The organism is Flavobacterium sp. A45 (assembly GCF_002001005.1).
Lineage (GTDB): Bacteria > Bacteroidota > Bacteroidia > Flavobacteriales > Flavobacteriaceae > Flavobacterium.
On record NZ_MUNX01000076.1, the window covers coordinates 1 to 53,428 of the forward strand.

Annotated in this window: 34 protein-coding genes; 26 read left to right on the forward strand and 8 right to left on the reverse strand. The window is 35.2% G+C overall.

The window, feature by feature from the left end:
• Window positions 1–1,059: substrate-binding domain-containing protein (locus B0E44_RS08835; protein ID WP_371594751.1), on the forward strand; the 1,059-nt coding region annotated here is incomplete at its 5' end.
• 5 nt (window positions 1,060–1,064) lie between these two features.
• On the opposite strand, the gene B0E44_RS08840 is transcribed toward B0E44_RS08835, so the two are convergent.
• Window positions 1,065–1,715: a sugar-binding protein gene (locus B0E44_RS08840; protein WP_254423271.1), complete on the reverse strand. Its 651-nt coding sequence runs from the start codon at window positions 1,713–1,715 to the stop codon at window positions 1,065–1,067.
• Window positions 1,716–2,250: 535 nt separating this feature from the next.
• Here B0E44_RS08840 and B0E44_RS08845 point away from each other — a divergent pair.
• Window positions 2,251–3,630: a Gfo/Idh/MocA family protein gene (locus tag B0E44_RS08845; RefSeq protein WP_077373196.1), complete on the forward strand. Its 1,380-nt coding sequence runs from the start codon at window positions 2,251–2,253 to the stop codon at window positions 3,628–3,630.
• A gap of 182 nt (window positions 3,631–3,812) precedes the next feature.
• Here the strand turns inward: B0E44_RS08845 and B0E44_RS08850 are convergent, their stop codons facing one another.
• The 6 genes from B0E44_RS08850 to B0E44_RS08875 all read right to left on the reverse strand — a co-directional run bounded on the left by B0E44_RS08850 (window position 3,813) and on the right by B0E44_RS08875 (window position 12,293).
• Window positions 3,813–5,270: an NAD(P)/FAD-dependent oxidoreductase gene (locus B0E44_RS08850; protein ID WP_077373293.1), complete on the reverse strand. Its 1,458-nt coding sequence runs from the start codon at window positions 5,268–5,270 to the stop codon at window positions 3,813–3,815.
• 576 nt (window positions 5,271–5,846) lie between these two features.
• Window positions 5,847–6,857 carry a hypothetical protein gene (locus B0E44_RS08855; protein WP_254423272.1) on the reverse strand — a complete coding sequence of 337 codons (1,011 nt, stop codon included), beginning with the start codon at window positions 6,855–6,857 and terminating at the stop codon, window positions 5,847–5,849.
• Between the two features lie 14 nt (window positions 6,858–6,871).
• Window positions 6,872–8,098: a hypothetical protein gene (locus B0E44_RS08860; protein ID WP_077373202.1), complete on the reverse strand. Its 1,227-nt coding sequence runs from the start codon at window positions 8,096–8,098 to the stop codon at window positions 6,872–6,874.
• A 319-nt stretch (window positions 8,099–8,417) separates the two neighbouring features.
• Window positions 8,418–9,476 carry an AraC family transcriptional regulator gene (locus B0E44_RS08865; RefSeq protein WP_077373205.1) on the reverse strand — a complete coding sequence of 353 codons (1,059 nt, stop codon included), beginning with the start codon at window positions 9,474–9,476 and terminating at the stop codon, window positions 8,418–8,420.
• Between the two features lie 76 nt (window positions 9,477–9,552).
• Window positions 9,553–11,133 (reverse strand): Na+/H+ antiporter, encoded by a 1,581-nt coding sequence (locus B0E44_RS08870; protein ID WP_077373208.1) that lies wholly within the window; start codon window positions 11,131–11,133, stop codon window positions 9,553–9,555.
• Between the two features lie 494 nt (window positions 11,134–11,627).
• Window positions 11,628–12,293, reverse strand: coding sequence for an NUDIX domain-containing protein (locus tag B0E44_RS08875; protein ID WP_077373296.1), 666 nt, complete (start codon window positions 12,291–12,293; stop codon window positions 11,628–11,630).
• Window positions 12,294–12,769: 476 nt separating this feature from the next.
• Here B0E44_RS08875 and B0E44_RS08880 point away from each other — a divergent pair, with 476 nt between their 5' ends.
• The 18 genes from B0E44_RS08880 (at window position 12,770) to B0E44_RS08960 (ending at window position 40,473) form a co-directional block, all read left to right on the forward strand.
• Window positions 12,770–15,223: a glycoside hydrolase N-terminal domain-containing protein gene (locus B0E44_RS08880; RefSeq protein ID WP_077373211.1), complete on the forward strand. Its 2,454-nt coding sequence runs from the start codon at window positions 12,770–12,772 to the stop codon at window positions 15,221–15,223.
• A gap of 16 nt (window positions 15,224–15,239) precedes the next feature.
• Window positions 15,240–16,367 carry a glycoside hydrolase family 43 protein gene (locus B0E44_RS08885; protein WP_077373214.1) on the forward strand — a complete coding sequence of 376 codons (1,128 nt, stop codon included), beginning with the start codon at window positions 15,240–15,242 and terminating at the stop codon, window positions 16,365–16,367.
• Window positions 16,368–16,451: 84 nt separating this feature from the next.
• Entirely contained in the window at window positions 16,452–17,411 is a 960-nt protein-coding gene (locus tag B0E44_RS08890; protein WP_077373217.1) for a glycoside hydrolase family 43 protein, read from the forward strand.
• A 10-nt stretch (window positions 17,412–17,421) separates the two neighbouring features.
• Entirely contained in the window at window positions 17,422–19,002 is a 1,581-nt protein-coding gene (locus tag B0E44_RS08895) for a glycoside hydrolase 43 family protein (protein ID WP_077373220.1), read from the forward strand.
• A 53-nt stretch (window positions 19,003–19,055) separates the two neighbouring features.
• Window positions 19,056–21,650: a xylan 1,4-beta-xylosidase gene (gene xyl3A / locus B0E44_RS08900; protein ID WP_077373223.1), complete on the forward strand. Its 2,595-nt coding sequence runs from the start codon at window positions 19,056–19,058 to the stop codon at window positions 21,648–21,650.
• Window positions 21,651–21,927: 277 nt separating this feature from the next.
• The gene (locus B0E44_RS08905) at window positions 21,928–23,871 is read left to right on the forward strand and encodes a glycoside hydrolase family 97 protein (RefSeq protein WP_124019311.1); all 1,944 of its coding nucleotides are present in this window, start codon (window positions 21,928–21,930) and stop codon (window positions 23,869–23,871) included.
• Between the two features lie 65 nt (window positions 23,872–23,936).
• Window positions 23,937–25,259 carry a family 43 glycosylhydrolase gene (locus tag B0E44_RS08910; RefSeq protein WP_254423273.1) on the forward strand — a complete coding sequence of 441 codons (1,323 nt, stop codon included), beginning with the start codon at window positions 23,937–23,939 and terminating at the stop codon, window positions 25,257–25,259.
• Between the two features lie 38 nt (window positions 25,260–25,297).
• Window positions 25,298–27,031 carry a glycoside hydrolase family 43 protein gene (locus tag B0E44_RS08915; protein WP_077373233.1) on the forward strand — a complete coding sequence of 578 codons (1,734 nt, stop codon included), beginning with the start codon at window positions 25,298–25,300 and terminating at the stop codon, window positions 27,029–27,031.
• A 57-nt stretch (window positions 27,032–27,088) separates the two neighbouring features.
• Complete coding sequence (locus B0E44_RS08920; protein WP_077373236.1) at window positions 27,089–28,330, forward strand: SGNH/GDSL hydrolase family protein; 1,242 nt, start codon at window positions 27,089–27,091, stop codon at window positions 28,328–28,330.
• A 96-nt stretch (window positions 28,331–28,426) separates the two neighbouring features.
• A complete protein-coding gene (locus tag B0E44_RS08925; protein WP_077373239.1) occupies window positions 28,427–29,980 on the forward strand; it encodes a carboxylesterase/lipase family protein in 1,554 nt (517 codons plus the stop codon).
• A gap of 45 nt (window positions 29,981–30,025) precedes the next feature.
• Window positions 30,026–30,880, forward strand: a complete 855-nt coding sequence (locus B0E44_RS08930; RefSeq protein WP_077373242.1) for a sialate O-acetylesterase — start codon at window positions 30,026–30,028, stop codon at window positions 30,878–30,880.
• A 71-nt stretch (window positions 30,881–30,951) separates the two neighbouring features.
• Window positions 30,952–31,875 (forward strand): alpha/beta hydrolase, encoded by a 924-nt coding sequence (locus B0E44_RS08935; RefSeq protein WP_077373245.1) that lies wholly within the window; start codon window positions 30,952–30,954, stop codon window positions 31,873–31,875.
• A gap of 41 nt (window positions 31,876–31,916) precedes the next feature.
• A complete protein-coding gene (locus B0E44_RS08940) occupies window positions 31,917–33,206 on the forward strand; it encodes a glycosyl hydrolase family 8 (RefSeq protein ID WP_077373248.1) in 1,290 nt (429 codons plus the stop codon).
• Between the two features lie 59 nt (window positions 33,207–33,265).
• Entirely contained in the window at window positions 33,266–33,433 is a 168-nt protein-coding gene (locus B0E44_RS18790; protein ID WP_165688783.1) for a hypothetical protein, read from the forward strand.
• Between the two features lie 170 nt (window positions 33,434–33,603).
• Complete coding sequence (locus tag B0E44_RS08945) at window positions 33,604–34,725, forward strand: esterase family protein (RefSeq protein ID WP_077373251.1); 1,122 nt, start codon at window positions 33,604–33,606, stop codon at window positions 34,723–34,725.
• Between the two features lie 25 nt (window positions 34,726–34,750).
• Window positions 34,751–37,339 carry a glycoside hydrolase family 9 protein gene (locus B0E44_RS08950; RefSeq protein WP_217341302.1) on the forward strand — a complete coding sequence of 863 codons (2,589 nt, stop codon included), beginning with the start codon at window positions 34,751–34,753 and terminating at the stop codon, window positions 37,337–37,339.
• A gap of 17 nt (window positions 37,340–37,356) precedes the next feature.
• On the forward strand, window positions 37,357–38,523 hold the full coding sequence (locus tag B0E44_RS08955) for an alpha/beta hydrolase-fold protein (RefSeq protein WP_077373254.1): 1,167 nt from the start codon (window positions 37,357–37,359) through the stop codon (window positions 38,521–38,523).
• Between the two features lie 24 nt (window positions 38,524–38,547).
• Entirely contained in the window at window positions 38,548–40,473 is a 1,926-nt protein-coding gene (locus B0E44_RS08960; protein WP_077373257.1) for an alpha/beta hydrolase-fold protein, read from the forward strand.
• 139 nt (window positions 40,474–40,612) lie between these two features.
• Here the strand turns inward: B0E44_RS08960 and B0E44_RS08965 are convergent, their stop codons facing one another.
• Window positions 40,613–41,635, reverse strand: a complete 1,023-nt coding sequence (locus B0E44_RS08965) for a LacI family DNA-binding transcriptional regulator (protein ID WP_077373260.1) — start codon at window positions 41,633–41,635, stop codon at window positions 40,613–40,615.
• 803 nt (window positions 41,636–42,438) lie between these two features.
• Here B0E44_RS08965 and B0E44_RS08970 point away from each other — a divergent pair.
• From B0E44_RS08970 to B0E44_RS08995, 6 genes are all read left to right on the forward strand, one after another.
• Window positions 42,439–43,923: a xylulokinase gene (locus tag B0E44_RS08970; protein WP_077373263.1), complete on the forward strand. Its 1,485-nt coding sequence runs from the start codon at window positions 42,439–42,441 to the stop codon at window positions 43,921–43,923.
• Between the two features lie 6 nt (window positions 43,924–43,929).
• Entirely contained in the window at window positions 43,930–45,258 is a 1,329-nt protein-coding gene (gene xylA, locus B0E44_RS08975) for a xylose isomerase (RefSeq protein WP_077373266.1), read from the forward strand.
• Between the two features lie 700 nt (window positions 45,259–45,958).
• Window positions 45,959–46,612 (forward strand): fructose-6-phosphate aldolase, encoded by a 654-nt coding sequence (fsa, locus tag B0E44_RS08980; RefSeq protein WP_077373269.1) that lies wholly within the window; start codon window positions 45,959–45,961, stop codon window positions 46,610–46,612.
• A 2-nt stretch (window positions 46,613–46,614) separates the two neighbouring features.
• Window positions 46,615–47,457 carry a transketolase gene (locus tag B0E44_RS08985; RefSeq protein ID WP_077373284.1) on the forward strand — a complete coding sequence of 281 codons (843 nt, stop codon included), beginning with the start codon at window positions 46,615–46,617 and terminating at the stop codon, window positions 47,455–47,457.
• Window positions 47,458–47,568: 111 nt separating this feature from the next.
• The gene (locus tag B0E44_RS08990; RefSeq protein ID WP_077373287.1) at window positions 47,569–48,528 is read left to right on the forward strand and encodes a transketolase family protein; all 960 of its coding nucleotides are present in this window, start codon (window positions 47,569–47,571) and stop codon (window positions 48,526–48,528) included.
• 248 nt (window positions 48,529–48,776) lie between these two features.
• The gene (locus tag B0E44_RS08995) at window positions 48,777–52,952 is read left to right on the forward strand and encodes a hybrid sensor histidine kinase/response regulator transcription factor (RefSeq protein WP_254423274.1); all 4,176 of its coding nucleotides are present in this window, start codon (window positions 48,777–48,779) and stop codon (window positions 52,950–52,952) included.
• Window positions 52,953–53,428 lie beyond the last annotated feature (476 nt).

Here is a 53,428-nt window from a genome sequence, read left to right on the forward strand (position 1 = left end):
ACGTATATATTTGTGAATATGAATAAGAAATATACAATAAAAGATATTGCTCAGTTGGCAGGAGTTTCGAAAGGAACTGTTGATAGAGTCCTGCATAAAAGAGGAAAAGTTTCTAATGAAGCATTAAAAAAGATTAACGAAGTTTTAAATGTTATAAACTACGAGCCCAATCTCATTGCCAGGAATTTAAAAAACAATAAAGTATATCGCATTTGTATATTGCTTCCAGATCCTATAATTGATCCCTATTGGCAGCCGTGCATTAAAGGGATTGAAGATGCATCACAAGAATTTAGAGCCTATAATTTTGCAATTGAAATTTATTTTTTTAATCCTGAAGAGAAAAAAACTTTTTTGAAAGTTAATGAAACTGTTTTGGATAAATCGCCAGATGCTGTTTTGTTACCGCCTTTATTCCACAAAGAATCATTGGATGTTATCAAAAAATATGAGGAGCTGAATATCATTGTAAATACCTTTAATAACCAAGTTGAATCCGATTCGATAAAGAGTTTCGTGGGGCAGGATTTATTCCAAAGCGGAAGAGTGGCCGCTAAATTATTGGATTTGCTTTTGAAAAAAGGACAGATTGCCGTTATCCATATTGATGAATCGATAAAGAATGCCATTCACATGCAGGAGAAGGAGAGGGGCTTCCGAAATTTTTTTAGTGAAAAAGAAAATCAGGATTATATTATTACGACCTTAAAATTAAAGAATCCGAATATTGAAATCAATTTCACTAATTTCCTTAACGAAAATCCCGATTTATCAGGAATCTTTATTTCCACTTCCAAAGCCTACCAAATTGCAAAAGTTATGAGTGAAAAAAAGGATAGAAAAATTGCAATTATCGGATATGATTTGATCGAGAATAATATAAATTATTTGAATCAAGGAGTGATTGATTTTTTAATTCATCAAAATCAGAAAAGACAGATCTATCTTGGTATTACATCAATAATTGAGTTTTTTCTTTTTGATAAACAAATTCCAAATACGATCCTTTTACCCATTGATATTGTCAATTCTGAAAATGCTTCGTTTTATACTGAATAATGTTTTTATTTTTTCAAAATTAGGATACCAAAAGATGAAGCGATGTGGAAATTGGGTGTTTCTGTATTTGGGTTTACCCATGTAATCCATGTAGGCTCTAAACTCCCGCTACTGTTTTGAGAATATTTTGCACGAAAAATTCCAGTTTCAATTTTATTCTCTTTGATTAAATTAAAATCTTTTAGGGATTGAATGGTAATTGCACCTTCAACAGTAAAAGAATCTTTTTTTACAGATGATTTAACTTCTATATCTTCCTTTGGCCAGCACCAACTAAAATCCAAATTTTTATTCGGATAAGCAATAAAATCCATTAACCGTGCATCAGTATCCATTTCTAAGCAGTAGTAAGGATTTAGTGAATTGTCCCGTCTAAAAAATAGTTCAACTCTATCTGAATTATTGATACTGTAAAAGCTGTCATCCTGTTTTTCAATGTGAATTTTTGAGTCAAAAACTGTAAAATTGAAGAATAATTTGTCGTAATCCCAAAGTGCTTTGAATATAATTTTTGATGGTTTTTCGTTATTCCATGGAGAACAAAAGTCGGTCAGTTTTATTGCATTTTTCCATAAAAAATGATCTCCTTTTCCTGAGAGCATTAATTGTTTTTTTGGAATTAAATTAACAGTGTATTTTTTTATTTCTTGATTCATTTTATACTGATTTTTTTCTTTGTTAAATTATGGGAACGGAAAGCTGGTTAATTTTTCTAGTGCAAATCAATTAGAAATAAAGTGCAAAATAGTCATGTTTTTTGTTTTATACTAGCGATTTTTATTTTTGTGTGTTCGAGAACATTTTTATTGCTTTTTCTTGTTTAATAAAAATGTTATCTATAGTTTCGTGATTTGAATTCAAATTTAACATCAGAATTTTATTTTTGAGTTCTTATAGGTAAAAGAATAAAAGCCATTAGATCAGTAAGATTGAATTGTGAAAAAGCATTTGAGAAATAATAAAACGAACATTGGTTTTAATAGGTTGCACTAATTTTTTAAGACATTTTTATTTTGTTTGTATTCAATGCCTATAATTTTTAATATAACTGTTTGGGACTAATACCAAGTCAATAAAAATAGCCACAGATTTTTTTAGTAATACTTATAAAATCTTTGAAATTTGTGGCAAAAAAAGGCGTGGTACGAATTATGGAAAGTCCCAATTTTTAATAACTAATTTAATAGAATAATGAAAACTACTTTTTTTAAATCCATCTTGACTATTTGTTGTGTATTGGGATGGCTAGCGTCTTCGGCACAAATGATTAAGACTCCAAGTCCAAAACGTTCTAAAGGGCAAACAGATGTTTTGCGTATGGCTTGCGCTCCATTGCCTACAGTTCGTGTCGCATTTATAGGATTGGGAATGAGAGGTCCTGGTGCTGTTGAGCGTATGACACATATTCCAGGAGTAGAGATTGTTGCTCTTTGCGATATGTTGGAAGACCGAACAAAATCAGCGAATCAGATTTTAGTGAAAGCTGGACTTCCAAAAGCGCAGGAATTTTTTGGAGATGCTAATGCTTGGCGAAAAGTAACCGCACTTCCAAATGTGGATCTTGTGTATGTTGCCACCGATTGGAAGCATCATGCTCTGATTGGCGTTCAGGCTATGAAAGACGGAAAGCACGTTGCTATTGAAGTGCCTGGCGCTATGACAATGGAAGAAATTTGGGATTTAATCAATACTTCTGAAAAAACAAGAAAACATTGTATGCAACTAGAGAATTGTGTGTATGATTTCTTCGAATTGACAACATTAAATATGGCGCAACAAGGATTGTTTGGTGAAATTCTTCATGCAGAAGGAGCTTATATTCACAATCTTGAACCTTTTTGGAAAGATTATTGGAATAATTGGCGTTTGGACTATAATAAAGCACATCGTGGAGATATTTATGCCACACATGGTATGGGACCAGTTTGTTTGGCATTGAATATCCATCGTGGAGATAAAATGAATTATTTGGTTTCTATGGATACTAAAGCTGTAGGAATTCCAGCTTTCATTAAAGAAACAACTGGAGAAGAAATTAAAGATTTTAAAAATGGGGATCATACCATGACCATGATTCGTACAGAAAAGGGCAAAACAATTCAGATTCAGCATGATGTAGCTAATCCTCGTCCATATAGCCGCATGTATCAGCTTACTGGAACAAAAGGATTTGCTAATAAATATCCTGTAGAAGGATACGCATTGGATTCTAAGTTGATAAGTTCTGATATTAAAATAAATCATGAAAACTTAAATGCCCATAGTTTTGTTCCTGCTGAAATAAAAAAGGCTTTGATGGAAAAATACAAACATCCAATTGTGGTAGGAATCGAAGAAAAAGCAAAGCAAGTTGGAGGACATGGAGGAATGGATTTTATAATGGATTACCGTTTGATTCATTGTCTTCAAAATGGACTCCCATTGGATATGGATGTTTACGACTTGGCTGAATGGTCTTGTTTGGCTCCATTGACAGAAACATCTCTAAATAATAATTCTGCTCCAGTTGAAATTCCGGATTTTACCCGTGGAGGTTGGGATAAATTAAAAGGATTGGAATTTTCTAAATAAAAAATGAATGTAAACAACCAATTAAAATAGATTTCCCAACTAAAATCCAAAGGTATTTAGTTGGGAAAGAATTGGATGTACTTAAAATTTTGATAAATGGAATTAAAGAGTGGCAATATTTTGATGAGATAGGTAAAATTTGATGAATACAAGTTTTGAAAATATGATTTAAAGAAATTTTTTTATATCTCTTTTTTTTTTAGGCAACGTCCTCTAGGTTCATCACCCTCATGAAGCACAATTTCGGAATGTAGGAACAGTGCAGCTTCTGCCGAATCTTTCACTTTGGTAGCACTGCGTTGCAACATTTCTGATTCAAACTCATTTAATACACTTTCCCTAACCCCAACTTTTCTCCATTGAGATAAAGGTTTACAACCTCTTGAAATACTTCGAGCCAACGAGAGTGCATCGAGTAGCGCCTGATTTGCACCCTGTCCTTTGAAAGGACTCATTGGGTGAGCTGCATCTCCAATCAGAGTCACTTGACCGCCTTTTTTCAACAATTCTGACTTTAGTAATTCCCTGTCATAAACGGGATAGCCAGAAATCTGAGTTGCTAAAGTTGCTGCTATAATCTGAGGAATAGGATCATGCCATTGAGTTCTGAGGCATGCTTCTTCCTTGAGAGCTTGAGGTCCTTGCTCGCTTAATGCTTTAGCTTCTTCTTCTGACATTGGGAAGCTAAGCTGCCACATCACCGAGGTTGAGGTATATGGCATTATATAGATTCTCTCATTGCCATTGGCGGTTTGGAATACAGTAGCCGAATCCAATAAAGAACTGTTAAGGTTTTCGAGAGTACTCAAAGGACAAATACCCAATATCACAATACAGCCTAGGTAACGCAAAGGGGTAATGTCTTCACTAATAAGCAATCTCCGTACCGAACTGCGAATACCATCGGCTCCAACCACAAGATCTGCCTTCAAGTTTTTTATCTCTCCATTCACTTGAAAAGTCAGATCGACACCTTTATTTTCAGATTCCTTATAATTTACTAATTGATGTCCCCATTGTACTCCCTCATGCCCACCTAGTTGCTCAAGTAAAGCTAAGCGCAAAGATTGTCGTGCAATATGCACATTTGTGCGCTTCGGTGACATTTTTACATCTGATGGCATCCACTTTCTGATGCCCCATTCGCCGATTACTTTTCCTTCTGTAGTATGAACCAAATGCCTGGTAGAAATGACTCCTTCTTTTAATGAAAAAATACCGAATCCCTCAATCGCTTTACTGGCTTGCTGCAGAGTGAGTCCGTATCCCTGAGATCGGGCATCGAAGTTGTTATCACGTTCATAAAGAGTAAAAGGGATTCCGCGGTGCAAACATGCCACAGCTAGAGCCACTCCGCCTATACCGCCCCCAATAATCGCTACATGCGGATAGTTTTCGATATCAGCCGTAGGTGGGCTGGCAGAAGGAAGCAGTCCAGATCCGGAACAGTTCAAACATAAGGATAGATGCGCCTTAGGGCGAATTGGAGCCGTTCCTTCGCCTTTCGTCTTTTCAAATTGATTGAGTGCTGTCTGATAACGGAGTCGCACTTTCTTGCTGAGCCTTTGACTTTTTTTTCCGCGTCCCTGACATTCGGGACAAACTGTCCAGCTAGCACTTTCATTTTCTGCTTTTTTCACATCTACTTTATTTTGCTTGAACTTGATCGCCTGTGGCAAAGTGATTCATTTTAAGGATATAGTAAAATTGTAGTTTTTTCTTTTTTAATTTTTCTTTGGATATTTATCAAAGTTAAAAGTAAAAATAAATGGGACAGAAGAAGAATTTTCTTCCTTGTCCCGTTGATTGACTCCAAAGATATAATTTTCAAACCATTTTAGTCAAGATTTTTTTTAAAAGGGCATGCATTCAAGTTAATCTGTAGGATGTTTTTTTTATATGACTATCCGTAACTAATACCAAACAGTTAGAATTAGCAACAGATTACACAGATTTATTTTCAAAAACGGTACTGAAATCTGTGAGAATCTGTTTAATCTGTGGCAAAAAAATATACATGGTACTCTTCGCGGACAGTCATTTTTTTAAATTAAATAATGGCGGTTTATATGTAACACCTGTGCATTTCTATTTATTCTGAATTCAATCAATAATTATAAAGCAAACTATTCTAATTGAAAAAGCCTTTAAAATTTTTAGTTTTAAAGGCTTTTTCTTCTTCAAAAAACAATCTAATTATTAACCATTACAGAATATTAGTTTTTCTGTTCAGCAATTGTAGATTTATTGAGTTTAATGATTCTTATTATTTTATTTGAATTATCGGACAAGAAAATACGATCGTTAAGTTGAGCGGTACTGACAATATTTCCAAAAGGATTTTGTCCCATAATATCGGATGCATTAAGTACTTGGGAGTATTTTTGATTGATAAAATCTTCTTTTGAATAAAGACTTACATAATTTAAATCTCCCGAAGTTTCAGTGGTTACCGCCCAGTTTGTACTAAAATTTACAGAAACAGGTTTTGTACTCAAGAAAGGCGGAATTTCTGGTTCAATTGGTGTGATTAAAGAGTTTGCCGCATTGGTTTTAATATTGGCAATGTTATAATACAAGTAACTTTTAGCATCCCTTCCTGCAACAACTAAATTTCCGGAAAATACGTCCATAGAGTATATTTCTGTACTTCCTTTTAAGGTATTTAATTTAGCGATTGGCGTTAAATTCCAATTACTTGTATCAGTAATTTGTGATGTTTCAAAAACTTTAATGATGTTGTTTTTCTCTTTTACAAAGACCAATCCGTCTTTTACAACAACGCCAAAAACATGCACAAAAGTCTGCCACCATTGACCATTTCCAACTGTATTGATTCCTAAAAAGGTATTTTCATCAAGTACAAAAAGCCTCGAATTTGTGCTTCCTAAATAAATTCGCCCTTTATCAATACTTATTGATGATAATTGAGTTAATGGAATTGTAGTGTTTCCTTTAGTATAACTTGAGATTGTTTTTATGTGAGCCAGGGTGACTGCGCTAAAAACCTCTAAAACATCTCCATTACATACATATAATTGTTCGTTTGCTATTGCAATTCCTTTTGGGTCTAATGTACCACTGCCATCACCAATTTGTTTTGCAGTAATTACTGCGTTATCAGTTGGATAGTAGTAATCGTAATTGGTTGGTTCGATATCATAGCTGTCTTTGCTGCAATTGGTAAAAAAGCAAAGTAATAAAACTAAAAATAACAGTTTTTTCATGTTGATTTTATTGATTAATTCCATTTTCCTTCTCCTTTATATTTTAATAAAAATGGATTTTTTGGGTTTATTGTAAATACTGGTTTCTTGTAAGTTCCAGTTAAATAGTTGGTTTTTGTCCAACCTTTTAAAACTTCAGGATCTGTAAATGGTAGGTCATTTAAATAAATTAAATATTTATAAAAATGAGTAAGCATTCCCTGCTGACCGCCTCCTTCACCGCTATTTGCTAAATTACTGCTGTGGCCAAAACCAATATGATGTGAGTACTCATGCGACCAAACTGACATTTCGCCAAGCCAATGTCCTGTTACATATCCAGATTCCCATTGCGATGCCAAAGGGCCACCACCAAGTGCGGCATCGCCGCCAACCATTGCTAAATAAACAGTTCGGTTGTTAAGATAATTCCAGTATATTTTTTCAATTTCATCTTTTGTAAAATAATCATAAGTTCCATTTGCATCATCTGCATTCCCATGCCAATTCAGAGCGCCATTTACAGCAGTTCCAGCAAGAGTTGCCTGGTCTTTTTTGTATTGGTCATAATTTGTAAAAGTGCTATAATACACAGGATGACTCAATGCATACGAATAATTGATAATCATCGTAATTGCTTCTTTTGCTAAAACTGGATTCATTGGCAGAAATTTGCCAAGTTCATTTATATGATAGGAATCGCTAAATTGAACTAAATGAGATGATTTTATTTTTTTGAATTTCTGAAATAAAGGATCACTTGATTCAACCGAAAACTCGATTGCGCCAGAGGAGAAACCTTCAATTTGATCAATTGTTACTGTATTTCCTGTTTCGAGTTCGTAATCATTCTTTCCTTCTGTAAGCGGGATTTTATGAAATGACCGATGAAAAGCCGGTATTTTAGTAAAATTGTAAATCAAAAATCGTTTTTCATAATTTGGCAGTTTAGCATAGATTTTTACATTCGTTAATCCTACAGGCGAATACAGCGAAATTTGTACTGAATCTTTTCCTTTTTGAATTACTTGCAGCGGTTGATTTACCCTGAACCAGCGATCTGTTTTGTTATACATTTTTGAAGGACTTTCGTCATCTTCAAACATGGTCATTGGCCGATTTCCTTTTGGTAATTCACTTGCATCAATGCTAGCCTGATAATTGGGCTGATACAAATCACGTTCGGTTTCCTGATCGCTGCACCCAAAAGTTATACCTGCTAATAAGGCAAAAAGTGCAAAAAAATAATTGTTTTTTTTCATATGATTTAATTCAGATTTGGGGTTTAGTGCTTTGATTTTAATCGATTATTAGTTATTAAGTTTTTTGTAGGTGTATTTTTAATAATTAAGTAAAAATAAGTTTGCAAAAATAAATAATCGAAAAAACTTTGTATGGTCAAATGCGACATATTTATAATTACTGCTCGAATGCAATTAATTCAAATAAAAAACCTTTAAAATATAACATTTGTTAATGCTTAAAGTTTTGAATATTCAATATTTACTAGTTGTTTAGGTATGTACGATTAAATAAAGAATAAGATTAATTCAGCCAGAAAAAATAAAAAAAAGCGAAATTTTAATGTTGACGAACTTCTGATGGCAAGTTTCCAAACCGTTTTTTAAAACTTGCGGTAAATCTGCTGGATGAATTATATCCAGTTGTATTTGCAATGTCCTTTATGTTGATTTCAGGATTTGTAATTAATTGCTTAGCAAATAGCATGTTTTTTTCCTTGTGATAATTCAACATCGAAAATCCGTAGATAATTTTAAAATTTGCTTTAAGTTTTGTTGGAGAAGTATTAACCTCTTTTGCAATATATTCAATGCCCTGAAAAGGCAAATGCAGATTATTCATGATTATTTTTTCCGCCTTAGCGGCATTGCTGTAGTCTAAATTACTTAAAGATATATTATCTAAAAAACGGCTGTCATTTGAAACGTTTTTAAAAAAATCAATAATTAATAGTGTACTTTTTTTCCTTAGAGCTGTATGGTCAAAATTTAGGTTGTTTCCGTTCTGAATAATTTCGGATAAGTCTTTTGCTAAACCATGAGTATCAGGACTAATATCTACCCATCTATAAAAGCCTCGTTTATTGTTTAAGAATTGAATGATAGTCTTTCTTTCCATTATTTTTTTTGAAGAAAGCAATTTTTTTACCCAGTCTTTTTTCATTGCAAAACTGATAATCTTGCCATCGGTCTGTTTATAAAAATAATTAGGAACCTCCGTATAGGGTTTATTAAAAGTCCAAGAAGTATTTAAAAGTGATATTTGCTGAGAATCTTTGACAATAAATTTATGCTGAAATAGAGTTAAATTAAGGAAATAATAATCATTGAAAGTGTTTTCATCATAGCTTGATATTGTTACAATGTTTTGCTTTATATTCATATTGGTCAATAAAACCCATAAACCTTTTTCAATTTTCCTGTAATATATGCATGCCTTATATATGGCACTTGTTACGGAAATAAATTGACTGGCAACATTATGTTTTGCGATAGGTAAGCTTTTGAGTCCCTCTATCATCGATTGAGGAGAATTGTATAAATAGGGTAATTGAAAAAAATCATCCTTTAGCAGAAAAAGGTATTTATGAATATGTTTTGGCCAATTGTCTAAATTCATGATGATAACTATAAAATAAAGTGCTCTTGAATATTTGCTTTATTTTTTGAAATATTAAATTATTGTTTAATTGTCTTTAAAGATACCGCAGCTTTTCTTCTTCAATATCTAAATAATGCATTTGTCTTCTTATAATTGATTCGTCAAGACTTTGATCTTCTCTGTTTTTATTGATAAGCCAATGCCTTTGCTGATGTAATAAATCCAGATAAATAACTTTAAGATCCTCACCAATTGATTCGTCATCGATTCCGTTACTGTGCTGTTCCCATTTCAAAATAAGATGCTGTAGTGAAGGATTGCTTTCCACTTGATCACCATAATTGGTTTTTAAGTAATGTGTTGCAAATTCAGCTAATTCCTGTCGAACGTTATTATAAACTTCAGTTCGTGATAAGGTATCGTCGTCATTATCGGTTAGAATTTTTTTGATAAAATAAGGCAGTGTTAATCCTTGAATTAATAAGGTCAAAAGAATAACAATGAAAGTGATAAACAGGATTAGATTACGCTGCGGAAACCCGTTGCCGTTATTGAGATAGACAGGTATAGATAATGCTGCAGCCAGTGAGACTACACCGCGCATTCCCGTCCAGCCAAGTATAAAAGGCACTTTATATCCCGGATTTTTGCTGTCTGCTACTTTGATGAAATTACGGGCAATGAGTGTTACAATTACAGCACCATACGAAGACAGGATTCTGCTGACAATCAAAACAATCGTAATCAGCACGCCGTATCCAACTGCTGTAGGAATGCTAATATTCACTTCTTCCAGTCCTTTGGTGATTTGAGGTAGATCTAATCCTATCAGCATGAAAACAAATCCGTTAAGAATAAAACAAAAGCTTTCCCAGACGTTTACCCCCCGAATTCGGGATCTACTACTCAGAAAACGATGTCTGTTATTAGACAAAAGCAAGCCGGCACTCACAACTGCCAATACACCGGAACAGTGAACCTCTTCGGCAGCGAGATAGATAATATAAGGAGTTAGCAATGTCAGCACGCTGTCTGCATTCACATCAGTCGGCAGGTATTTATGCGCTTTCATAAAAATCCAGCCAATCAGTAAACCAATTGAAACACCGCCAACAATCATCCAGCTAAAACTCACTGCGGCTTTGTGAAATATAAACTGCTCGGTTGCCACAGCAATCATTGCAAATCTAAAAATGATTAAGGATGAGGCATCGTTCAGCAGACTTTCACCTTCTAAAATCGACGAAATGGTTTTTGGAACTTTAACGAATTTCAAAATGGCACCTGCACTTACAGCATCTGGCGGTGAAACAATGCCGCCTAGCACAAATCCCAATGCCAATGAAAATCCCGGAATAACATAATTGGCAACTAATGCTACCGAAAGCGCAGATACAAAAACGACCACAAAAGCAAAGCTTGTTATAATGCGTCTCCAGCGCCACATTTCTTTCCAGGAAACTGTCCATGCTGCTTCATAAAGTAACGGAGGCAGGAAAATAAAGAATATCAGATCAGGTTCTATATTTATTATAGGTATGCCAGGTATAAAACTTATAACCAAACCCGCCAGAACTAATAGTATAGGGTAAGCTACTTTTATTTTATTAGCCAACATAATCAGCAATAAAATAACGAGCAATATACCAAGATAAAAAGGAAAATTTTCAAGCATTCGTTTTGTTTTTTAAAGCAGTTTCTGGTTTGGGCTTCGGTATTCTGTTGGAGTGAACATTCGGTTAAAATGCTTTTTGACTGATAGTGTTAAGTATCAAAAAAACGATTTTTGGCTAAATTAGTCAAATTTAATTGATTGCAGTCTTCAGCAGACTTGCTTGTCTTTTATTTTGTTGAATCACCAAAGAATTGTGATAAAGAACTAATGTACTGCAAAAGATGCAGTATTAACGTTTATGGTTTGTAAATACGCAATTGTAAGTATTGCAAAAGTAAAGGAATCATAAAAAACAATTTTTATGATTCCTTTCTATTAAAACCTTTTCGCTCCACCTGAGATTTAAGAACATTAAAATCGATGTAAAAAAGCTTTTTTATTTATCTGATGATGTTTTGAGTGATTGGTTTGACCTTATCTTTCAGTAATGTGTTTAAAATAGGCCACCTATTTTTCTCAATATTGGCATACCGACTGGAACTTACGATTCACCGTTAAAATTCGAAACTGAATCCTTTTTTAGTCAGTTTTTGGTAAATCTCAGGGTCAAATTCATAAAGCTGGGCAGCTCTGTATTTTGCATTTTGCTGTTTCTCTGGCAAGGTCTTAAGTAGTTTCATATTCAAGAATTTACGTCTAAAATTAGGTTTGTCCATTTCATACCCTAAAATTTCTTCATATAAACGCATAAGTTCAAGCAAGGTGAATTTTTTTGGAAGCAGAGAAAAACCTATAGGTGCCTTTTTGACTTTCTTTCGAAGCTTTTTAATAGCATATTTTAAAATAGTACTGTGATCAAATGCCAATTCTGGCAGTTCTCCAATGCTATACCATTGCGCGTCAGATGTATTGTCTCCGGCTGTGATGTTGTAGTCTGTGCGTTTGATTACGGCATAGTAGCCTATTGTGACAATTCGCGCTTCGGGATAACGGTCGGGAGCACCGAATGCTTTTAGCTGCTTGAGATAAATGTTGTCAAGTCCTGTAACTTTTTTTAGCAGTCTGTACGCGGCTTCTTTTATATGTTCTTTCTCGGTTATCCACCCTCCAGGAAGCCCCCATTGGCCTATAGACACTCCTTCACCATGCTGTACAAGGAGTATTTTAAGGCTTCCGTTGTCATACCCAAATACTACACAGTCAATGGTTATGTCTCGCATTACCCATGTAGTATCATTATTGTCGAGCTTGTTGTTTTTTTTGCTTTCTGCCACAATTAGATTTGCTTTTTTGTATGATATAATCAGAATTCATCTTAATTTATTATAGCAAAAATATTAAAAACTTACATAAGTAGTCACTATGACTATATTAATAATTGAATTTATTCCTTTTTTTTGCTGAAAATGTAATAATTGTACAAAACACACTTATTTATTTTTACTTTGAAAAAAATGCTATATTTTTACACAATCGCTTGCATTTATGATTTTTTTTAAGATACTGTATTTTTATGTAGTTTTTTTTGCTGATTCACCTGCTAATTAATAGTTTTCTTGAAAAGTCAAAATTTGATGGTAAGGTACTTTGAGAAGTTTTTTGAAGTTGCTTACTTAATAAATACGGTTCAGAACCTAATGATGAGATTGCAAAGAAGGATTATTTGTATAGTTAAGAATTAGATCAATTATTTACAATGAAAATTATTTTAATATTCTTGTTTTTAGGGGTTTCAGGGTATTCACAGGAGAATAGGTATCTTAAACTATGGTATGATACGCCATCTGGTAAGGTGTGGGAAAATGCACTGCCTATCGGGAATGGTTTTCAGGCAGCAATGGTTTATGGAAATGTTGAGAAAGAAATTCTTCAATTGAATGAAGGTACTGTTTGGAGTGGGAGTCCCAATAGAAATGATAATCCCAGTGCAAAAAATGCTTTGAATGAAATAAGAAAGCTTCTTTTTCAAGGTGAATATAAAAATGCCGAAAAATTAATTAATGAAAATATAATTACTAAAAAATCGCACGGACAGATGTTTCAGCCTGTGGGGAATTTAGAATTAAGTTTTCCTGATCAGCAAAATTATACTAGTTATTATCGTGAACTGGATATAGAAAACGCTGTTGCAAAAACAGTTTATAAAGTAAATGGAGTTACTTATACCCGTGAGGTATTTGCATCTTTTCCTGACAGAGTAATAATTATTAGGCTTTCTGCTGATAAACAGGGTCAATTATCTTTTACCGCAGGTTTTACATCAGAACATAAGAAGCAAAAAATTACGATCAATAACAATAATGAACTCTCGCTTTGGGGAACTACAAGTGATCATGAAGGAGTAGAAGGTAAGGTTAAATTTAATGCACTTGCCAAATTCAAAACAGAAGGAGGAAGTATAAATGCAACGGAAAATACAATAAAAATAGAGAAAGCAAATTCGGTATCGATATATGTTTCTATTGCATCCAATTTTATTAATTATCAAAACATTGGCGGAGACGAAAATAAACTCGCAAGATCTTTCCTGGATAAAGCATTTAATAAAAATTTTGATAAGATGAAAAAAGCTCATATTGCTGATTATCAAAAATATTTTAAAAGAGTTAAGCTTGATTTGGGTTCTTCAGAAGAAGCTAAATTGCCAACAGACAAGAGACTGGCAAATTTTAGGAATGTTTTAGACCCTTCATTCGTGACGCTATATTATCAGTACGGCAGGTATTTGTTAATCTCGTCTTCACAGCCAGGAGGTCAGCCAGCTAATCTTCAGGGAATTTGGAATCACAGCATGAAGCCAGCCTGGGACAGTAAATACACTATAAATATTAATACTGAGATGAATTATTGGCCGGCCGAGAAAACAAATCTGTCCGAAATGCATGAGCCTCTTTTAAAAATGATTCAGGAACTTGCAGAAACTGGTAAGGAAACAGCCAAAGTGATGTATGGAGCCAGAGGTTGGATGGCGCATCATAATACTGATATCTGGAGAATTAACGGGGCGGTTGATGGTGCAACTTGGGGAGTTTGGAATGCAGGTGGTGGTTGGTTAAGTCAACATTTATGGGAACATTATTTATATTCTGGCGATAAAGAATATCTTCAATCAGTATATGAAGTACTAAAAGGTGCTGCAGTTTTTTATTCCGACTTTTTGGTAAAGGATTCTGCAAATGGCTGGTTAGTTATAGCTCCGGGGAATTCACCTGAAAATTCGCCTAAAGCACATCAAGGTTCTGCTATGACAGCTGGCTCTACTATGGATAATCAAATCGTGTTCGATGTGTTTAGTACGGCTATAAAGGCATCAGAAGTATTGGGAAAAGATAAAGATTTTGCCGACAGTCTTAGAGTTATGAGAAAAATGCTTCCACCGATGCAGATTGGTAAATACAATCAATTGCAGGAATGGCTTGATGATGCAGATGATCCAAAAGATAATCACCGCCATATTTCTCATCTGTACGGTCTTTATCCTTCTAACCAGATTTCGCCTTACAGAACTCCGGAGCTTTTTGCTGCCGCAAAAAATACCCTGCTGCAAAGAGGCGATGTTTCTACAGGATGGAGTATGGGGTGGAAAGTAAATTGGTGGGCAAAAATGCAGGATGGAAATCATGCTTATTCACTTATTCAAAATCAGCTGACACCGCTTGGAGTTAATGCGGACGGAGGCGGAACTTATAATAATCTATTTGATGCGCATCCGCCATTTCAAATTGATGGGAATTTTGGCTGTACATCCGGAATTACCGAAATGCTGATGCAAAGTTCGGATGGAGCAATTCATTTATTGCCTGCATTACCTGATGTATTAAAAGATGGAAATATAAGCGGATTAAGAGCTCGTGGCGGATTTGAAGTTAAGGAGCTGATCTGGAAACAAGGAAAAGTAGTTGCTGTAAACATTCAGTCTAATCTCGGCGGAAACTTAAGATTGAGAACTCCAAATGAAATTATTCTTAAGAACAGCAAAAATCTGAAAATAGCATCAGGAGAAAATACAAATGTGTTTTATCAGGTTGAGGAGATCAAAAAAACACTTATATCAAAGGAAGCTGCTATAAAGCCATTAGATGTAAAACCAACTTATTTATATGATTTAAATACTGCAAAAGGTAAGATCTACACTTTTGTAATTAAATAATTTCTTTAAAAACATTATGCGAAACCAATTTATTCTATTGTTTTTTATTTTAACCGTTGCTTCATTTGCTCAAAAAAATGATCCAGCCAAAGAATTAAAAACAAATGTCACTGGAAAAGTTTTTAAATATACCAATCCTATTACTAGAGATTCTATTCTTTCCATGCGGGATTATATGATCAACAAAGTCGGGGATAAGTGGTATGCTACAGGGACTTCCAATCCTATATGGACAGGACCAAATCCGGGTGTTAAGCTTTTAGTTTCTGATGATATGATAAACTGGAAATTTCATTCTTACTTAATTGATGCTAGTAAATTACCTGAAGATTGTCCCTATAACGGCCGTTTTTGGGCACCCGAAATTCATTTTATTCAAAACAAATATTGGCTTACGGTTAACAGCGGAAAAGTAACCAAAGAAGATCCTAAAGGCATGAACACGCATAGTATCTGGCTTTTTTCTGCAGATAAAATTACAGGACCTTACAAACTAGTTAATGGCCCATTGACTCCTCAGTATAATAATGATTCCACTTTATTTGAAGACGATAATGGCGATACTTATTTGTACTGCAGTGGTAACGGTCTTTTTCAAGCTAAAATTGATCTGAAGTCCGGAAAATTATCGACACCAATTGAGAAATTTTTAGATAAAAAACAGCCGGGTTATCCTGAGTGGATGATTGGTGGTATCGAAGGACCTTTTGTTATTAAAAAAGAGGGTACTTATTTTATGTTTTTCTCCAGCTGGACACGAGGTTATGAAGTAGGGCTTTTAAAATCAAAATCACCGCTTGGGCCTTGGGAATTGGCATCTCGTGAGCCAATTTTTGGTACCCGAAAAAAAGGGTATCGTCCAGAATTAGCTGTCAGTGGCGGTTACGATCATTTGAAGTTTACAGATACTCAGGATCCTTATCAGGAAACCGGTCATAATGCACTGTTTATAGGTCCTGATGGAAATTTATGGACATCCTGCCATTATTTTATGGACGAAAAAAGACCATATCCATATAGCCAGAGCTTTCAGCAATGGGAAAAATTTCCTCAAATGGGAATTGAACCTGTACACTATGCAAATGGGATGTTTTATATAAAAGAGCCTACTTGGACAGAACAAATTGTACCAATTAATAAATAAAGTTCTAATACATAATTCAGATGGTAGTATTCAAAAGTAATACAAACTGAAAAAGGAGTGTTAGCAATTAAAATAAAATAAATTATGAAATTCAAAAGTATATTAACAACCCTTGTGATTATTGCAATAGCAAATACATTACATGCTCAAAACCCAATAATAACGGATGTTTTTACGGCAGATCCAGCTCCATTAGTATATAAAAATACTGTATATCTGTATACTGGACATGATGGAGCTACTACCGAAGATACAAATTACAAAATGCCTGATTGGCGTGTGTATTCCTCTAAAGATATGGTGAATTGGAAAGATCATGGTTCTCCTTTATCCCCGTCAACTTTTTCATGGGCAACAGGAGATGCCTATGCAGCACAATGTGTGGAACGCGGAGGTAAGTTTTATTGGTTTGTATCCACATTTCATAAGGCAGATAATAATAGTAAGGGAGGGGCTGCAATAGGAGTAGCGGTTTCGGATAGTCCTACAGGCCCTTTTAAAGATGCTATAGGTAAAGCTTTGATTACAAATGAAATGACAACCGATAACAAGCATTCCTGGGATGATATTGATCCGTCTGTTTTGATTGATGATGATGGACAGGCCTATCTTTTTTGGGGACACGCAAGCTGTAAATGGATTAAACTAAAAAAGAATATGATTGAAACTGAAGGAGAGATAAATACGTTCAAACCTAAGAATTATATAGAAGGGCCTTGGGTGTACAAAAGAAAAAATCTCTACTACTTGGTGTATGCAAGTGCTGGAACTAAACCAGAAATGATTGAATATTGTACCGCTGATAAAATTACAGGGCCATGGACCTATCAGGGAATAATTCAGGAAAATGTTCCTAATAGTTTTACAACTCATCCAGGCATTGTAGATTTTAAAGGGAAGTCCTATTTTATGTATCACAATGGTGCACTTCCTACCGGCGGAAGTTACAGACGTTCTATTTGTATTGATTATATGTATTACAATCTAGATGGAACTATTCAAAAAATCATTCAGACTAAAGAAGGCGTAAAAGCGGCTAAATAAAAATACGAAGATGAAAATAAGATCCACCTTTTTTTATGTCATAATGCTGGTTAGTTTTTTTGTAGCTAATAATTATGCACAGGAAAATAAAGCGAAAAATCCTGTGATTTATGCTGATGTACCTGACTTATCCATAATTAGAGTTGGCGGTACATACTATATGAGCAGCACCACAATGCACATGAATCCGGGTGTACCCATTATGAAATCCAATGACTTAGTCAATTGGAAACTTATTAATTATGCTTATGAAACACTGGAGGATAATGATGATAAGCTAAATTTAGATAATGTCAAAAATGATTATGGCAGAGGTTCATGGGCGAGCAGTCTGCGCTATCATAATGGAATATATTATGTCAGTACTTTTTCTGGAACAACTGGCAAAACATACATTTTTTCTACAAAAAATTTAGAAAAAGGTCCTTGGAAAAAAACTGTTTTAAATACTTCTTACCACGATCATTCCATTTTTTTTGATGATGACGGCAAAGTGTATATGATTTGGGGAGCTGGAAAACTTGAAATTATTGAATTGAATAATGATCTTTCAGCAGTTAAAGAAGAAACGAAAAGAGTTTTAATAGAAAATGCAAGTGCTCCAGCTGGAAACAATATTATGCTGAATTCTGAAGGATCTCAGCTTTTTAAGGTGAAAGGCAAATATTATTTATTTAATATTTGCTGGCCAAAAGGAGGGATGCGCACCGTAGTTATACACAGAGCCGATAACATTTCAGGGCCTTGGCAAGGAAAAATCAGCTTACAGGATTTAGGTGTTGCACAAGGCGGACTTATCGACACTCCGGATGGAAAATGGTTTTCTTATTTATTTAGAGATGCTGGAGGTGTAGGGCGAATTCCTTATTTAGTGCCTGTGAAATGGGAAGATGGCTGGCCAATATTAGGCAATAACGGCAAAGTGCCAGAGAATCTTGATCTGCCAGCCAGCAAAGGTCTTATTCCTAATATTGTTAATTCTGATGATTTTACACGTAAAAGCGAAGAAAAAGAATTGCCATTAGTGTGGCAATGGAATCACAACCCAGATAATTCACTTTGGTCTGTCAAAGAAAGAAAAGGATATTTAAGATTAAAAACAGCCAGAATAGACAGCAGTTTTGTTCAGGCTAAAAATACACTCACACAAAGAACTTTTGGACCGGAAAGTTTGGGGGAAACACTTGTAGAAGTTTCTAAAATGAAAGAAGGTGACTTAGCAGGACTTTCTTTGCTTCAAAAGGAATATGGATTGATAGCTGTAAAAATTGAAAGAGGCTCTAAAAAAATTGTAATGATTGATGCTGTAAAAGGAATTCCAAAAGAAATTGCAAGTGTAGCTTTAAATCAAGATAAAGTGTATTTCAAAGCAGAATGTGATTTTAAAGACAATGCAGATGCGGGCAGATTTTATTACAGTCTTGATGGAAAAAAATGGATCAGCATAGGAAACACAATAAAACTGCCTTATACACTTCCTCATTTTATGGGGTATCGATTTGGTTTGTTTAACTATGCTACTAAAAATACAGGCGGTTTTGCAGATTTTGATTATTTCCATATTGATGATAAAATTTCAAAAGCGAATTAGTTGCCTTCTCGTCAAAAAAATACTATTTAAATGCAATTTAAAAATATAAAGCAATGAAAATTAGTTATCTGTTCCTTATAAGTTTGTTTTCAATAGTTAGTGTTCATGCACAGCAGTTACCTTATAAAAATCCCTCTCTTAGTTCTACAGAACGGGCAAAGGATTTAATTTCAAGATTAACACTCGAAGAAAAAGCTGCATTGATGTGTGATCAATCCGATGCTGTTCCAAGACTTGGAATTAAAAAATTTAACTGGTGGAGTGAGGCATTGCATGGCTATGCAAATAATGATAATGTAACTGTTTTTCCAGAACCTATTGGTATGGCAGCCTCATTTGACGATCAGTTTGTTTATCGCGTATTTGATGCGGTATCTGATGAAGCCAGAGCTAAATACAACCAGTGGATTCAAAACGGTAATGAAAATAAACGCTTTTTAAGCCTATCAGTTTGGACTCCCAACGTAAATATTTTTAGAGATCCCCGCTGGGGACGCGGTCAGGAAACCTATGGTGAAGATCCTTATCTAACTTCCCGTATGGGAATTTCAGTTGTGAAAGGTCTGCAAGGTCCAGCCGATGCTAAATACCGTAAGCTTTTAGCCTGTGCAAAACATTTTGCTGTTCATTCAGGCCCAGAATGGAGCAGACATGAATTGAATTTGAATAATATAAATCCAAGAGAATTATACGAAACATATCTGCCGGCATTTAAAGCCTTAGTCCAAGATGCAGATGTAAGACAGGTGATGTGTGCCTATCAGCGTCTGGATGATGAGCCTTGCTGCAGCAATACCAGACTTTTACAGCGTATTCTTCGTGATGAATGGGGATTTAAGTACTTGGTTGTTTCAGATTGTGGCGCCGTTACGGATTTTTACACTACTCATAAAGTTTCATCAGATGCGGTACATGCAGCTTCGAAAGCTGTACTTGCAGGAACAGATGTAGAATGTGTTTGGGAAAAATATCCTTTTAAAGAACTGCCGCAAGCTGTTGCAAAAGATTTAATAAAAGAATCGGATATTAATAAAAGTCTGCTTCGTGTTTTAGAAGGCCGATTCGAGTTAGGTGAGATGGATGATGATGCGATAGTGCCTTGGACAAAAATTCCAGCCTCGGTTCTTAATAATAAAAAACATCAGCAGTTAGCATTAGAAATGGCTCAAAAGTCAATGACACTTCTGCAGAATAAAAACGATGTTCTCCCTTTAGATAAAAAAACAAGCAAAATTGCAATTATAGGACCAAATGCTGATAATGAGCCTATGTTATGGGGGAATTATAATGGAACACCAGTTAGAACGATTACAATAAAAGACGGAATTGAATCCAAAATAAATGCAAATAAACTCTTTTATGATAAAGCCTGTGATTTAGTAGAAGATAAAGTAACCCAGACTTATTTTGACCAAATTTCATTTGAAGGTAAAAAAGGAATGAAAGCTACTTATTGGAATAATCTAAATAGAGAGGGGGGCAGCGTAATATCGCAGCAGATTGTTAATCCTATAAAAATGACTACTGCGGGTCAGCATGAATTTGCCTCAGGAGTTAAGCTGGAAGGATTTTCAGCTAAATATGAAGCAGAATATTTAGCTAAGCAAAATGACACTCTTGTTTTTAAAACGGGTATTACGGGTGTTTTCGAATTAGTAGTGAACGGAAAATCAATTTCAAAAAGCAACAACTGGCGTACAGTTCCTGCTAATATTCCATTTGTTGTAGAAGCCGGGAAAAAATATAAAATCGAAGTTCTTTATGCGCAGTCAAACAATTGGCAGGCGAATCTTGAATTCGATTTTGGAAAAGGATTTGATATTGATTTTGGCAAATTGATTCAAAAATTAAAAGGCATTGACACAGTAGTTTTTGTAGGCGGACTTTCAACTCTGCTTGAAGGTGAAGAAATGCCGGTTTCATACCCTGGTTTTAAAGACGGTGACCGTACTAATATTGAGCTTCCAGCTGTGCAGAGAAAATGTTTAAAAGAATTAAAAGCTGCAGGCAAAAAAGTAATTTTTGTAAACTGTTCGGGTTCCGCTATAGCTTTAACGCCTGAGACAGAAAGCTGTGATGCCATTTTGCAGGCATGGTATCCGGGAGAATCCGGAGGTCAGGCTGTTGCCGATGTGCTTTTTGGAGATTATAATCCAGCAGGAAAACTGCCTGTTTCATTTTATAAAAACTCAGAGATATTAGGTGATTTTGAAGATTATTCAATGAAAAACCGTACTTATCGATACACTACAGATGTGTTGTTTCCTTTTGGTTTTGGATTGAGTTACTCTAAATTTAATATTGAAACAGGAAAATTGAACAAGACAACTATAAAACCGAATGAAAATACGCAATTGAGTTTTCTAATAGAAAACTTAAGCAAGCGTGAAGGAACAGAGATTGTCCAAATATATGTTCGAAAATTAAATGATTCCGACGGTCCTTTAAAAACATTGAAAGCTTTTAAACGAATCAATCTGAAAGCGGGAGAAAAACAAAATATTACTATTGATTTACCAGCGTCTTCATTTGAATTTTATGATTCAAATATAAAAGGAATGAAGGTAACTTCAGGTGAGTATGAAGTCTATTATGGAAATAGTTCAGATGCTAAAGATTTAAAAATGAGCAAAGTTTCAATTCAATAAAACAGAGAAAGATCATGCCTTTCTTTAGAATAAAATAAAGCCGCTGGGTGTAATTCATGAAAATTTTATTTAACACATAGAAACATAGATTTTAGGTATTAAAAGATTGCAAAAAAAAAGAAATACATTTCTTTCACATAGAGAGCTATGTGTGTTATAAATAAGTGAAACGCCTACTTTTAAGTTTGCAAAATCTATGTTTCTATGTGTTGAAAATTATTGCACCCAACGGATTAAATAAATATAAAAAATTATGCTAATTAACAACCAATCAACTATGAGGATCAAATATATTTTATGCTTTTGTCTGTTCAGTTTTTTTGCTTTAAAAGCACAATCGATTGTTGAAAGCCCTGACGGAAAACTAAAAGTATCAGTTTCTTTAAACAATGGGAGACCTTTTTATAGTGTTGCTTACAATGGGAAACCTTTTTTAGAAAATTCCCCGCTGGGTTTAAAAACGAATGTCGGTGATTTTGCATCGGGATTGGCTTTAGAAACTACTGTGAATCAAAATAAAATTGATGAAACGTATGAGTTACCCAATATAAAGCAAAGCAAAGTGCATTATGTGGCTAACGAGGCTGTATTTTCTTTTACCAAAGATGGAAAAAAAGCTATTGATGTAATTTTTAGGGCAAGTAATAATAATGCAGCTTTTAAGTATAAAGTGTATTCGCAAAAAGAAGACCGTTCTTGTGTAGTGCAGGAAGAAGTTTCTGGTTTTTTATTGCCTGAAGGAACAACTACTTTTCTTTGTCCTCAGAGTGAGTCAATGGTTGGATTTGCGAGAACAATGCCAAGTTATGAAATGTCCTATACCGTTGATGCTCCAATGGGAAAAAATGGAATTGGAAATGGATATACTTTTCCATGTCTTTTTAAAGTAAATACCAATGGGTGGGTATTAATCTCTGAAACCGGTGTGGACAGCAACTATTGTGGCAGCAGACTTATAGGCAATGATAATGGTCTATACACAATAGGATTCCCAATGCAGGGTGAAAATAATGGAAATGGAACTACTGCTCCAGGTATTCCATTGCCGGGAGAAACACCTTGGAGAACAATTACTATAGGGGAAACATTGGCTCCAATTGTAGAAACAACTATTCCGTTTGATTTGGTTAAACCAAAATACGAAGCTTCTCAACAATACCAATATACAAAAGGTTCATGGAGCTGGATTATGAAAATGGATAACAACACCACTTTTCCAGTTCAAAAACAGTATATCGATTTTAGTAACGCTATGGGATATAAAACCATCTTAGTTGATGCGCTTTGGGACACACAAATAGGTAAAGATAAAATTGCCGAACTGGCTAAATATGGCGCAAGTAAAGGAGTAGGACTTTATTTGTGGTACAATTCTAATGGGTATTGGAATGATGCTCCCCAAGGTCCTAGAGGAATTATGGATAATAGCATCATCCGCCGCAAGGAAATGGCCTGGATGAAAAGCATTGGTGTTAAAGGAATCAAAGTCGATTTTTTTGGCGGAGACAAACAGGTAACAATGAAGCTGTACGAAGACATTTTAGCCGATGCGAATGATTTTGGCATCATGGTTATTTTTCATGGCTGTACTTTACCTAGAGGCTGGGAACGAATGTATCCAAATTATGCAGCAAGCGAAGCTGTTCTTGCGAGCGAAAATTTACATTTTGGTCAGGGAAGCTGTGATAATGAAGCAGCGAATGCCTCTATACATACTTTTATCCGAAACGTGGTTGGAAGCATGGATTTTGGAGGAAGCGCTTTGAATAAATTTTATAATGCTGATAACACGCCTAATAAAGGTTCAAAACGAATGACTTCGGATGTATTTGCTTTGGCTACAGCCGTATTGTTTCAAAGCGGAGTACAGCATTTTGCTTTGGCACCAAATAATTTGACAGATGCTCCGGATTGGGCTGTTAACTTTATGAAAGAAGTACCGACAACTTGGGATGAAGTTCGTTTTTTAGACGGTTATCCAGGTAAATATGTGGTGCTTGCCCGTCGCAAAGGCACAAAATGGTATATAGCAGGTGTTAATGCTCAAAAAGAAACACTGAAAATTAATTTAAAATTATCAATGATTACTGCTGGTACGGAATTAAAGCAGTACAGTGATGATGTAAAATTGAATGGAAAAATAAGCACTTTAAAAATTAATAAAAGCCAGTTGGTTCAATTGACAATACCTTGTAATGGAGGAGTGCTAATGGTCAATTAAGAGACAGTTTTATTTTAATTAACTAAAATATAATGAGGAATCTAACCTGTATTTTTAAAATCGAAATGGCGTTAATATTTATAATTAACACGATTTCATTTGCTCAAAATCCGCTTATTACAGATCAGTTTACGGCCGATCCTTCTGCTAGGGTATTTGGGGATAAAGTCTATATTTTTCCGTCTCATGATATACTTGCAACAGAAGGAAAAGGACGCAAAGACTGGTTTTGTATGGAAGATTATCATGTGTTTTCTTCGGACAACTTAACTGATTGGAAAGATCACGGAATGATTGTCGAACAAAATAAAGTGCCTTGGGTTAAGCCTAACAGTTATAGCATGTGGGCTCCGGATTGTATACAAAGAAATGGTAAGTACTATTTCTATTTTCCAAGTATTCCTAAAGATACGGTTAATTATAAAAAAGGGTTTGCGGTAGGTATAGCAATTGCTGATAAACCTGAAGGTCCTTATATACCAGAAACTAATCCGATAAAAGGTGTCAGCGGAATCGACCCTAATGTTTTTATTGACAAAGACGGACAGGCTTATTTGTATTGGTCTGGAGGAAATATTTTTGTGGCCAAATTAAAAGAAAACATGACCGAATTAGATTCTGAGGTAAAAACTCTTGAGAATCTGCCTGCCAAAGGATTAAAAGAAGGGCCGTATATGTTTGAGAGAAACGGGATTTATTACCTGACTTATCCTCATGTCGAGAACAAAATTGAACGTTTAGAATATGCAACAGGCAATAATCCGTTAGGGCCATTCAAAGTAGCGGGTGTTATTATGGATGAATCACCTTCAGGCTGCTGGACCAATCATCATTCGATTATAGAATTTAAAAAGCAGTGGTATTTGTTTTATCATCATAATGATTTGTCTCCTCAGTTTGATAAAGCAAGATCAATCAGAGCCGATTATTTGCATTTCAATCCAGATGGAAGCATTCAAAAAGTCACTCCTACTTTAAGAGGAATTGGAATTACAAAAGCAACAGATCAAATTCAAATTGACCGATATTCTGAAATAAATGACAGAGGAGTTTCAATTTCATTTCTAGACAGCCTCAATACTTTTAATGGCTGGAAAACAACTTTCAATCAATCAGGAGGCTGGATACAGTACAATAATGTTGATTTTGGAAAAAAAAAATTAAAATCAGTCACAGTAAAAGCTTTTTCAGAAAAAGGAGGAGTACTTCAAATAGCTGTTAAAGGAAAAAAACAAACGGTTATTGCTGAAGTGATTATTCCTAAGGGAATTAATTGGACAGAAATAAAAACACCGTTATTAAAAACGGAATCAGGGATTCAAAATTTGATTATTTCATCAAAAGATGATAATCAGATTGAGGTCGATTGGATAAAATTTGAACAGTAATTATAATAAAATCAATCAATAATAAATATTAGCAAGAAATGAAAAAGATACAGATAGTTTTATTTTCGTCATTAATAATGGGTTTGTTCTCCTTTACAGACATAGGAGATAAAGGTAAGTCCAAAGCAAAAACAGCAAAAAATCCGCCTGTGTTCTCCAAGGTTGTCTATCAGGGAGATGATCAAATTTATAAAAAATATCCATTAAAAGCGGGTGAGTTTTATAGCCCTGTTCTGCAGGGATGTTATCCTGATCCGGCTATTACCCGAAAGAGAGACGATTTCTACATGGTCTGTTCTTCGTTCGCGATGTTTCCCGGTGTGCCAATTTTTCATTCTAAAGATTTAGTGAACTGGACTGACTTAGGCGGGGTATTAAATAATGTTAACGAATTCAATCCGCATGATACTGGTATCAGTCAAGGAGTTTATGCTCCGGGGATAACTTATAATCCGCATAATGATACTTTTTATATGATTGTAACAGCATTTTCCGGCGGACTTGGAAATATCATGGTAAAAACAAAAGATCCGATGAAAGGATGGGGAAGCCCTATTAAACTTGATTTTGGCGGAATTGATCCTTCTGTTTTCTTTGATGATAACGGTAAAGGATATATTGTACATAATGATGCTCCGGATAAAGGAAAAGAATTATATGAGGGGCACCGCGTAATTAAAGTATGGGAATATGATGTTGCCACTGATAAAGTTATTCCGGGCACGGATAAAATTATTGTTGATGGCGGAGTAGATCTTTCGAAAAAACCTATATGGATTGAAGCGCCTCACTTGTACAAAAAAAACGGTCTCTATTATTTAATGTGTGCCGAAGGTGGTACAGGTGGAAATCATAGTGAAGTTATATTTATTAGTGACAGCCCAACAGGACCATTTAAACCATCTTCTAATAATCCAATTTTAACACAAAGATATTTTCCACAGGATAGAGCAGATAAAGTGGATTGGGCAGGACATGCTGATTTAGTATTAGGACCGGATAATAAGTATTATGGAGTGTTTTTAGGAATTCGTCCAAATGAAAAAGACAGAGTAAATGCTGGACGCGAAACCTTTATGCTGCCTGTAGACTGGTCTGGAACGTTTCCTGTTTTTGAAAATGGATTAGTTCCGATGGAGCCAAAATTAAAAATGCCAAACGGAGTTGAAAATAAAACCGGCAAGGATGGATTTTTCCCAAATGGCAATTTTACTTTTGAAGAAAATTTCACTTCCAATAAATTAGATTACAGATGGATAGGATTAAGAGGACCGCGTGAAAATTTTATCACAGTGACTAAAAAAGGACTTCAGATTAATCCGTTTCAAGTGAATATCAAAGAACTTAAACCAACTTCTACACTTTTTTACAGACAGCAGCACAATAGTTTCACTTTCGCAGCAACTATAGACTACAAACCGGCATCCGAAAAGGATTTGGCAGGTATTACTTGTCTGCAAAATGAGCGTTTTAATTATGTTTTTGGTATTACCAAAAAAGGAAATGACACTTATATTTTGTTGGAAAGAACAGAAAAAGGACAGTCAAAAATTATTGCAAGCTCTAAAATAGACATCAAGAATCCATTGCGACTGCAGGTAAAAGCAACAGGAGACAGTTATGAATTTAGTTATTCTGCAAATGGTACTGATTTTCAAAATTTAGGAGGAGCAGTCTCTGGAGATATTCTTTCAACTAATGTTGCTGGAGGTTTTACAGGAGCATTAGTTGGGTTGTATGCTACAGCCTCTAATGATGCTAAGCCTGAGTAAATAAAAAGATGTAAAAACAATACCAATTCAATATAATAGAATGCCAATTTGTTAAGTATGAAAAAAATATATGTTATGCGGATTTTGTTTTTAAGCCTGTTCATTTTGGTTTTGGGATGTAAATCCAATCAAACAGCAACAGCAGAAGAAACGCAGAAAGCAAGTGCTCAAAATTGGATAGGAACTTGGGCTACGGCTCAGCAGTTAGTAGAACCTAATAATATGCCTCCGCCTCCTGGTCTTACTGATAATACGCTGAGGCAGATTATCAGGGTTTCAATAGGAGGAAAACAGCTGAGGTTACGTTTTTCGAATATATTTAGTGACCAGCCAACAGTTTTAAAATCCGTAAGTATTGCAAATGTTGTTGATGCTCCGAGTATTGATGGTACAACACAAAAAGCACTAACCTTCAAAGGAAATTCTGGGATAACAATAAGTCCAGAACAAGAAGTGTTTTCAGATGCTTTTGATTTTGCTTTACAGCCGGGACAGCTTTTGGCTATTACCATTCATTATGGAACAGCTTCGCAAAAAATATCCGGACATCCTGGTTCCCGCACGACTTCTTATATTTTGGAAGGAGATAACCTTAATAATGCCGCTTTTTCGGGAGCAGTAAAAACAGATCACTGGTATTCAATTATGGGGGTGGATGTGATTGCTCCAAAAAAATCGGCAAGCATTGTCTGTTTAGGAAATTCCATTACAGACGGCCGCAGTTCTGGTACAAATAAGCAGAACAGATGGACTGATATTTTATCTGCCCGTTTATTGGCTAATAAAAATACGGAGCATATTGGAGTTTTGAATTTAGGAATTGGAGGAAACTGTGTTGTCAGAGGAGGATTAGGACCAACGGCATTAAATCGATTTGACAGAGACGTTCTTTCTCAGGCGGGTACAAAATGGTTAATCCTTCTGGAAGGAGTAAATGATATTGGAGGAATCAAGCGTGCAGAAGATGCTCCAATTCGGGCACAAGAACTTATTGATGCTTATAAAATGATGATTGATAAAGCTCATGCGAAAGGGATAAAAGTATATGGATGCACTATTCTGCCGTTTCAAAAATCCTTTTATGATGCACCCTACCGTCAGGAAGCAAGAGATATTGTAAATGCTTGGATTCGGACTAACAGCGGTTTTGATGCTGTAATCGATTTTGATAAAGCAATGGCTTCAGAGCCTGGTTCTAGAACTATTTTATCCAATATGCATGACGGAGATTTTCTGCATCCAAATGAATTGGGTTATAAAAGAATGGGAGAAACGATAGATTTAGGTTTGTTCAAATAGCGTATAAGCAGGTTTTTAGTAACTAAAAAGAATCTCAATGTGATAAAGTTTTTTGCATAATTAGAGAAGTAGATTTTAATTAAAAAATAATTACTGATGAAAAATATTTTTTTTACTGTTGCCGTATTAACATGCTTTGCTTTTGCAGATAAAATCCTTGAACCTCTTACTACAGAAGTTCAGGTAAAGCAAGGTAAGTTAGTAGGAGCTGCCGAGGAAGGTTTGTTAGTTTTTAAAGGTATTCCGTTTGCAAAACCGCCAATTGGAAATCTCAGATGGCGAGTGCCTCAGCCTATAAAAAAATGGGAAGGCGTGCTGCAGGCAGATAAATTTGCTCCCGGTCCAATGCAGGGAGGTAATCCTCCATCTGGAAAAAGTGAAGACTGCCTGTACTTAAACGTATGGACGCCTGCCAAATCTGCAAAAGAAAAAGTTCCAGTATTAGTATGGATTTATGGCGGTGGATTTGGAGCAGGAGCAACTTCTGAAGCATCTTATAATGGTAAAAATTTGGCTAAAAAAGGTGTTGTATTGGTAAGCATAGCCTATCGTGTAGGCCAGTTAGGTTTTATGGCACATCCAGAATTGAGTGCTGAAAATCCAAAAAATGTTTCAGGGAACTATGGATTACTAGATATGATTGCAGGTCTGCAGTGGGTAAAAGAGAATATTGCCGCTTTTGGAGGCGATCCAAATAAAGTAACCATTTTTGGAGAATCAGCCGGAGGGATTGCTGTAAGTATGTTGTGTGCTTCGCCTTTAGCGAAAGGTCTTTTTAATGGTGCTATCTCACAAAGCGGAGGCTCATTCGGACCTTCAAGGGCTACTACTTATCCGGGTGAAAATATGAAAACACTTAAGACTGCCGAGAACGAAGGATTAGATTATATGAAAACTGCCGGAGTCACTTCAATTGAAAAACTGCGGTCTATTGAGGCTGATAAATTGCCTACAGGACGTGGATGGCCTATTGTTGATGGATGGGTAATTCCTGATGATCAATACAAATTATATGAAGCAGGCAAATATAATGATACTCCAATTCTTATTGGCTACAATTCAGATGAAGGATCCAGTTTTACCAGAACCAAAGACCCAAAGGAATTTATCAGCAGTGTCGAAACGCGTTACGGTAAATTTGCTGAAAGTCTTTTAAAAGCTTACCCTGTAAGTGATTCTTCAGTTCCTAAAACGGCTCGAGATTTAGCCCGAGATGCGGCTTTTGGCTGGCAGACCTGGTCTTGGGCCAGACTTCAGGCAAAGACTGGAAAGTCAAAAGTGTTTTTTTATTATTTTGATCAGCATCCAGACCATCCTAAAGACTCACCTTATTATGGTTTTGGTTCTTATCACGGTCAAGAAGTGGCATATGTTTTTGAAAATTTAGATAAATCAAATCCACAAACAAGCAAATCAGATTTAGAGATTTCAAATTTAATGGGAACTTATTGGACAAACTTTGCCAAACATGGCGATCCAAATGGAAAAGATGTTCCTAATTGGCCTGCCTTCAGCGATTCAAATCCTAAATTAATGTACTTCAATAATACTGCTTACACAGGTCCGGTTCCAAGTGCAGCATCCCTAGAGGTTTTAGATTCTTATTTTTCTTGGAGGCGGTCTCCTGAAGGAGAAGCTTGGGCAAAGTAAATTCTTGTACTAAATCATAAACACTTACACTTAACTGAACTTTAAATGATGAAAAGAATTTTGAACCTAATGATAGTTAGTATTTTAGTATTTACTGCAGACACAATCTATTCTCAACAAGACCCTAATTTTCATATTTATTTGAGTTTTGGCCAGTCCAATATGGAAGGAAATGCGAAAATTGAACCGCAGGATACAGTAGGCGTAGATAACCGTTTTCAGGTTTTGGAAGCGGTAAACTGCCCAGAGCTGAAACGTGAAAAAGGCAAATGGTACACAGCTGTTCCTCCATTATGCCGATGTAAGACGGGTTTGACGCTGACGGATTTTTTTGGGAGAACAATGGTCACTCAGCTTCCTAAAAATGTAAAAGTAGGAATCATAAATGTGGCAGTTGGCGGCTGTAAAATTGAACTTTTTGATAAAGATAAATATGAGGCATACATGACAACTGCTCCCGACTGGATGAAAGGAATGGTAAAAGAATATGATGGAAATCCTTATGGGAGGCTGGTTGAAATGGCCAAAATTGCTCAAAAAGACGGAGTGATAAAAGGCATTTTACTGCATCAGGGAGAATCAAATACAGGAGATACACTTTGGACAAAAAAGGTTAAAATAGTTTACGACAATCTGATGAAAGACCTTAATCTGAATCCGATGAATGTTCCCTTGCTTGCTGGAGAAACTGTTAATGCTGATCAAGGCGGAATTTGTGCCAGTATGAATACTATCATTGCAACCCTTCCAAAAACGATACCTAATTCCCATGTCATTTCATCCAGCGGATGTAATGTTGCTAAAGATAATCTGCATTTTGATGCAGCGGGTTATAGAGAATTAGGAAAAAGATATGCTGAGAAAATGCTGTCGCTAAATGGAAATAAAGGTTCTAAATGAGATAGATTTTTTTATTGAATATGCATCAAAAAAGGATATTAAGTTACAGCCAATCAAATACATTTTATAAAATGAAAAAAGCAATTAAAGATTTTCGTGATATTTTTAAAGGAAGGCTGTTTGTAGTTTTACTTTTTGTGCTGTTTTCTGTATTTGTTCAGTCACAAGCGATACTCACTTTATATCCGTCTGATATACCTAATTCAAAACCATCAGCGATAAAAGAGTCTGGAATAGGAATGTATAAAGATGTAACTGTCCCAACTCTTGAATATTTTAAACCCAATAACGAAAAAGCTTCGGGAACAGCAATAATCATTGTTCCGGGCGGCGGTTATTCAGTTGTGGTGTATGATGGTGAAGGCGTAAGTACTGCCAAAGCTTTGGCTGAAAAAGGAATAGCAGCATTTGTACTTAAATACCGATTGCCAAATGATGCCATCATGACGGATAAAAAAATAGGTCCGTTACAGGATGCACAGCAGGCCATTAAATTGGTAAGAGACAATGCGGAAAAATGGGGATTAGACAAAAATAAAATTGGCATTATGGGTTTTTCAGCAGGGGGACATTTAGCCTCTACGGCTGCAACACATTTTGGAAAATGGTATATAGAAAATAAAGAGAATACAACTCTGCGTCCTGATTTCCAGATTTTGGTGTATCCGGTTATCAGTATGACAGATTCTTTGACTCATTCCGGTTCAAGAGATAATCTGCTGGGAAAAAATCCAAGCAGGGAAGATGTCGATTTATTCTCGAATGAACTTCAGGTTCAGTCTGATACACCTCCAGCGTATTTGACACATACTGCCGATGATAAGGTAGTAGATGTTGACAATAGCATTGTCTATTTTGAAAAATTGAGACATCATAAAGTACCTGTTGAGATGCATATTTATCCAAAAGGAGATCATGGATTTATTTTTAAGCATCCAGGATGGATGGAACCATTATTCAGCTGGCTGGAAAGTAATGCCTGGCTGAAAAAATAATTTATTCAGAATATTTTTTAATAACTAATCAACCCTACAAAATGAAAAACCAAAGATATTTATTCAAGAACATTCATAATGTCGGTTTGTTTGTTTTGACTGTTATTGTCTCTTCTAATATGCTTTTTGCTCAGGAGAAAAAGAAATCGAAAGGAGCTTTTGAAACTATAAAATACAGAAATGTTTTTTTGGAAGCCGGCTATAAAAAAGACGCTGTTGACAAGAAACTTGCTAAAGCATATTATGATGTTTTCGAAGGGCCTAACCGTGTTTATTTTACAGTTGGAGATACTATGGCTTACGTATCTGATGTGAAGAATAAAGATGCAAGAACAGAAGGAATGTCATACGGAATGATGGTTGCAGTTCAATTGGATAAAAAAGATGTTTTTGATAAAATATGGAGATTTTCCAAAGCATATCTGCAGCATCAAAAAGGCCCTCGCGAAGGTTATTTTGCATGGAGTTTTAATCCCGCTACTATGAAGCAAAACTCCCCAGGTTCAGCATCTGATGGGGAGTTGTATTATATTACCAGCCTTTTATTCGCATCAAATAAATGGGGAAATAATACAGGAATTAATTATTATAAAGAAGCCAGACGAATCTTAGATGCTATGTGGAAAAAAGACGGAACAGGCAATATTTACAATCTTATCAATACCGAACATAAGCAAATAACTTTTGTTCCTGAAGGGAAAAATTATAATTGGACAGACCCTTCTTACCATTTACCTGCCTTTTATGAAGTTTGGTCTGAATATGCAAAAGACGGGCATGAGCAATTTTATAGAGATTGCGCAGATACTTCAAGAGTGTTTTTTAAGAGAGCGACACATCCGGTAACGGGTTTGAATTCCGATTATACAGAATTTGACGGAAATCCTCATGTTACCCCTTGGATGCCGGCTGGTTTTCGCTACGATTCTTGGCGTGTTCCTATGAATATTGCAATGGATTATGTGTGGTTTGGTAAGGACAAAAAATGGCAGAAAGAGTATGCGGTAAAATTCCAAAAATTCCTGAGATCTAAAGGAATGGATACTTATGAAGATCAGTTTAATCTGGACGGTTCAACACCCGAATTTATTCTGCAGGCAGGTACAGTGAAGAAACTGAGACATTCTATCGGGTTAGTTTCTACAGCAGCGACCACGGCATTAATAAATGATGAAAAAGGAAGCTTGGATTTTGTACATGCTGTTTGGAATGCCAAGCTCGAACCTTATGAGGATGGTTATTTTGACCCCTACTATGATGGTCTGATGTATCTTTTCAGTTTGATGCATTTAAGCGGTAATTATCAGATTATCACCCCGCAGGGCAAATAGTGTTTTTTCAAAAAGGTTTTTTTAGATAAAAAGCTGAACACGATTTATTATTATCTCCAATGCTGAAATTGTTGGCTGTAATTAAACCTTGGATCTTTTTTTTGAATGATGGCAAAAAAGCGAAATATTTCCCTTTAGCCCCGATAGAAGCGGAAATCCTTGTGAGCTGGGGTTCGGCTCACAAGATTGTAGTGGATAGCGGGACAATACTTGCTGAAAATACCTAATCTTTCTGCTCCAAAAAATTATAATCGGGTTCAGATTAAAAATTAATTGAGCATATAAAGTTGATGAGATATGCTTGCCTTAATTCCTGTTTAAACTGAATAGGAGTACTAGAATAAGCTCAAAATATATTGCAAATAATTATTATTAATCAATAAAAAACCACAAGATTATGAAACAGTACTCAATTGTTTTAGTGTTATCATTGACTTTGATCAGTTCGATAATGATGGCACAGACAGCTTCATCAAAAGTTATTGAAGATTTTAAGCCATCTTCACTCAACCAGCCAGGGAAAGATTTTCCGCAGGTGAACTCGCAGGGTTATGCCCGTTTTCGAATTGAAGCACCCGCTGCTGACAGTGTTAGGGTTAGCCTTGGATTAGGAGGCAAGGGAGGAACAAAATTAATGAAATCAGCAGATGGATTTTGGACTGGAACTACAGCCGGACCTATGGATGAGGGTTTCCATTACTACAACCTTACTATCGATGGAGGAAAATTTAACGATCCCGGAGCATTGAACTTTTATGGTTCTGTCCGCTGGGAAAGCGGTATCGAAATACCTGCTCACGACCAAGATTTTTATGCATTAAAAGCAGTGCCTCACGGTCATGTACAGCAAATACTTTTTCCTTCAAAAAGTACTAATACATCACGACGTGCATTTGTTTATACACCTCCCAGTTACGAAAAAGAGCAGTCAAAAAAATATCCTGTATTATACTTACAGCACGGATGGGGCGAAGATGAAACTGCATGGAGCAATCAGGGACACGCCAATTTGATTATGGATAACCTTATCGCCGAAGGAAAAATTAAGCCTTTTATTATTGTGATGACGTATGGAATGACAAACGAAATTAAGTTTGGCGGATTAAGAAATTTTGATATTACTCCTTTTCAAACCGTTTTGGTTGATGAGCTAATTCCATACGTGGATGCTAATTTCCGTACAATCGCTAAGCAGTCGCATCGTGCCATGGGTGGACTTTCTATGGGAGGAATGGAAACACGCATGATTACGCTTAATAAAACGGATGTTTTCTCTCAGTATGCTCTGCTTAGCGGAGGACTTTATAAGCCAGAGGATATTAAAGATAAATCCAAAGTAAAACTTGTCTTTTTGAGCTGTGGAAGTAAAGAAAATCCAGATGGAGTCAAAAATGCAGCTACAGCACTTAAAAATGCTGGCTTCAATGCTGTTTCGTATGTATCGGAAGGGACTGGACATGAATTTCAAACATGGAGACGCAGTTTGAAAGAACTAGCTCCATTATTATTTAAAGAGTAGTATAAAACCAATAAATCAATATATCATGAAAAAATTTAATATGGTTTTATCGATTAGTTTAGATTCTAATTCCTCTTTTTTGAAGAAAACAATAATGCTTATTTGTTTTTGCAGTATTTCAAATAGTGTTTTGGCTCAAAAATTAGTGTTAAACGAAAAAGAATATTTCGAAACTCAGGGATTGAATGTCTGGGTTTTTAATAATGAATACAACGGAATGTTTTTTGACGAAAAAACAGCTGGTATTGAATTCATTCATCATGGCGTTCGAACAGTAACCGGTGGAGCGGTCAGGCTTCAGAACACACCGGAGCAGTGGGATTTGATTCCAAAAATGACGAGTCGGAAAGTTGATAAAGCGAACAATACAATTGAATTGACACTAAGATATGAGGAATTTAATTTTGATTCCAAAATCATGGTTACGCCGAAGGGAAAAGGCTTTGTTATAAATGTTGTATTAGACAAACCTGTTCCAAAAGAATTGGAAGGAAGAGCAGGATTTAATTTAGAATTTATACCAACTTCTTATTTTGAAAGCAATTATTTAGTTGATGGAAGAGCGGGAACATTTCCAAGATATCCTGCAAGCAATACTGAAATTAGACCTTTGCCTGAAAAAATACCTCAATTTGCGGGACATACAACATTTGATGATCGTGGAAGAAATGAATTTATAGCGACTCTGCCATTAGAATCTGGTAAACAGCTAATTCTTGCGCCTGAAAACCCAGAGCGTCGTGTAAAAATCCAGTCCGAAGATCAGAATGTTATGCTTTTTGACGGCAGAAATCTAGGGCAGAACGGCTGGTTTATTGCCAGAAGTATTTTTCCAGCAAATAAATCGGGTAAAGTGCTAAGCTGGTATGTCGAACCCAATGCTATTCCAGATTGGATAAGAGAGCCGGTGATAGGATTTTCCCAGGTGGGTTATATGCCAAGCCAAAAGAAAGTTGCAGTTATTGAACTTGATAAAAACGATAAACCTTTAGCTGAAGCATCAATTTTTAAGCTTGACGAAAATGGAAAATTTGTCGAAAAACTGAAAACAGCTGTTAAGGTTTGGGGAAAATATCTACGATACAATTATGCCCAAGTTGATTTTAGCTCGGTTAAAGAAAAAGGTATTTATTACATCCAATATGGGAAGCAAAAAACAAACACTTTCCAGATTGCTGATGATATTTACTCAAAAGTATGGCATCCAACTATGGACGTATGGTTTCCAGTTCAGATGGATCACATGGAGGTGAACGAGGCATATAGAGTTTGGCACGGAAAACCATTTTTAGATGATTGTCTCCAAGCGCCATTGAATCACGAGCATTTTGACGGATACAAACAAGGTCCTACAACCGATACTAAATACAAACCTCTTGAACGTATTCCAAATATGGCAGTGGGAGGCTGGTTTGATGCGGGAGATTTTGATATACAGACTTTTTCGCATGTCAGCGTAATCAATAGTTTCGTTGAATCATGGGAAGCATTCAAAGTAAATAGAGACGAAACTTATATCGATCAAAAAACGCAGTTTGTTGATATTCACCGTCCTGACGGCAAACCTGATTTATTGCAGCAGATTGAGCATGGAGTTTTGAATCTCGTTGCACAAGTTGAAAATATTGGACATCCTGTAAGAGGTATAGTTGTGCCAAATCTGCATCAGTATCATCATTTAGGAGATGCATCTACTGAAACAGATAACCTTCCGTATAATGCCTCTCTAAAGCCATATGAGTCTAATGGAGCTTCGAGCGGCACACGGGATGACCGATGGGCATTTACAAACCGAAGTTCATTTCTTGATTACAGAACGGCAGGTGCATTAGCGTCAGCAAGCAGAGCTTTAAAAGGCTATAATGACGCACTTTCTGCTAAATGTTTGGACATTGCTGTAAAGTTATTCAATGAAGCTAATGAAATTGAAAAAAAAGCAAAACCTGATGATAGCCCGATGTCGAGATGGACTAAAGGAAGCGATATGATTGCGTTGCTGCAGCTGTACATAAGCACAAAAGATGATCAGTATAAAACTGGTTTTTTGAATAAAATTTGGAAATCATTAGATGAAGACTTAGAACGTAATATGAATTCTGCACTGTTAGCTTTGCCATCTATGGACAATGATTACAAAGTAAAATTACGAAGCTATGCAGTTAAGTATAAAGCAAAAATTGATAAAGATAATGCTGATAATCCTTATGGTGTTCCTCTAGTTAAACGAGGTTGGGGAGGCACTTCTCAAGTGATTAATTGGGCGAGTACGAATTATTACATTCATAAAATTTATCCTGATATTATCGATAAAGAATATGTTTACCAAGGACTTAACTATATTTTTGGTTGTCATCCATATTCCAATTTGTCTTTTGTGAATGCTGTAGGAAATAAATCCAAAAAGGTTGCCTACGGAGGTAATCGCGCTGACTTTACAACTATTGCCGGCGGAGTAGTTCCAGGGCTTATTTTTCTTAAGCCTGATTATTTAGAAAATAAAGATGACTGGCCGTTTTTTTGGGGAGAAAATGAGTGTATTATTGATGGCGGCGCTTGGTATGTTTTTCTGGCTAACGCTGTAAATGAATTGGCAGAGAATGAACAAAATAAATAATCATTAAATTTTAAAATATGAAACGATTTATAATTGCAGTCATTTTAATTTCTAATTTACATTGCTACTCAAGCTGGGGGCAGGATGTAAAAGGAATTATTGAGGATTTTAAGCCTTCATCAGTCAACCAGCCCGGAAAACAGTTTCCTCAGGTTAATTCACAAGGCCGAGTGCGTGCTAGTATTCTGGCGCTAAATGCCAATAAAGTCCAGCTTGATATTGGCGGAGTAAAATATGATATGGTAAAGGATAACAATGGTGTTTGGACTGGAGAATCTGTTCCGCAGGACGAAGGATTTCATTATTACCAATTGAATATTGACGGAGCTTCAGTTCCAGACCCCGGGACATTATATTTTTATGGTGCAGGCCGGATGGGAAGCGGCATAGAAATTCCAGCTTCAGACAAAGACTTTTATGCTTTGAAAGATGTACCTCACGGTTTAGTTAGCGAAAATATTTATTTCTCAAAATTAACAAATTCGTTCAGACGCTGTTTTATTTATACTCCTGCTGGTTATAATGAGAATACCAAAACTCGTTTCCCTGTTCTTTACTTACAGCATGGAAGTTTTGAAGATGAAACAGGCTGGGCGGTTCAAGGCAAAGCCAATCTGATTCTGGATAATCTTATTGCAGGTAAAGAGGCTGTGCCAATGATTGTTGTTATGGATAACGGATATGCTTATAAAAAACAAGAAACTACTGAAAACAAACCAGCACAGCCTGCATCTGTTTTTGAGGAAGTAATGATAAATGAAATTATTCCAATGATTGATGCGAAGTTTCGAACCATTTCAGATCGGGAGCATAGAGCAATTGCCGGACTTTCGATGGGAGCTAATCAAACGATGAGAATTGCAGTGAATCATCTGGATAAGTTTGCTTATTATGGAGGATTTAGCGGTACTTCAAATTACCCAAGTTCGGACGAAATTGATCCTGCCGTATTTCTAGGAGGGAAATTTAATGATGCAAAAGCAATAAATAAACAGCTTAAAGTTTTATGGCTTGGACTTGGAACAAAAGAACCAAATCCTTTCCCAGGTTCGATAGGGGCTTTTAGAAAAATGCTTGACAAACAGGGAATTAAGCATGTATATTATGAGTCCAAAGGAACTGCTCATGAGTGGCTGACTTGGAGAAGATCTTTGCATCAATATGCCAGTTTATTATTTAAGTAAATAAAATTTAAAAAGATATTTAAGATGAAAAAAAATCTCTTGTCAATTCTTGCGATGGTTGTTATGACCAGCAGTTTATTGGCACAAAATATAGAAAAAGAAGGGCCAAAGGGTTTTGACCAGGTTCGAACAGGAATTACAAACGGGAAAATTGAGAGTTTAGAATATAGCTCTAAAACCGTTGGCACTATCAGAAAAGTTACTGTATATACTCCGCCGGGGTTTAGTAAAAATAAAAAATACCCGGTTTTATATTTACTGCACGGAATAGGCGGTGACGAAAAAGAATGGCTAAACGGAGGCAGTCCGCAGGTGATATTAGACAATCTATACTCAGAAGGTAAGGTAGAGCCTATGATCGTTGTGATGCCAAACGGCCGGGCAATGAAAGATGACAGTGCCACGGGAAATATAATGGCTCCCGATAAAGTACAGGCTTTTTCGACTTTTGAAAAGGATTTATTAAATGACTTAATTCCTTTTATCGAAAAAAAATATCCAATTCTCAAAGACAGAGAACACCGCGCTATTGCAGGTTTATCTATGGGCGGAGGACAGTCATTAAATTTCGGATTGGGGAATTTAGATAAATTTGCCTGGGTAGGTGGATTTTCATCGGCACCAAATACCAAGATGCCACAAGAGCTGATTCCTAATCCTGAAGAAGCTAAAAAGAAATTAAAACTGCTTTGGATTTCCTGTGGCGACAATGATTGGCTTATTAGTAATAGTAAACGCACACACGATTATTTGTATAAAAAAGATGTGCCTCATATCTATTATATTGAACCCGGAGTTCATGATTTTAAGGTATGGAAAAACGGTTTGTATATGTTCTCCCAGTTTTTGTTTAAGCCGGTAGATCCGACAGGTTTTGCAAAATATACGATTCTGGGAACGCCGGCAGAAACGAATATCCGTAATGCTAAATATCCTCAAATATTGCCGGATAACCGAGTAGTATTTAAAGTTAAGGCACCAGAAGCAGCTAAAGTGCAGATTGATTTAGGTAAAAAGTATGACATGATAAAAGATGAAGAGGGAAATTGGAATGTAACTACCGATGTTATAAACAAAGGATTTAATTATTATTCACTGCTTATTGACGGTGTGGCTGTTGCTGATCCGTCAAGCGAAAGTTTCTATGGCATGGGACGAATGGCCAGCGGTATTGAAATTCCAAATAAAGAAGGAGATTTTTATGCTTTAAATAATGTTCCGCATGGTGATATTAGAATTAAAAAATATTTTTCAAAAGCTACTAATTCATGGCGTGAAATGTATGTATACACACCGCCGGGTTATGAAAATTCTACTGAAAAATATCCGGTTTTATATCTGCTGCACGGTGGAGGGGAAGATCAGAGAGGATGGGCTACACAAGGCAAGGCTAATTTAATTTTGGACAATTTAATAGCCGAAAATAAATCAAAACCAATGGTGATTGCAATGCTTGACGGAAATATGGGAAGTGCAAGAGGAGTTGCAGGCTTCAATGAAGATGCGCTTAAAGCTTTTGAAAATGAATTAAAAATGGGAGCAATACCATTTGTAGAAAGTAATTTTAAAGTAGCAGCAGATGCTAAAAACAGGGCTTTAGCCGGTTTATCGATGGGCGGACTGCAGACGCTTTATGCTGGTGTTAAAAATTCGGATATGTTTTCCAGTATAGGTGTATTTAGCTCAGGCTGGTGGGCAAATAATTCAGATTTATCAGGACCTCAATATGAGTTTATGAAAAATAATGCTGCAGCAATTAATTCAAATATTAAAGAATTTTGGATTTCAATGGGAGGCAAGGAAGATATTGCTTATGAGAATTGTAAAATAATGATGGCTAAATTTGATGAAATGGGTATTAAATACAAATACAGTGAATATTCAGGTGGGCATAACTGGCCTGTTTGGAGACATGATTTATTTATGTTCGCACCATTGTTGTTTAGGTAAAAGGTCACAGATATAGTTTAAAAATAGGTGCTTATTTGCCTTTAGTTTATAAAAAAAGTTTAGCCACAAATCAAACAAATTAATGTTAATTAGTGTGATTTGTGGCTAATCAATTTGAATCTTACATTAAATAAAGGCCTCATTTCAAAGAAAAAGTTGTTCCTCTTTCTATTAAGCTGGTTTTTATTATTTTGGTGGTAAACTCCAATTCGCTTTTGCTTTCCAAGCGATCAACCAGCATTTTTGTTGCCATCTCTCCAATGTATTTACCATGTTGACTTATGGTAGTTATAGTTGGGGTAACATGTTGTGGTAATTTTCCATTGGTAAAACAAATAATGGACATTTCCTCAGGAATTTTGTAATTCATGGATTTAATTAATTGTAAAGATTGAATGGCAGAACTTTCTTCCAGACACAATAAGCCGTCTATAGATTTGTCGGATAGAACAATTTTCATCGAGGTTTCGAGGTCTTCTTTTTTATTTAATCGCACAATGATTTTTTCATTGATAGGGATGTTATGATCTAAGAGTGCTTGTTTGTAACCTTCAACCCTTAATTTACCTACGCTTAAATTATCGATTATGGAAACTAATGCTATTTTTTTGCAACCCGTTTTGATGAGGTGATCTGTGGCATGTCTGGCGCCTTCAAAATCGTTTACAATTACTTTGTCACATTCTATTTCGTCGGTTACTCTGTCGAATAGTACGATGGGAACACCTTCATTTATAGCGTCATTGAAGTGGCTGAAATTTTTATTGATTTGGGTTTCTTCGGCTATGGATACTATAAAACCGTCAATAGTGCCACTTTTTAATAATTCGACTGTGTTTACCTCTTTGTCGTGAGACTCATTAGAAATACAGGAAATTAGATTATAACCTAATTCGGTCGCTTTTTCTTCGATACCAACAAAAACTTCGGTAAAAAAGCTATTCATGATGTTGGGAATAATAACACCCAAGGTTTTGGTTTTTTTATTGAGCAAGCTCAAAGCTATTTTGTTGGGTTTGTAATGATGTCTTTTGGCAAACTCCTGTATTTTTTCTTTGGTTTTTAGACTGATTTCATGGCTGTCATTTAGTGCCTTAGAAACAGTTGCAATAGATACATTAAACTCTGCAGCAATTTTTTTTAATGTAATTCTATTATTCATTTTGTGTATGGTTTGGTTATTTTATGTTGAGGGCTAATTTAAATTAATTTCTTGATACATTTTTGATTTTGAATCCAAATTAGATAGTGTTTAAATTGATGTTTTTATTACAGATTTATCGTTTAGGTAGCAGTTGAAGTCGATTTTATGTTTTTTTGAAGGTAATACTTATTTTTAAAATACAATCGGTTGTGTTTTTATAAGAGTTTTGGTTAGTTTGTCAATGAGCATTTGTTTTGTAATTACTTTATTTTGAAAAGTTACTTAAACCTTTAAGTAATAGAAGAAAAAAGGGTTTTTTAAAGAATAGGTGCTTTTAAAGCCTTGATTATGTTGAGTTTGTTGGGTGTTGTTTTTGGGTTTGCAATTTTATTATGTTCTTGTTTAAAAAGTAGATATTTATTCTTTTTTTATTGAAATAATAATGAATAATGTAATTTTATCATTAGAAATTTTAATAATACACAATTGAAGTTTAGTGATGCTGGAATAAGTTTAACAATACATTTAATCATTTGGAATGGAGATAGGATTTCTTTTTTTTCTTGTTTTTGGTATCGTGATCTTTATAGTTTTATTACTGTCTTATAGTCTGTGTTTTAAGCGGTCTAAGACTGGGAGGAATTTGTTGTTTTTAATTCAGAAGAGTTATAAAAAGCACATTTTTTTTGATGAGATCGGTGCTTTTGAGCAAAACAATGAAAGTGAAAGAATGTATGACAATCCATTGTGTTTAGTTATTTAAGAAATCTATTATACTCCGTAATCATAACAATTAAACAATAACAATTAAATAATAATACATGTACTATATAGGATATGATATAGGAAGTTCTTCGGTCAAAGTGGCTTTGGTTGATGCTATTACAGGTGAAAAAATTATTGCCCTGCATGAACCTGCTGATGAAATGGCTATAATTGCTTTTCATAAGGATTGGGCTGAACAAGATCCTGAACTTTGGTGGGAATATATTTGTACGGCTACCAAGCGTGCCATTAAAGAAGCGAATATTGATGCTTCAAAAATTTCGGGTATCGGGATATCGTATCAAATGCACGGATTAGTTGTCGTAGATAAAGAAGGTACTGCTTTACGCAATGCCATAATATGGTGTGACAGCAGGGCAGTAGCAATAGGAGATAAAGCTTTTGAAGAAATTGGACAAGAGAAATGTGCAACTCATTTGTTAAATTCTCCAGGAAATTTTACGGCTTCCAAATTGAAGTGGGTAAAGGATAACGAGCCTGAAATTTATAAAAACATCTACAAATTCATGTTGCCGGGTGATTTTATTGCTTTTAAACTTACAGGCAAAATAGTATCTACCCGAAACAGTTTATCCGAAGGGATTCTTTGGGATTACAAAGAAAATAAGGTAGCCGATTTTTTATTGGATTACTACGGAATTGACACAGCTTTGACACCAGACTTGGTTGATAATTTTACAAACCAAGGCGAATTGAGCGACAAAGCTTCAAAAGAATCGGGTCTTCCTATTGGTATTCCAGTGGTGTATCGCGCAGGTGACCAGTCCAATAATGCGTTGTCTTTGAATATTTTTAAACCGGGTGAAGTGGCTGCAACTGGAGGTACATCAGGAGTTTTGTATGCTGTTACCGATAAATTAAACTCTAAAGAAATTTCTAGGGTAAACAGTTTTGTTCATGTAAATTATACACAGGAGCAACCTATCGTAGGGAAATTGTTGTGCATTAATGGAGCTGGAATACAATACCGATGGTTGCGCAATCATAGCGTGGTTGATTCTTACGAGAATATGAACCGTAAAGCGTCTAAAATTCCTGTTGGATCAGATGGAGTTGTAGTTATTCCTTTTGGGAATGGAGCAGAGCGTATGCTGAACAACAAAAACGTGGGGACTCATTTTTTGAATTTAAATTTAAACAAACACAGTCACGGTCATTTGTACAGGGCAGCGCTTGAAGGAATTGCATTTTCATTTGTTTACGGTATGGAAATCATGAAAAATGACAATACTGAGATTAAGGTAATTCGAGCCGGAAATGACAACTTGTTTCGATCTGAAATTTTTTCGAATACGGTAGCAACATTGATTGGGCACGAGATTGAAATATACAATACTACGGGATCCGTTGGTGCGGCTAGAGCAGTTGGGCTTTTGGATGGTGATTTTGAAAAATTTGGTGAAAATATTATCAAGAATGACCATGTGATGACATACATGCCTTTGAAAAATAACGAACCATATCTGGAAGCTTACAATAATTGGAAAAAAGAATTAGAATTAATACTAACAAAAAAATAAAAGAAGATGAGCATTATTTTAGGAAATAAAGAATATTACAAAGGAATTGGGGAAATTCAGTTTGAAGGGAAGGATTCAGATAATCCATTGGCTTTTAAATACTACAATCCAGACCAAATCGTAGCTGGAAAAACAATGCGTGAACACTTTAAATTTTCAATCGCTTATTGGCACACTTTCTGTGGTCAAGGTTCTGATCCGTTTGGACCAGGAACCCAGCATTTTGCTTGGGATCAGCCTACCGATGCCATCGCAGCGGCAAAAGAAAAAGCCGATGCTGCATTTGAATTTATTACCAAAATGGGATTTGATTATTACTGTTTTCACGATTATGACTTAGTTAGAGAAGGAGCCACTTTCGCAGAATCAGAAAGCAGATTGGCTACCATTACAGACTATTTGAAAGAAAAGCAAGCCGCTTCAGGAGTGAAATTGCTTTGGGGAACAGCAAATTGTTTTTCAAACCCAAGATATATGAACGGTGCAGCTACCAATCCAGATTTTAATGTTGTGGCTAGAGCAGGTGGTCAAGTAAAATTGGCCTTGGATGCTACCATTGCATTGGGAGGAGAAAACTATGTGTTTTGGGGTGGACGTGAAGGGTATATGACGTTATTGAACACGGATATGGGAAGAGAATTAGACCACATGGGACAATTTTTGATTCAGGCCAGAGATTATGCAAGAGCGCAAGGATTTAAAGGAACTTTCTTTATCGAGCCAAAACCAATGGAGCCAATGAAACATCAATATGATTTCGACAGTGCTACAGCTATTGGTTTTTTGCATAAATATGGTTTAGAGAAAGACTTTAAAATGAATATTGAAGTGAATCACGCTACATTGGCTCAGCACACTTTTCAACACGAAATTGAAGTGGCTGCCAAAGCTGGAATGTTAGGAAGTTTGGATGCTAATAGAGGAGATTACCAAAACGGATGGGATACAGACCAATTTCCAAATAGTATTCAGGAAGTTACTGAGGCTATGTTAGTTTTCCTAAAAGCTGGTGGACTTCAAGGCGGCGGAGTGAATTTTGATGCTAAAATTAGAAGAAACTCTACCGATATGGAAGATGTATTCTTAGCGCACATTGGCGGAGCCGATACCTTTGCAAGAGCATTATTGACAGCAGACAAAATTATTACTTCTTCTCCTTATGACAAATTAAGAACACAGCGTTACAGTTCTTTCGATTCAGGAAACGGAAAAGCATTTGAAGAAGGAAAATTGAGCTTGAAAGATTTGTATAAAATTGCCCAAGATAATGGCGAGCTGAATTTACAAAGCGGTAAACAAGAGCTTTTTGAGAATATCATCAACCAATACATATAAATAACCAACAACCTATTTTGAGTGTTTAGTGATAGCCGTTAGAGATAGTCTTAGGTTGTTATTTTGATTTTGATTGCATCAAACTAACAACAGAAGAGCTTGCCAAAAGTGTTGTGTGAATAATTCTGCTTTTGGTCATCACTAATGGCTAATCACTTTTGCTAATAATAGTGATTTGAATGGGTACAGATGTATAGCATTAAAGTTAAGTTAAGTTAAGTTGAGTTGAGTTGAGCAAAAAGCAGTATCGAGATTTTTTGAATTTGGTTAATTAAATTGACCTCGGTACGCTTTTGCTTTTTTTGTCTTAAACCTTAAAATAATCAATCGTTTTTAAGGTTATTATACGGTTTTTGATAAATATTTCCTTTCTGTTGTTTTTTAAATGAAAAAATAACTACCCAATACACCCAAAAAAGCCAATGAAAACATTACTAGTTTGCGATTATCTAGTTTTTCTAGTTGCTGGATATGGCGATTCTATGTATAAAGGCCAAGCAAAATTTTATTGAATTTCAGTGTATTGTGTTTGGAATAAGCTGCCAAAGGAGCATGGATAACCCGACCATATTATAAAAGAGGCAAAATAAGCGTATTGTGAGTTGGCCTATTTTTTTTTTAAATAGGACCACACTCAAAAGGGTTGGTTGAATAAAATAGTAAATAACTCCCTTTTGAACAGGGAATAAAATAAATTGAAATGAAATTTTTTATTGATACAGCGAATTTAAGTGAAATTGCAGAGGCTCAGGCCTTGGGAGTATTAGATGGCGTAACGACCAATCCGTCGTTGATGGCCAAAGAAGGAATTACTGGTGCAGATAATATTTTGAAACATTATGTTGCGATTTGTAATATTGTTGATGGAGATGTTTCGGCAGAGGTGATTGCGACAGATTATGAAGGAATGGTTCGTCAAGGCGAAGAGTTGGCAGCTTTGCATCCGCAAATTGTGGTAAAACTGCCTATGATTGCTGCCGGAGTTAAAGCGTGTAAATATTTTTCGGATAAAGGGATCAGAACCAATGTAACATTGGTTTTTTCGGTAGGACAAGCATTGTTGGCTGCCAAAGCGGGTGCGACATATGTGTCTCCATTTTTAGGAAGGCTGGATGATATTTGTACAGATGGAATGGGATTGATTGCCGAAATCAGACAGGTATATGACAATTATGATTTTGGGACACAAATTTTATCGGCTTCGGTTCGAAATACAATGCATGTTATTAATTGTGCCAAACTAGGATCGGATGTGATGACAGGGCCTTTATCCTCAATTACCGGATTATTGAAACACCCATTGACCGATAGCGGATTAGCACAGTTTTTGGCCGATTACCAAAAAGGAAACTAAGTATGGAAATCAGTAAATTACAAGATATAGTATCCCAAACCAGAAGGGATATTTTGAGAATGGTACACAAAGTAAACTCGGGACATCCGGGAGGTTCTTTGGGCTGTACAGAGTTTATGGTGACATTGTATAATGAAATAATGGAATTGAAAGAGGGCTTTGATATGAACGGACTCCATGAGGATGTTTTTTTCTTGTCTAATGGGCATATTTCGCCAGTATTTTATAGTGTTTTGGCTAGAAAAGGATATTTTCCTGTTGAAGAATTAAACAGTTTCAGATTGTTGAATTCAAGGCTACAAGGACATCCCACTACACATGAAGGGCTGGAAGGAATTAGAATTGCTTCTGGTTCATTGGGGCAAGGAATGTCAGTTTCGATAGGAACGGCTTTGACCAAAAAGTTAAATAATGACTCAAATTTGGTTTATAGTTTACATGGAGATGGGGAATTGCAGGAAGGTCAAAACTGGGAAGCCATAATGTTTGCTTCGGCCAAAAAAATTGATAACTACATTGCTACAATAGACTTTAACGGACAACAAATTGACGGGCCTACGGATAAAGTCTTGAATATGGGTAGTTTGAAAGCCAAATTTGAAGCCTTTGATTGGGATGTTGTAGAGATTAAAGAAGGAAATAATGTAGAAGCCATAATCAAAGGAATGGAAGAAGCGAAGTCTAAAACAGGAAAAGGAAAACCAGTTTGTGTATTGCTTCACACTATCATGGGACATGGTGTCGATTTTATGATGTACACGCATGCTTGGCACGGGAAAGCTCCGAATAATGACCAATTAGCAAATGCATTGGGACAAAATCCAGAAACTTTAGGAGACTATTAACTCCCTAACCCCTGAAGGGGAATGAATTAGTGAAAACTAAATTAATTTAACATAAAAACCTATTTACCCCAATAGGAACTCCCCTCCTTCGGAGGGGTTGGGGGAGGAACAATGAAAAAATATACCTATACAGAACAAAAAGATACTAGAAGTGGTTTCGGTGCCGGTCTTGCCGAGTTGGGACGTACTAATCCAAATGTTGTGGCTTTGTGTGCAGATCTTATCGGATCACTTAAAATGGAAAAATTTATAGAGGAAAATCCGGAGCGTTTTGTTCAAGTGGGAATTGCCGAAGCTAATATGATGTGTATCGCAGCTGGTATGACTATTGGTGGGAAAATACCATTTACGGGAACTTTTGCCAATTTTTCTACAGGAAGAGTGTACGACCAAATTCGCCAATCTATCGCTTACTCGGATAAGAATGTAAAAATTTGTGCTTCACATGCTGGTTTGACCTTGGGAGAAGACGGAGCCACCCATCAAATATTGGAAGATATTGGATTGATGAAAATGCTGCCAGGAATGACCGTAATCAATACCTGTGATTACAATCAGACTAAAGCGGCTACCATCGCCATAGCCGATTATGAGGGACCGGTTTATTTGCGTTTTGGACGCCCTGTTATTCCAGTTTTTACGCCAGAAGATCAAAAATTTGAAGTCGGTAAAGCAGTTATGATTAATGAAGGTGCAGATGTAACTATTGTAGCAACGGGACATTTGGTTTGGGAAGCTATTTTGGCTGGCGAAGCACTTGAAAAGTTAGGAATCGATGCCGAAATTATCAATATCCACACCATTAAACCATTAGATGATGAAGCGATTTTAAAATCGGTGGCTAAAACAGGTTGTATCGTAACCTGCGAAGAACACAATTATCTTGGAGGACTCGGTGAAAGCATTGCGGGATTATTGTCATTAAATCGGCCTACTCCACAAGAGTATATTGCCACCAAAGATACTTTTGGCGAAAGCGGCACCCCAGCACAATTGATGGAAAAATATGAATTAAATAGTGAAGCAATTGTCAAAGCTGTGCAAAAAGTAATGCAGCGTAAACAAAAGTAAGATTCTTAAACGATGGCAGATTAGATTTTTTTGTAATTAGAAATGGCAATGGAATGGAACTGTTGAAATATGTTGCCATTATTTATATAATTCTCCATTTGAATGGGCAAAGTTGTAGTATGAAAAATAATTATGATCAGTAAATCTGTTTCTTTGTTATTTTTTAGTAAAATGATTTTAAGAATTCAATAAAAATCCACAAGCTTGCATTGTAATTTTCTATATTTGAATATAAAACACCATCTAATTTGGAATCAAAAAAGTTATCACATATATTCGGGTTAGTTCAATTACTTTTTATAATTGGTTTCCTTCCGGTAAATCAACTGTTCTCTCAAAAAAATTTTGAGGGCTATCAATTTATTAGTATAAAAGAAGGGATTTCCAAAAGAGCCGTTACCTGTATCACCCAAGATCGTTATGGGTATATGTGGATAGGTACTTATGGAGCGGGATTGTATAAATATGATGGTATAAACTATACTGCATTTGAATTTGATTGGCAAAAACAAGGTTCCATTAATAGTAATTTAATTTACAGTACTTATGTTGACCTCAATAACACATTATGGATAGGAACCGATCAAGGAATTTGTTTTTACAATCGAGAGCTTAATAAATTTGAGAGTATCAGTCTAAAAGTTGGATATTTAAAGAGTTGCAAGAATAGTATTGGTGTAAAAAGTATTATTCAGGATAATTTTGGAAATTTAATTTTGGGAACCTATGAATATGGGGTCTTTAGGTTAAATTTAAAAACGCACAGTGTTTCATTTATCAAATCGGATGTTACTTCCAATGACGATTACCAAATTAATTGTTTGGCCAAAAATAAAAAAGGAGTTATTTATTTTGGAACCAGTTATGGTTTAAAGGTCTTGGAATACAATGGTAACCTTGTCAAGAAGGTTGTAAATAAGTCAGGACAACAATTGGCACCCGAATATATTGAATCCGTTGTTGTCGATAAAAATCAAAATTTGTGGTTGGGTTCTTTTTATGATGGATTGAAAAAAATCACCATAAATCAAAATGATTTTACCCAAGAGAATTTCTCTATTACAAAAAAGAGAATAATGTCAATATTGAATCTTGAAGATAATTCTATTTTATGTGCTACAGAAAATGACGGTTTATTTTTGATAAGTAATAAAGGAAATGTCATTAAAAAGTATGAATACAATAATGCAGTAATCAATAGTTTAAAATCAAATTCTATTTGGTCATTATATTCAGATAAGGAAAATAGAGTGTGGCTGGGGTATTACAATAAAGGAGTTGATGTTTTTGATAAATTGTACAGCAAATTTAATGTAATAGGCAGTGAGCGTACTAATTATCCAAATGCGCTTCAAACTGGTTCTGTAACAGGTATTGCCAAAGATAAATCTGGAAATTTATGGATTAGTATGGAAGGCGGTGGTGTTGATGTATATAATCCCACCACCAAAAGCTTTAAGCATATAAACAGCAAAAACAGCTCATATATTTCCGGATTAAAAAATGATGATATTCAAACTGTCTTTATTGACAGTAAAGAGAATGTATGGGTTGGGAGTTGGAATGAAGGAATTTATTTTCTAAAAAAAGGATCCAATAGTTTTGTGAATTTTGACACCAATAATACAAAAGGAATAACTTCAAATCGGATGTTGAGTTTTTCCGAAGATTCAAAAGGGATAATTTGGATTGGGACTTATTTAAAGGGATTACATTATTACAATCCAGCAGAAAATAAATTTTATCACTGCGATTTTAAGCTATTTGCAAAACAAGGGTTAACAGATGGAGATATTCGAAAAGTTTTGGTCGATTCAAAAGATGTGATTTGGATTGGTTCTACTCAAGGATTGTTTCGGGTGACACATGATGCCAATTTTAAATTCACTGTCCAGCCGATGAAGAACAAAATGATGAAATACAAAAGTATGCAAAAAACGCAAACCGTTTTGTCTTTGTATGAATCAAAAAACAACCAAATATGGATTGGTACCGATGGAGCAGGACTATTTAGTTACAATCCGAAAAATGATAAATTTGATTGGTATTATAATTTAAAAGGATTGACTGAAAAATCAGTAGCAGCAATCATTCAAGATAAAGTTGGGGTTATATGGATAAGTGGAAAAGCAGGTATTACCAAAATTGATTTGAAAAACCACGTAGCTCTTAATTTCACTATTGTTGATGGGCTTTTGGGGAATGATTATAATAATAATTCTGTTTTAAAAGATGAAGAAGGGGATTTGTATTTTGGGAGTTATGAAGGATTGAATTATTTTAACCCAAAACAAATTTTAAAAAACAAGAAAGAACCGTCGCTTTATTTTAGTGATTTTAAGCTTTTTAATAAATCGGTAAGTCTTACTGATGAAGATTCTCCTTTGTCTAAAGTTATTTCGGAAACAGATACTTTGGTTTTGAATCACAATCAATCCGTTTTTACAATAGAATATGTTGGGTTAAATTTTTCACATCCTGGAAAAAATGAGTATGCTTATTTTTTAGAAGGTTTTGAGAATGATTGGAATTTTGTAGGCAGTAAAAGAGCGGCTACTTATACCAATTTGCCTTCTGGAGATTATGTATTCAATGTAAAATCAGCCGATAGAGGTGGTGCATGGAACAAGGAACCGTTGCAATTGCATATAAAGGTATTACCGCCTTTCTGGAAATCTATCTGGGCTTATTTATTTTATATTTTAAGTATTGTAATTGGTAGTTATTTTTTGAAAAAACACCTTCAAAAAAGATTTCAGGAAAAACAGGCCATTCAGTTTGAAAGAGAGAAAACGATTCAAGTTGAAAGATTGAACGAGAAAAAACTTCAGTTTTTTACAAATATATCTCATGAGTTTAGAACTCCTCTTACTTTGATTATTAATCCATTGGAAGATATAATTAAAAATAAGAGTTTTGGTTTGCCAAATGAGGTAATGAATAAACTTCAAATTATTCATAAAAGTTCGGATAGACTTTCAAGGTTAATTAATGAGTTAATGGATTTTAATAAACTGCAATTCAATAAAATGACTTTGCATGTGCAGCAAATTGAGGTTGTTAATTTTACCAAAAACATAGTCAGTTATTTTGAAGAAGAAGCCTCAAGTCGCCATATTGATTTGAAGTTTGAATCTAATGTTGAGACTTTGTACGATTGGTTGGATCCTAAAATGTTTGAAAAGATTATCTTCAATATAATATCCAATGCTTTCAAAGTAACTGCAGATAATGGTACGATAAGTGTTAGAATTAATGCCAGCCAAAAATTGTCTTATTTGCCATTGGCAGATAGTCAAGATGATGTAGAAACATTTGAAATTGCTATTGAAGATACGGGAGCTGGATTGAATAAGAAGGATATTAAAAGAATTTTTGATCGTTTTTATCAGGTCAATAATTTGAATAAAACCTATTATGGTAGTACTGGGATTGGTCTTGAAGTAGTTCGTGGGTTTGTAGAGTTGCATAAGGGAAAAATTGAAGTTGACAGTATATTAGGCGTGGGAACCACATTTACTGTCGTGTTTCCATTAGGGAATGAATATTATAAAGATTTTGAAATAGTAGACGAGGAATACCAACTGACTCTTCGAGAAAATATAGTGCATGAAACAAAAAATAGTGAAGAGTTTGTTCCAGCAACAATAGAGATTGATAAAGTGCACACCGTTTTGATTGTTGAAGATAATACAGAATTGAGAAATTATCTAAAAGATGAGTTAAAGAAAACCTATAAAGTAATTGTTGCCGAAAATGGTAAAAAAGGATTTGAATTAGCCAAGCAGAAATTACCAGATTTAATTTTGACCGATGTTATTATGCCTGTCATGAATGGACTTGAATTGTGTAAAAGTGTAAAAGCCGATATAAAAACAAGTCATATTCCGCTATTGATGCTCTCTGCGAAAGCGTTAGTGCAAGACAGATTGGAAGGAATTGATTCAGGCGCCGATATGTACATGAGCAAACCATTTGACATGGATGTGTTAAAATCCAGTTTGTGTCAGTTGATCAACAGCAGACAAATAATGTTTAATAAATTCTATAAGGGAATTACAAAAAATGCAAAAGAGAAGACAACCACTCTGGATAATGATTTTATTCAAAAAACGCTTAATTACATTCACGAAAACATAAGTGAACCTGATTTGAGTGTTGAGGTTCTTGCTTCCAATACATTTTTAAGCAGAAGTCAATTGTATCGAAAAATAAAAACATTGACCGGAGTTTCGGCAAATGAATTTATTAGAAACGTACGCCTTGAAAAAGCAAAAGAATTGATTCAATTAGGAAATAATAATATCAATGAAATAAGTTATAAAGTAGGTTTTACGTCTGCTTCTTATTTTACAAAATGTTATAAATCTAAATACGGCCATCTCCCTACTCAAATAGTAAAAGAAACAGATGATTTAGATTAGACATATTTTTTAAAATTATAAAGAGAGCTCATTTTGAGCTCTCTTTTTTTTTGGCTTTGAATTTCCGAAAGCAAAGTTAAATTTTGAAATGCTACTACTTGATTTACATATGACAAGATTAAAGCAAATAGGAAGGAAATTAAAAAGCATTCCAGTTTCTATAAAGCTTAAAGATCAAATTAATAATTGATTTAATCAATAATTAAAACGATGCTTAAAATCAAAAAAACAATCAGGTTCTTTTCCTTTTGATTTTTTGATATCGAAATCTTAATTCAGAAAAAATATGCGTTTTTCATAATTATTAATAATGAAAAAAAAATACTTTATTTTTTTACATAATAAAATAATAAATAAAATGTATTGATAAAGTGATAAATTATTGGGATAAACAAGTGAAAAAGCGTAATGTCGTGAAAATCTAGTTTTTATGGGCGTTTATGCTACAAATGTGTTAATTTTTGCAACATCTGTAC

Excerpts from the sequence above, each read along its gene's own strand:
- B0E44_RS08840 (WP_254423271.1), bottom strand. The coding sequence starts at position 1,715 with ATGAATCAAGAAATAAAAAAATACACTGTTAATTTAATTCCAAAAAAA.
- B0E44_RS08845 (WP_077373196.1), top strand. The coding sequence starts at position 2,251 with ATGAAAACTACTTTTTTTAAATCCATCTTGACTATTTGTTGTGTATTG.
- B0E44_RS08855 (WP_254423272.1), bottom strand. The coding sequence starts at position 6,857 with ATGAAAAAACTGTTATTTTTAGTTTTATTACTTTGCTTTTTTACCAAT.
- B0E44_RS08860 (WP_077373202.1), bottom strand. The coding sequence starts at position 8,098 with ATGAAAAAAAACAATTATTTTTTTGCACTTTTTGCCTTATTAGCAGGT.
- B0E44_RS08865 (WP_077373205.1), bottom strand. The coding sequence starts at position 9,476 with ATGAATTTAGACAATTGGCCAAAACATATTCATAAATACCTTTTTCTG.
- B0E44_RS08870 (WP_077373208.1), bottom strand. The coding sequence starts at position 11,133 with ATGCTTGAAAATTTTCCTTTTTATCTTGGTATATTGCTCGTTATTTTA.
- B0E44_RS08875 (WP_077373296.1), bottom strand. The coding sequence starts at position 12,293 with ATGCGAGACATAACCATTGACTGTGTAGTATTTGGGTATGACAACGGA.
- B0E44_RS08880 (WP_077373211.1), top strand. The coding sequence starts at position 12,770 with ATGAAAATTATTTTAATATTCTTGTTTTTAGGGGTTTCAGGGTATTCA.
- B0E44_RS08885 (WP_077373214.1), top strand. The coding sequence starts at position 15,240 with ATGCGAAACCAATTTATTCTATTGTTTTTTATTTTAACCGTTGCTTCA.
- B0E44_RS08890 (WP_077373217.1), top strand. The coding sequence starts at position 16,452 with ATGAAATTCAAAAGTATATTAACAACCCTTGTGATTATTGCAATAGCA.
- B0E44_RS08895 (WP_077373220.1), top strand. The coding sequence starts at position 17,422 with ATGAAAATAAGATCCACCTTTTTTTATGTCATAATGCTGGTTAGTTTT.
- xyl3A (WP_077373223.1), top strand. The coding sequence starts at position 19,056 with ATGAAAATTAGTTATCTGTTCCTTATAAGTTTGTTTTCAATAGTTAGT.
- B0E44_RS08905 (WP_124019311.1), top strand. The coding sequence starts at position 21,928 with ATGAGGATCAAATATATTTTATGCTTTTGTCTGTTCAGTTTTTTTGCT.
- B0E44_RS08910 (WP_254423273.1), top strand. The coding sequence starts at position 23,937 with ATGGCGTTAATATTTATAATTAACACGATTTCATTTGCTCAAAATCCG.
- B0E44_RS08915 (WP_077373233.1), top strand. The coding sequence starts at position 25,298 with ATGAAAAAGATACAGATAGTTTTATTTTCGTCATTAATAATGGGTTTG.
- B0E44_RS08920 (WP_077373236.1), top strand. The coding sequence starts at position 27,089 with ATGAAAAAAATATATGTTATGCGGATTTTGTTTTTAAGCCTGTTCATT.
- B0E44_RS08925 (WP_077373239.1), top strand. The coding sequence starts at position 28,427 with ATGAAAAATATTTTTTTTACTGTTGCCGTATTAACATGCTTTGCTTTT.
- B0E44_RS08930 (WP_077373242.1), top strand. The coding sequence starts at position 30,026 with ATGATGAAAAGAATTTTGAACCTAATGATAGTTAGTATTTTAGTATTT.
- B0E44_RS08935 (WP_077373245.1), top strand. The coding sequence starts at position 30,952 with ATGAAAAAAGCAATTAAAGATTTTCGTGATATTTTTAAAGGAAGGCTG.
- B0E44_RS08940 (WP_077373248.1), top strand. The coding sequence starts at position 31,917 with ATGAAAAACCAAAGATATTTATTCAAGAACATTCATAATGTCGGTTTG.
- B0E44_RS18790 (WP_165688783.1), top strand. The coding sequence starts at position 33,266 with ATGCTGAAATTGTTGGCTGTAATTAAACCTTGGATCTTTTTTTTGAAT.
- B0E44_RS08945 (WP_077373251.1), top strand. The coding sequence starts at position 33,604 with ATGAAACAGTACTCAATTGTTTTAGTGTTATCATTGACTTTGATCAGT.
- B0E44_RS08950 (WP_217341302.1), top strand. The coding sequence starts at position 34,751 with ATGAAAAAATTTAATATGGTTTTATCGATTAGTTTAGATTCTAATTCC.
- B0E44_RS08955 (WP_077373254.1), top strand. The coding sequence starts at position 37,357 with ATGAAACGATTTATAATTGCAGTCATTTTAATTTCTAATTTACATTGC.
- B0E44_RS08960 (WP_077373257.1), top strand. The coding sequence starts at position 38,548 with ATGAAAAAAAATCTCTTGTCAATTCTTGCGATGGTTGTTATGACCAGC.
- B0E44_RS08965 (WP_077373260.1), bottom strand. The coding sequence starts at position 41,635 with ATGAATAATAGAATTACATTAAAAAAAATTGCTGCAGAGTTTAATGTA.
- B0E44_RS08970 (WP_077373263.1), top strand. The coding sequence starts at position 42,439 with ATGTACTATATAGGATATGATATAGGAAGTTCTTCGGTCAAAGTGGCT.
- xylA (WP_077373266.1), top strand. The coding sequence starts at position 43,930 with ATGAGCATTATTTTAGGAAATAAAGAATATTACAAAGGAATTGGGGAA.
- fsa (WP_077373269.1), top strand. The coding sequence starts at position 45,959 with ATGAAATTTTTTATTGATACAGCGAATTTAAGTGAAATTGCAGAGGCT.
- B0E44_RS08985 (WP_077373284.1), top strand. The coding sequence starts at position 46,615 with ATGGAAATCAGTAAATTACAAGATATAGTATCCCAAACCAGAAGGGAT.
- B0E44_RS08990 (WP_077373287.1), top strand. The coding sequence starts at position 47,569 with ATGAAAAAATATACCTATACAGAACAAAAAGATACTAGAAGTGGTTTC.